The organism is Chloracidobacterium sp., assembly GCA_025057975.1.
Taxonomy (GTDB): domain Bacteria; phylum Acidobacteriota; class Blastocatellia; order Chloracidobacteriales; family Chloracidobacteriaceae; genus Chloracidobacterium.
The window spans coordinates 115,343-173,013 of sequence record JANWUV010000001.1; the positions used below are offsets into that span (position 1 = coordinate 115,343).

Here is a 57,671-nt window from a genome sequence, read left to right on the forward strand (position 1 = left end):
GCCAGTAGTGCTTTTTGAAAATGAGTCGTAGATTGGCGGTCGCCGCTGCATTGGGGTTGTTTTGCACAATCCCTACATCGTCAATCACATAACCGTGGCTGAGCGTTTGTCCGAAGCTCATCCACCCAAGCAGACCAATGAGCAAACCCCACGCGAGCAGTGTCCGGGAAGGCGCGTGCGCGGCGGAGACGGGCGCTTCACATCGCGTCATATCAAGCCCGTTCAGCAGGCAAACGCCCGGCAGGAGAGCAACCAAGTCGCATGGACGGCATCGGCTCCAGCGACCAGTCGTGGCGCTCACCCCGCATCAGGCGCGCATAACCGACGGCGGCGATCATCGCAGCGTTGTCGGTGGTGTATTTCGGATGCGGGACGCGAATCTCAACACCTTGCCTCTGCGAGAGTTCCTGCAAAGCGCGTCGGAGCGCCGAGTTGCACACCACGCCGCCGCCGGTGACGACCAGACGCGGGCGGTAGGCTTCGATAGCCCGCTCCAAGACGCTGATAAGCGTATCAACTACGGCCTGCTGAAAACTCGCCGCCAAGTTGCGGATTGCCTCCGACGCTTGAGACAACACCTCGTCCCGGCTGAGGCCTTCCGGCAGCGGCGTAACCTGTCGCTCGCGGATGTAGCGTAGGACGGCGGTCTTCAGACCACTGAACGAAAAATCATACGGCGCTTCTGGGATGAACGGCGGGCGGTACACTAAGGGCGCACGTTCAGGCCGTCCAGTCTGCGCCAGTTGGTCAAGGATGGGTCCGCCGGGATAGCCCAAACCAAGGCGGCGAGCGGTTTTGTCGTAGGCCTCGCCGGCGGCGTCGTCGCGGGTGTGCCCAAGCCGTTCGTAAGTCAGGGGGGCAGGGATGTGAAAAAGGTCGGTGTGCCCGCCTGAAACAATTAGCGCCAGCGCCGGATACTCCCAGTCGCCATACTCGAACACCGTTGAAAACACGTGACCTTCAATGTGATGCACCCCGATGAAAGGTGCATTCAACGTCAGCGCCAGCGCCTTGGCGTACGACAGCCCGACCAGCAATGCTCCAACCAGGCCGGGGCCATAGGTGACAGCGACACCCTCGATGTCGCGGAAGCCGTTGGGGAGAACGGCGACGGCGCGCGCAGCGACATCGGCAATGGCTTCCAGGTGTTGCCGCGAGGCGATTTCCGGCACGACGCCACCGTATGCTTGATGCGCCGCGACTTGCGAAGCAATCACATTCGACAACACCTGCCGCCCATCCACTACGACCGCCGCCGCCGTTTCATCGCAGGAAGTTTCAATCCCCAACACCACACGCATACCAGCGGACGATACTAGGAATCGCAACGGCGGTACAAGGCGACGAACTTCCCATCGTCATGCTAGGGTGACGCTACCTTGACTTGCCGCCGGGTGCGTCCGCTGGCTTTGCGTCGGCGCACCGGCCTACCTATGATTCTTTTCTCTCTGGAGGACGACCCCCAATGATGTTGTACGGATACGACATGGAACGCGCGCTCCAGGCGATGCGGGCGGAGTTGACTGACCACGGCGTCAAAGAACTGCGGACGCCGGAAGAAGTGGACGCTGTGTTGGGCAAGAAAGCGGGAACAGTGTTGGTCGTCGTCAACTCGGTGTGCGGCTGTGCGGCCGGCGCGGCGCGGCCGGGCGTCGTTGAGGCGCTGAAGACGAGCCCGGTGCTGCCGGATCACGTCACGACCGTTTTCGCTGGGCAGGACAAAGAAGCTACGGCGCGCGCCCGTGAATACTTCAAAGGCTTCGCCCCATCGTCGCCTTCTGTTTGGCTGCTCAAGGACGGCGAGGTGGTCTTCAAGCTGGAACGCTATCAGATTGAGCATCGCACGGCAGCGGATATTGCTGCTGACATCCGCGCCGCGCTGCAAAAACACTGTGCGCAGGCCGGCGCGGCGACAGCCTAATGCCGCCGCTGGTTCTCAAGTGACGTTGACCCATTGATAAACCTATGAGTCACTTCCCGGCGCCCGACTTGGTTGCGCCTGCAACTGAAGAAGACGCTGACGCTTCGGCGTCGGCGTCGCGCTACGCTTGGTACATTTTGCTCATTCTGACCTTGGTGCAGGTGGTCAACTACATTGACCGCCAGATCATCCCCCCGCTGCTCAAGCCCATTCAGGACGAACTCAACCTGAGCAATACCGCCGTCGGCTTTCTGGGGACGGCGTTTATGCTGGTGCACTCGTTGGCGGCGGTACCGTTGGGCGTCCTCGCTGACCGCTTCGCCCGCCGCAAAATCATCGCCGCCGGCGTTGGCTTCTGGAGTCTGGCGACGGCGGCGGCTGGTTTTGCGACTTCCTACAGTCATCTGTTGCTGGCACGTGGCGCGGTTGGCGTCGGCGAAGCCGCTTACGCTCCGGCGGCAACCTCGCTGCTGAGCGACATGTTCCCAGCGCGGATGTGGGCAAAAGTCATCAGCATTTTCAACCTTGGATTGGTTGTCGGTGCCGCGCTGGGGTTGGTGCTGGGCGGCGTGCTCAGTGAGAAAATCGGCTGGCGCGCTTGTTTTCTGGTCGTCGGTTTGCCGGGTCTGGCGCTCACCGTGATCGTTTGGTTGTTTCGTGAACCATCCCGCAGCCATACATTGACGCCGCTCCACTGGGCCGATATGGCGCAGTTGCTGCACATCAGGTCGTTGTGGCTGGTCATCGCCGGAGCCGCTAGCGTCACATTCGCCGCTGGGGCGCTCGTTCACTTTCTGCCGAAGTTAGTCACGGAAATTTACGGCGTTGATTCGTCCAAAGCGGCGATTCGATTGACACCTATCGTCGTCGCTGCGTTTTTCGGCGTCATCACGGGGGGCGTCGTCGCTGACTGGCTTCAGCAACGATTCGCCGCCGGACGCGCCCTCACGATGGCCGGCGCGTTTCTGCTCGGCGCGCCGTTCCTTTACTGGGGACTGTATGCGCCGACCTTGAATCAGTTTATTCTCGCCGGTTTCATTGCCACTTTTTTTATGAGCTTCTACCACGGGCCGGTTGCAGCCATCGTGACTGATCTTGTGCCTTCGTCTCTGCGGTCGGCGGCGATTGGCTTCTACATGTTCGCCATTCATATCTTGGGAGATATGCCATCGCCGGTCATTGTGGGCTTTTTGTCAGATGTTATGGCCGGCGAGAGCGCGCCGCCGTCCGTCATGACCGAAGCGCTGCGGCAGGCGATGCTGCTCTGTGTGGTGACGACGGCGCTCGGCGGTTTGATTTTCGCCGTTGTGTCGCCAATTTTGCGCCGACGCACATCGGCGGCGACAACGCCGGTGGGCGCGGCATGACGCCGCCGCACATTGTTTCCACCCCTACTTGGTCGGCGGCGGCTTGCAGCAACAACAGCGAGTTGCTAACTTCCCTACCTAAGCTCAACTTGAGCAGCAAGACGTAGAAGGGAAATCGAGAGCGCCGTTCGCATAACGGCGCGATTTCACTGCGTCTTGAAAACGAATGAGCAGTGAGCAAGATAGCCGCTCTTCGCCGATTGCTTAAAGCTTATGGAGACCACTGTAAACCAGTTCGTCGTGGTAACGGAAAAGCAAATCCGCTTTGCTCGAACATTGAGGTGACACGCGCCCGGTAAAGTATTTTCCGTGAAAACGCATTTCGTTCGCTCGGCTGAACGCGAACGTCCCGCCGGGACGGCACATCGCCGGTTTTCTTGCGAGCTAGGATATGGTCGAGGAGGTTTAGCGGCTTATGTTCATCGCAAAGATGTGCTGCCTTTGCCGCGTGGGTTTGGCGGTCGGCCTTGGATTGGCGACGGCGCTGACGCCGTTGGCGACGTACGCGCAGGATGACGCTCCCGCCAAGAAAAAAAAGCAGCGCAAGATTGAACTCGACAAAATCTATGAGCGGTGGGTCAATGAAGACGTGGATTACATCATCACGCCTGAAGAACGCGCCGCCTTCAAGAAGCTCCAGACCGATGAGGAGCGCGAGGAGTTCATCGAACAGTTCTGGCTGCGCCGCGATCCCGATCCAGATACGCCGGAAAACGAGTACCGCGAGGAATACTACCGGCGCATCGCCTATGCGAACGAGAAGTTCACATCTGGCATTCCCGGTTGGAAAACCGACCGTGGACGCATTTACATCACTTGGGGGCCGCCAGACAGCATTGAATCCCGTCCGGCGGGCGGTCCCTACGAACGTCCCATCTATGAAGGCGGCGGGACGACTTCGACCTACCCGTTTGAGATTTGGTTTTACCGCTACTTGGAGGGTGTCGGGTCGGGCATTGAAATCGAGTTCGTAGACCCGACCGGCAGCGGCGAGTATCGCATCGCCCGCAACGCTGACGAAAAAGACGCCCTGCTGTTTGTACCGAACGCCGGCCTGACGCTTGCTGAGCAGCTTGGTCTGGCCTCCAAAGTGGATCGCCCCTTCTTCAGCCCCGGCAACCGGAACGGCAACAACCCCCTATATCCGATGCGGACGCAAGACCTGCCGTTTGAACGGTTGGCGATTCTCACCAATCTGCAGCGCGCCCCAAGCGTGCGCTATCGGCAGCTCGCCGAAAAAGTGGACCAGCAGGTTGAGTTTGATGTGCTGCCGTTCGAGGTGCGAACCGACTTCCTGCGCGCCGGCGAGTCGGCCATCGTGACGACCTTCACCCTAATGTTCAACAACAGCGATCTGGGCTTCAAGGACGAAGGCGGCATTCAGAAGGCGCAGCTCAACATTTACGCGCGCGTTTCGGCGCTGACCGGCAAGCGGGTCGGGATCTTCGAGGAAGCGCCCATCATCACCTACCAGCAGTCGCAGTTTGAGGTGGGGCGCAAGCTCAACTCGGTTTACCAAAAGAGCCTGATTTTGCCGCCGGGCAACTACAAGATTGATTTCGTCGTCCGCGATGTGACGAGTGGCCACACGGGCATCGTTCGGCAGGGTTTTGAAGTGCCGCGCTATTCGCCGGAAGCCCTCTCGACCAGTTCACTCATTTTGGCCGATCTCATTGAGCCGGTGACGCGCGTTTCCGGCAGTCAGTTCATCATCGGCGCCAACAAAGTTCGGCCGAGCGTGACGCAGCGGTTTAAGCAAAACCAGAACCTAGGCGTCTATATACAGGTTTACAACGTCCAGATTGACCAAGCTTCACTGCGTCCGGCGATTGAAGCCGAATATGTCATCACCAACACCAAGACCGGCCAAGTCGTACGGCGCATCCGCGAGGACGGTAAAAACGGCATTTCCGACCTGAGCGGCTATGGGCAACAGATCGTTTTAGGGCGACTCATTCCGTTGACGGACATCGAACCCGGAAGTTACGAGGTGACAGTGGTCATTACGGATAAGGTGGCGCGGAAAACGCTGACGCCCAAGACGTACTTCACTGTTGAGGCAGTGAAGTCATAACGAACGCCTCCTTGGAAAGTGTTGCGCCGATTTTTTGGGGACGGCCGCAGAGTCGTCCCTCCCAAACCGAGGCGCTCCACACTGTTCGCCGTCTTTTGGTGAGTCGGCGAAAAGCACGGGCGAAAACCGCGCCGGTCATCACGAATGGCTCGACGTGAACAGACGCTCCGTTTGGTGGGTTTAGGACTGGCGCTGGCGGTCGTCGGCGGGCTGACAGCGCTGACGGTTTGGGTGACGCGCGGCGGTCTTGACGACTGGGCGCGGCGCACCCTTATCACCGAACTTGAACGCCAAACCGACATTCGTGCCGACATCGGCGAGTTGCATGTTCACCTGTTCTCAATGTCAGTTGAAGCGGTCCGCATCGCCTGCTTCCTACCCGGCGACGCCGAGCCGTTTCTGACGGCTGACCGCCTGACGGCGGAAATCGCTGTTGAAAGTCTGTGGCGACAACGATTTACGCTGCGTCATACCGCCCTTGAGCGCCCCAAGCTCACCTTGGTGTTTGATGAGCGCGGTTTCAATCTATCCCGGATTCGGATGCCGCGCCGAAAGCGAACGCTCCCACAGGAACCGGACGAACCGCTGATGGATGAAACGTTCCACGGCGGGCGAGTCGTCATCCGGGACGGCAAAGTGCGCATCGGTGCGGCGACGTATGGCGTACGGGGGCAGGTCGCCGACGTTGGGGTGTTCGGCTACACCGGCGACGGACGCACCCTACAGGTGACGGCCGGCTTTGACCAAGGCGGCGTGGAAGTCACCAACGCCAAAGGTGAAACCCGCTCTCTGCGCGATGCACGGGTGCGTCTGACCGCCAAGGTCAAAAAAGACGCCGCCGACATCACGTCGCTGGTTGTGACGACGCCGTTGGGCGAACTGACGGCCGCTGGGGAAGTTCGCTGGCCTGACAAACAGGTACGCTACGCTGGGAACGCTTATCTTACGCTCGACTTGACGCAAACCAGCCAAAGCTTGCTTGGAGGGTTGCCGCTTGCCGGGCGCGTCCAGATGCCGGCCCGCTTCAGCGGCGATACGGAGCACTTTACCCTTGAGGGCAATCTCGAACCGCTCGCCGGACGGTTCTTCGGCGTCGCCGCGACAGGGCTAAGCGCCGACTACCGACTTGAGGCGCCGTTTGACGGCTTTCCCTCCCGCGCCGAGGCGGATGTCAAAGCCGGGCGGATCGTCTTTGGAGGCTATGCGCTCGATGGCTTCAGTGCGCACGTCGCCGTCTCACCGGAGTTTGTGGATGTCACCGACCTCACGGCGCGGACACTCGGCGGCCGGCTGCGCGGACGGACGCGCCTTGCCTATCCGACCGGTACGCGCGACCGCTCGACCGCCAAGCTCACGGCGGAAGGGCTGGATGTTGCCCAGCTTGTCCATTTGGCGCGCCTCCCGTCCCGTGGGCTGACTGGACGCGGCAGTGTGCAGGCTGACCTGAGTTGGCCGGGCCTCGACGCAGCACAGGTCGGCGGACAGGTGCAGGTGCGATTCACTGGACAAGCACCGTCGGCCGAAGATACGCCGCAGGATGACTTGCCGCTCTCGACCGAGGCGCGGGGAACCCTAACGCCGGGCGTCATAACGATTGAAGCGCTGGTCGCCCGCATCGGTACTGGCACGCTGACAGCCTCCGGGCGCTACCGGTGGCGGACGCGCGAGGTGGACGCCCGGCTCGATTACCACACGCCTGAATTGTACGAGGTGCAAACCCTGGCCCGGCGTCTGGGGTTCAAGATTCCGGCCCTAACGACCCAAACAGCCGACGCCAAACTGGAACTGCGAGGGGCTGGAGACATCACAGCCACAGTGACGGGCAGGCCGTCAGCGCTTGCCGCCGCCGGAACGGCAAGCGTCAGTGAGATTCGTGTCAACAACCAGTGCATCGGACGCGCCGCTGTCCAGTTTGAAGCTTCACCGACGAGGTTGGCCGTGATGGAAGCGTCGCTGATTCAGCCCGATGGCGGATGCTTGGTTGCGGCTTTTGACGGCGGCTGGACGGACGACCGGCCAACACAGGTCAAATGCAACGCCTACGAACTCAAGTTGGCCTCGCTTGGAGCCATTGCCTGCTCCATTCCAGCGACAAAGGCGCTTGGCGAACAACTGATGGCATGGGGCGGACGCGCCGACGGTGATTTTCATCTAACCGGCTTGCCCACACTGCGGACGCTACAGGCCGGCCTGGCAATCCGTGACTGGACAAAAGCCATTGAACGGGTTCGAGGCAACGGGACGCTGGCGCTCACCATGGTCAAAACACCGCTCGGCGATCTCAAACGCGGTGAAGCGCGAGTGTCGTTTCAAGATGACGGGTTGGCGCTGGAGGGTTTTGAAGCGCGCTTTCCATCCGGCGTCGTCACTGGACAGGGGAGCTATCATCCGGCGGACGGCGCGTACAGCGTCGCACTGCGTTCGGACGGCCTTGACGCCCTAACGCTGGCTCGCGCGTTCGGACAGCCGGACTTACCGTTGGCGGGCGTCGTCAGGCTGGAGGCGACTTCCGCCTCGACCATCAACCGCGTCCTGTCCAACCACCTTGATTTCAAACTCAGGTTGGACAGCGACAAGCTGACCATTGGCGGCGATGAGTTCAAGGACGTATGCCTTGCCGCCGCCAGTGACGCCGCCGGTGAAAAAGCGACGCTGACGCTGACGGCGCGGTACCGCGACTATCCCTACCGCGCTGATGCAACCGTCACATACCTCAGCCCGGACGGCGAACCGGCGTTTCTTGTTGAAAGCCAATTCGACTTTGACCGGACGCCGCTCACGCCGGTGTTGGCGATTTTCGACATCGGGCCGCAGAACCTGGGCGGCGAAATCACTGGACGATTGCGGTTGTCCGGGCCGCTCTACGTGGTGGATCCGGTCACGGACACAGGGGGCTTCACGACCAGTCAACTGACGCTGACCGGCGACTTTTCGGCGCTGCGTCTGGTGATCCCCTTGGGCGAGCTGGGGGCGACGGTTGACAACTACGTTGTGGTCAACGACGGGCCGCTTCAGTTCTTGCTCAGCGATCGGGCACTGGATTTTACACAGTTTCGTCTCAAGGACGAAAAGGGCGACACGACGGCGTTTACGCTAGGGGGACGCCTGGGACTGTCCGGTGGACGCGACGTGGTGACGGCGGAGGGCCGGATTGACCTGAAACTCCTGCGGGCGTTTTCTAAACGTGTCACCTCGCGCGGGTTGCTGACCATCAAAGCTAAGATCGCCGGCAGCCTGTTGAATCCGCGTCTGGCCGGCTACGCCGACATTGACGACTTCGGCCTGCGCATCACGGAATTGCCGGTGGCGCTTGAAAACGGCGGCGGCCGCATCTTGTTCAACGCCAACCGCGCCCAAATTGAGGCGCTGACGGCCGACGCGGGCGGTGGAAAGATCGAAGTCACAGGCGGTGCGATCTTTGAACGGCTGACCGATGTTCGGTGGCGCTTTGGCCTTCGCGCCGAAAACATTCGTGTGAAATACCCCCGTGATATTCGGTCGCTGGCGGATGGTGATCTGGTGTTGCAGGGGAATCGGTCGTTGCAGGTGTTGAGCGGTGTGGTGCGCATCAAGCGCGCCGAGTACACGACCAACACCGATCTGGCGACGTTGGTGCAAACGCAGTTCATTGGGTTGGGCGGCATCGGCGCTTCGCTGCAGACGCGCGGCAAGCGCCGGACCTTTACGACGCTTGACGTGCGTGTTGAAGCGCCGGATACGCTGTTCATTCGGAACAACATTGCGGATGTTGTCGGGTCGGCGTCGTTGCGTCTGAGCGGCTCGCTGGACGACCCCGACGTTTCCGGGCGCATTCTCATCACGCGCGGGCAATTGGAGTTTCGCAACGACCGCTTTGAAGTAACACGCGGGGTGGTGTCCATTCCCGAAGGGCCGACCGGCGGGACGTTTTACGACATTCAGGCTGAAGCGACCATCCAGGGTTACCGCATCATCGTCGGGCTGACTGGCACGGCCGACAACTTCAACCCGGTTTTGCGCTCCGAACCCAACCTGCCGCAGTCGAGCATCCTGTCCTTGTTGGCGACCGGGCGGTTGCCGCCGCCGAACATTGCCAATACGCCGACCGCCGCCCAGCAGGCGAATGTGAGCGCCGCGACGACGCTACTTTCCGAGCTTTTGACGGAGCGTATTGAAGAGCAGACCGGACGACTGTTCGGCATCAATCGGTTTCAGATTGATCCCTTACTTGTTGGGCGCGGCGGCGACCCGACGGCGCGGTTGACTGTCGGGCGGCGCATTACCAAAGACCTGAGTGTGACCTTTTCAACTAATCTGGCGACGGCCGAGGAGCAAATCATTCTGATTGAGTATCGCCTGCGCAACAACCTCTCGATTATCGGTTTGCGCGACCAACGCGGAAACTTCGGCTTCGACGTGCGGATCACAAAGCGGTTTTAGGGCGTTCGACGGCAAACATGGTGACGCAGATGCTCCAGCGACAGCGCCTTTCAAGCCTGTGCGTGGCGAAAGAGCACTTTCCTCGTCCAAGCAGGAGGGTGCTGTGCCGTCGCTCAGCCACTGGTTGTCGCTGACCTAGCGCCAACGTGTGCTAACACCACCGCACTTTCCGCGTTCAGACTTGTTCTGGGAAGGCGTGCTTTGGGTAGCGACGAGCAAGCTGCGGACGTAGCTCACGGTACGTCCGCTTCCAAAAACTTTCCAAGTCGGTCGTCACCTGCACCGGCCGCTGGTTCGGCGCAAGCAGATGCAGCGTCAGGGGTACGCGCCCGTCAGCAATGCGCGGCGTGGTCTTCAAGCCGAAAAAGTCCTGAATCGGCGCAGCGATATAGGGCGGGCTGCCGTCAGGCGGATACATAATGCGGACGCGCCGTCGTCCCAGTTGCAATGTCTCTGGCGCAAGCCGCTCCAGCGCCGCACGCTGCGGCGGCGTCAGTGTCGCCAACAACGCCGCTGTCACATCACTGGTGCGCGCCGCTCGGCGCACCTCGTCAAGCGTCGCGCACCCAACGCAGAGTCGTTCAACAGCGGCCCACACGGCAGCGTCGTCGCAAGTCGGCAACTCGACCTCCGGCGCGTATTTGGCGGCGAACGCCAGCCGCGCACGGAGCTGTTCAACGGCTTCCACATCGGCGTACGCGCGCCAACCGTCGGCGCGTAGCCGGGCGACCAGCACTCGCGCAGCGGCTTCCGAGTCCACCGTCGGCAGGGCGCGCTCCTCCATCACTACCCCGTCGTAGAGCAACCGCCGCAGCCGGACGACGCGACCATCCGCGCGGAGTTCATGCGTATCCGTTTCCTCAATGTCGTCCAGAAACAGCTCCAGCAACCAATCCGGCTCGATGCGTACGGCAAGGCGGACGAGCGTCGTCCCATCGGGCTGTGTTTCGGCGTCTAGTGCGACAACTAGCCCTTCCGTCGCCACCACGCTCGTCGGCGCGAGTTCCGCGCGGCCGCCGCTTCCCAGCACAACCTCCCACGTCCCCTGCGTGCGCCTTCGCAGACGACCAACACGGTCGGGAAACGCCGCCAGCAGCGCCTTCCCCAAAGCGGCGTCGCGGTCGTCCTCGTCGGCCGCCCGAATGTCGCCGGTCAATCGCCGCGCAATCCCAAACAGTTGCTGCTCAACGCGCTGAATCCGCCCAACTGTTGTCGCGTCGGCGGCGGACTCAAATGTCTCCAGCAGCGCTAGCACGTCGGAATGGCCGTAGTCGCTCTGTTGCAACGGCGCGGCGCGGACTTCACGTTCATCAAGCAGGGCGGCGACCCGGCAGGCTTCGCGCAACACGCCTCGCCGCCGACCCTCCACGATGAGCCGCGCCATGCGCGGCGATGTCGGTAAATCGAGCATTGCGCGTCCCAGCGGTGTGACGCCTCTGGCGTCCACCGCGCCCAACCGCCGCAGCAGCGTCTCGGCAGCGGCCAGCGCCTCCGGTGCAGGCGGCTCAAACCACGGAAAGGCGCGGACGTCGGCGTAACCTGCCGCCCGCAGTTCGAGGACAGTCTCGGCTAGATCGGCGCGGTGAATTTCCGGCGTCTCAAACGCCGGTCGCAGGTTGAAATCCGCCTCGGTGTACAGCCGCAGGCACTCGCCCGGACAAGTCCGCCCGGCGCGGCCGGCGCGCTGAATCGCCGCCGACTGCGCAATGCGTCCGACGGCTGTTTGCGGCAAACCGGTCCACGGTGAGTACTCAACGCGCCGGACAAGGCCGGAATCAATCACCACGGTGATATTGTCAATCGTAATGGATGACTCTGCGACGTTCGTCGCAAAGACGACTTTGCGGCGGTCACCCGGACGAACAGCGGCGTCCTGTTCGTCTGCTGGCAGACTCGCATGCAGGGCGTGCAGCGCCAGATTGTAGCGGGCGGCCGCTGGCGCGCAGGCGCGCAGACAGGCGCGAATGTCGGCCGCGCCAGGTAAGAAGACGAGTATATCACCGTTGGGGCCGGCCGCAGCGTACTGCTCGACGGCGGCGGCGACGCGCGAAGCCAACGGCGCAGTGGTGTCCGAGGCGGCGTAGCGTACCCTCACCGGAAACGTCCTCCCCGGAACGGTCACAACCGGCGCGGCGTCCAGAAAGGCGGACAGCCGTTCGGCGTCGAGTGTCGCCGACATCACCACCAGTTTCAGGTCGGGCCGCGCCCGGCGTTGGAGGTCGCGGACGCGCGCCAAAGCGATGTCCGTCGTCAGACGACGTTCATGAAACTCGTCAATAACGACGACGCCCACGCCCTGCAACGTCGGATCGCCCAGCAGACGGCGCGTGAGAACGCCGTCAGTCACGAAACGCAGGCGCGTTGCGGCGCTTGTCCGGTCATCGAAGCGGACGGTGTAGCCGACCACTCCGCCAAGCCTCTCACCCATTTCCCGCGCCACGTAGCGCGCCGCCATACGAGCCGCCAGCCGACGTGGGACGACCACAACAACCTCGCCTCCGGCTACGCCCGAAGCCAACAACGTCAGAGGGACACGGGTGGTTTTCCCTGCGCCGGGAGCCGCCTGAATGATCAAACGTCCCGCTGTCCGCAGTGTCTCCGTAATGGTCGTTAGGTGTTCGTCAATCGGCAGCGGCGTCCGCCGCCCAACATTTATTTCCACAACGTCCCTGCTTTTAGTCGGCGTCGTTTCCGGCTATCGTCTGCAGGATGCGATGACACCCAATCCCATGCAACGGAGAACATTTATCGTCCATGTATAGGAAACTACTCGCCGGAAGTCTCGCCTTAGCGCTGTCCTCCGGCTGGCTTTTGACGCCTACGCGGGCGGAGGAAGGCATGTGGCTGCCGGACGCCATCAGCGCTCTGCCGCTCGCCAAGATGCGCGCCAAAGGGTTTGCACTTAAGCCCGAAGACATTTACAACCCGAACGGGCCAAGCCTTAAGGACGCAATTGTGATCATTGACGGCGGGACAGGGGAATTCGTCTCGCCGGAAGGTTTGTTGCTCACCAACCACCACGTCGCCTTCGACGGCATCGCCAGCCTGAGTACGCCGGAAAAGGACTACGTCGCCAACGGCTTCGTCGCCAAAAGCCGCGCCGAGGAACTGCCGACGCCCGGCTACACGGTGCAGGTGCTTGATGTGATGAAGGATGTCACCAAGGAGATGCTCGACGGCGTGACGCCGGACATGTCGGCGACCGACCGCGAAAAACGCCTGAGCGAAAACCGCAAAAAGCTGGTGGACGCCAACACCGCGCCGAATCGTCAGGCGCAGGTCGTCGAGATGAACAGCGGCTTGCAGTACTACCTGTACGTCTATGACGTGTTTCCCGACGTGCGGATGGTTTATGCACCGCCGAAAAACATCGGCTACTACGGCGGCGACCCGGACAACTTCGAGTGGCCTCGTCACTGTGGCGATTTCACCTTCTTTCGCGTTTACGCCGACAAGAACAACCGCCCGGCGGCGTACGCCAAAGACAACGTGCCGTATCGTCCGAAGAAATACCTGACGATTTCGCTGGCCGGCTACAAGGAAGGCGATTTCACGATGGTGATGGGCTATCCGGGCCGGACCAACCGCTACCGCGAAGCCGCGTCGGTTGAAACCAGTGAACGCATCCAGATTCCGCTGCTGATTGATTTCTTCACCGGCCAGATTGCGGCGCTCGAAGAAGCCGCCAAAGCCGACCGGAAGACAGCGCTGGCGCTCGCGTCGCAGATTTTCAGCCTTAGCAACTCGCTCAAAGCCTATCAGGGCGCGCAGCGGACGCTGCGTCGTGTCCAGTTTCTTGAACGACGGCGCAAGGAAGAAGCCGCGCTGGCGCAGTTCATCGCTGGTTCGCCGGCAAACCAGGCCAAGTACGGTGATGTCATTCCAAAACTCACCAAGCTCAATGAGGAGTACCGCCCGTTTGTCCCCACGGATTTTCTGTTGCCCCGCTTGCCGGGCTTCGCGAGTCAAGTCGCCGGCGCTGCGAATCTGGCTGTGACGCGCGCCCTCGAAGCCGAAAAACCGGCGGCGGAACGCAATCCACAAGTTGAGGCGCAGGTCAAGCGCGTCAAAGACACCCTGTCGAACCTTTTCCGCGACCGGAATCCGACGCTTGAACGGCGACGACTTGTCGCCATGTTTGAGCTGGCCGACAAGCAGCCCGCCGGCGCGCGCGTGGCGTTTCTAGACAGGCTGTTTGAAGGCAAAACAGGCGAGGCGCGCGCGGCGGCGCAGGAGGAACTCGCCCGCCGGATTGTGGAATCGCCCTACTATGACACGCCGGGCCGCTTACAGCTGTTATTTGAGCTGTCGGCGTCCCAACTAAGGGCGCTTGATGATCCTGGCGTCAACTTCCTGCTAGCGCTGGCCCCGGAAGCGGAGGCGGCGCGCAAGCGGGTGGAGCGTTTCAACGCCGAGGTGAGCGCGCTTCGGGCGCGCTACATCGAGGCGCGGGCGGCTAGTCGCGGTACTCAACTCATCTATCCGGACGCCAACCGGACGCTACGCTTCACCTACGGCGAGGTCAAAGGCTATACGCCCAAGGACGGCGCAATCTACCGCTACTACACGACGCTCTTTGGGGTTGTTGAAAAGGATCGCGGGGTGGAACCATTTGACGCGCCGCAGGCGGTGATTGACTTGCACCGGCGCAAGGATCACGGCCGCTATTTCGAGCCGCGTTTCGGCGACGTACCTGTGAATTTCCTCTCAACCAATGACATCATTGGTGGGAACTCCGGCAGTCCGATTCTCAATGGACGCGGGGAAATGATCGGCGTCGTCTTCGACGGGAACTTCGAGGGTCTTGGCAATGACTTCCTGTATGACGGCGACGCGCAGCGCACCATCAGCGTGGACATTCGCTACGTGCTGTTTCTGACCGAGAAGATGGCCGGCGCGGATTATCTGTTCAAGGAAATGACCTTCGCCCCGGCGAGCGGTGCCGCGCCGCGTAGGTAAATACAGCACGGAAGTACAGGAGGCTGGCATGAGGAAGCGCATCGTACAGCGTGGCTTATGTTCGTTGGCTCTGCTCATCCTGACCGGCGGACTAGGGCTGGGGCGCGAGCCGGAGCCCCGGGCGGCAACGCGCGAGGCGGCGCGGTCGGCGTTGCGCATCACGGCTGACGACCCACGATTTTTCCCCTTGTCGGCGATTAAGCCGGGACTGGTCGGCGTCGGGCGGACGGTTTTTCAAGGCGACCGGGTTGAAGAGTTCGGCGTCGAAGTGCTTGGCGTTTTGCCTGGTGTGCCGAATCCCAAGCAGTCCTTTGTCGTCGCGCGTCTGACCGGGGCCAACGTCGAGCGGACGCTGGTGTTCGCTGGCATGAGCGGCAGCCCGGTTTTCATTGACGGTAAGCTGGTTGGCGCGGTGTCGGCAGCCTTTGCCTTCGCCAAAGAACCCATTGCGCTCATCATGCCAATTGCCCACATGATTGAAGTCTTCGCCGAAAGCGACCAGCCGCTCGCGGCGCGGCGCAGCGGTCGGTTTGCGCCGGTACTTGTTGACCCGGCGGCTGTGGCGACGATTCCAGCGCTGCGCGATGCGGCGCGCGCCGGCGCGGTCTTTACGCCGATTGCGACGCCGCTGGCTGCAGCCGGCTTTCCGGTGGACGTGTTGACGCCGTTCGCGCCGACCTTTGAGGAGTTGGGCTTTCGCATTGTCAGCGGCGGCGGCGCACCGGCGCAGCCTGCCGCGCTGGGCGTCATTACGCCTGACACCTTGTCGCCCGGACGAACAGTGTCGGTGGATTTGATGCGCGGTGACTTCGGTCTCAGCGCGTCAGGGACGGTGACGTGGCGCGACGGCGACGACATTTTGGCCTTCGGGCATTCGTTTTTCAGTCCTGGAGGCATTGGCGGCGTCATGTTTCCAATGTCGGAAGGTGAGGTCGTCACGGTCATCCCAAATATTGGCAACTCATTCAAGTTGACTGTTCCTAAAGCGCCGGTCGGCGCAATGACGCAGGATCGTTCGGCGGCGATTCGCGGACGGCTGGGGGTGACGGCGCCGATGATTCCGGTGACGGTTGAGGTCAAGAGCGCGTTGGGCGCGGCACGGCGCTATCACTTTGAAATGGTTGAGGACGCTTTTCTGTCGCCGATTCTGGTCAACATCGGCGTGGCGGCAAGCCTGACGGCGACCGAACGCAGCATTGGCGAGACAACGCTGCGCACGGAAGGCCGGATCGAACTTGAGGGAGCGCCGCCGGTACGATTTGCGCGCGCAATTGTCTCCAATTTTAGTCCGGCGACATGGGTTGGTTTCAGTGTCGCACAGCCACTGGCGACGCTGCTCAACAGCGGTTTGGCCAACGGCAAAGTACGCGCCATCCATGTCACAGTGACGGCGCGCGACGCGCGGCTCAACGGCGTTCTAGAGGGTCTGTGGGCCGACCGGCTGCGTGTCCGGCGGGGTGAAAACCTCAACTTGACGTTGCTGGCGCGTGACGCTTCAGGGCGCGATCTTGTCGAGCGGGTGACGGTGACGATTCCCACCGACGCGCAGCCAGGGCCGGCGACGCTGCTGGTTGGCGACGGGCGGGTGATGGACACGATCGATCCCGTCGTGGTCGGTGCAGCGCATACCCTTGGGCAGTTGAGCGCCGCGCTAAACCGGATGCACCGCCCAGATCGGCTTTACGTTCGGCTCTACCGCAGTGAGGCTGGGGCGGTCATTGGCGACGAGGCTATGCCGGCGTTGCCCCCGTCGTACTTGGCGACGGTCGGCAGCGCGCGGGTGAAAACCGACGGGCGGCCGCTGTCAACGCTAACGCTGTTCAAGCAGGAACTTCCGCCCGGTGAGTTTGACGTAACCGGTCGCCAACAACTCGACATTGAAATTCTCCCGTGACCAAGCTTACTTGGCGACTGATCGGCAAGGAGGCAGCGAGTCGGTGTCCACGGCGACAACCCCGATGATGCGCCAGTACTTAGCCATCAAGGCGCAGCATCCCGGTACGCTGTTGTTTTTTCGGCTGGGCGACTTCTACGAAATGTTCTTCGACGACGCCAAAGTGGCGGCGCGCGAACTGGATTTGACGCTCACCGCCCGCCACAAGGATACGGCGCAGCCCGTGCCGATGTGCGGCGTCCCGCACCATGCGGCCGCCGGTTACATTGCGAAACTTGTTGAACGTGGCTACCGCGTCGCCATTTGCGAGCAAACAGAAGAGCCGACCGGCAAGACGAAGTTGGTTGAACGCGCCGTCGTCCGCATTGTGACGCCCGGCACATCTATCGAAGAGCAGCTTCTTCAAGGCGCAGACAATCGCTTTCTGGCGGCGCTGGCGGGGAGCGCGCAGGCGACCGCCGTCGCCCTCCTGGACGCGACGACGGGGGAATTTCTGGTTACGGAAATCCGTTCTGACGGCCACCTCGAAGCAGCGCTCAACCTGTTGGAGCGTTTCGACCCGCGCGAAGTGCTCGCCCCGCAGTCGCTGGGGCCGTTGCTGGCATCGGCGTTTCCACCCGCGCCGTCGCCCGACACTTCCACCGATGACACGCGCGCCCAACCACCCCGCTTTTCCGCCGCACTGACCTTGGCCGAAGACTGGCGGTTTGCGCCGGACACCGGTGCAACGCTGCTCTGCGAGCATTTCGGCGTCCTGTCGTTGGACGGCTTTGGGCTTGAGGGCAAACCTCATGCCATCGGGACGGCGGCGGCCGTTTTGCGTTATCTACGCGAAACGCAGATGACTGATGCGCGTCATGTAGCCGGCGTCAGTTGGTTTGAGACCTCAACGACGCTGGAGTTGGACACGCTGACGCTCAAGAATCTGGAAGTCATCGCGGGCGCGGCCGGCGGCCGGCGCAACGCCCTGCTCGGCGTGCTGGACGACACCGTAACTGGCATGGGCGCGCGTCTGCTCAAGCAATGGTTGCTGCGCCCGTCGCTGGAACTTCCCGTCGTCAACGCCCGCCTTGACGCCGTCGCGGAGCTGCACCAAAACCCAATGCAGCGCGATGGCTTGCGCCAACTGTTACGGCGCATTCAGGATATAGAACGTCTGGTCGGGCGGCTTTCACTCAACATGGCGACGCCGCGCGACGCGGCTGCGCTACGGGAAAGTTGCGCCCATCTGCCAGCGCTCAAGGAGCGGCTGCTCACCTGTACGTCGTCCCTCCTCGTGACGCTTGGCGAGACGTTGGACACCTGCGCCGACCTCCACCAGCGCATCGCCGAAACGCTGGTGGATGCGCCGCCCACCAAACTTGACGACGGTCAGGTGGTGCGTCCGGGTTTCAGTCAAGAACTTGACGAGCTACGCGCAGTGCGTCATGACGCAAGCGGCGCTATCGCCGCCATCGAACAACGCGAACGCGAACGAACCGGCATCGCCTCGCTCAAGGTACGGTTCAACAACGTCTTTGGCTACTACATCGAAGTCACCAAGGCGAATCTCAAATACGTCCCAAGCGACTACGAGCGCAAGCAGACCATCGCCAACGGCGAACGCTACACGACGCCGGAGTTGAAGCGGCTGGAAGCGCAGTTGCGCGACGCCGAAGCGCGGCTTGTCGCGCTTGAAACGCAAATCTTTCAGGAGTTGCGCGCGTTTTTGGTCGAACACGCGGCGCGCTTGCAGGCGGCGGCGCGCATTGTGGCGACGCTTGACGGCGTGGCCGCGCTGGCGGAAGTCGCGGCGCGGCGGCGCTATGTCCGGCCGGAGCTGCACGCCGGTGACGAACTCCTTATTGAGGACGGCCGCCATCCGGTCGTCGAGGCGTACACAACACGCTTCGTCCCCAATGACGTGCGCATGAACAACTCAACCGACCGGCTGCTGATCATCACCGGGCCGAACATGGGCGGGAAGAGCGTCTTCCTGCGGCAGGTTGGTCTGATCGTCCTGATGGCGCATGCCGGGTCGTTCGTCCCTGCACGGCGGGCGCGCATTCCGTTGACGGATCGTATCTTCACGCGCATCGGCGCGTCGGACAACGTCGCGCACGGGCGCTCGACCTTCATGGTGGAGATGACCGAAACGGCGCGCATCCTGAACGCGACGACGCCGCGCAGCCTCGTCCTGCTGGATGAAATCGGACGCGGGACGGCGACCTTCGACGGGCTTTCAATCGCATGGGCGGTGTGCGAGTACCTCCACGATGATGCGCGTCATGCGGCGAAAACGCTCTTTGCCACGCACTATCACGAACTTGTTGACCTGGCGCGAGTCCTGCCCGGCGTCCGCAACGTTCAGTTGGCGGTTTCCGAACAAAATGGCGACATCATTTTCCTGCACCGCGTCATAGAAGGCAGCGCCAACAAGTCGTACGGCATTGAGGTTGGGCGACTCGCCGGGCTGCCGCCGGCGGTCGTGACGCGCGCGCGGGAGATTCTGGCCAACCTTGAAGCCAATGAGCTTGACGTACTGGGCAAGCCGAAGCTGGCCCGACATCTGCCGGCGCGACGCGGCAAGGCGCAGCGCGATCAGCCAACGTTGTTTGAGGCCGCCAATGAAGCCGTTCTTGAGGAACTGCGCGCGCTGGACATTGGCGCGTTGACGCCGGAGACGGCGCTGCTCGTGCTGCGCCGCTTGCAGGAACGGCTGGTGTAGGCCAGCGCAGCGTCTTACAGCCTGCCCAGCCGCCGCGCCATCAACCGGCTTTGGCGCGGAGCGCCGCCAGTAGTTTGTCAGGTAAGCCGCCGAAGCCCCCGTTGGACAACACCGCCACCACCTCGTTCGGCGCTAGGCGTGGCAACAGATACGCCACGATTGCATCCACGCTAGGAACGGCCGCCGCTTCGATGCCGCGCGCCGTCAAGTCGGCGACCAGTTGTTCCGGTGAAAACCGGTCATCGTCGGCCACCTCTTCACGACCAAAAACCGGCGCGACGACCACGCGCCGGGCCGCGTCAAACGCCTCGGCATAGACTGCCTGAAACACTCGCTTGCGCGACGACCACGAACGCGGCTCAAACACCGCCGTTAGCGGTCGCCCCCGAAAACGCCGCGCCAGCGCCGTAAGCGTTTCCCGTACCGCCGTGGGATGATGAGCGAAGTCGTCAATGACGGCGACGCCGCCAACCTCGCCCCGCAGTTGCATCCGGCGCTTAACGGCCCGAAACGTCGCCAGCCCTTTGACGATTCGCTCCGGCGCGACGCCCCAGAACGTCGCCGCCGCGATGACCGCCAGCGCGTTGCGGACGTTGAAATCGCCAAAAGTCGGCAGTTCAAACGTTCCAAATGGTTCGCCGCGCCGCGTCACGCTGAACCGCATGCCGGTCGCTGTGTAAGCCACATCATGCGCCCGCCAAACGGCGTCGGGCGCATCAAGCGCAAAGCTCTCCAGCGGCGCAAATGAGCGGGAAACTACCTCGCGGGCATGCGGCGAATCAATTCCTACGACGCACGCGCCGGTACGTGGCAGCAGGTTGACAAAGCGCCGAAACGCCAGCTTGACCGCTTCCAGATTTGGATAAATGTCTGCGTGGTCGTACTCGACGTTGTTGACGACGCCAATTTCCGGCAGGTAGTGCATGAACTTCGGCCCCTTGTCGAAGTAGGCCGTGTCGTATTCATCGCCTTCCAGCACCACGTAGTCGCTGTCCGTCACGCGAAAGCTTGCTCCGAAGTTTTCGGCGACGCCGCCCACCAGAAATGTCGGCTCAAGACCGCCGATGGTCAGCACATGCGCCGCCAGCGCCGTCGTCGTCGTCTTGCCGTGCGTTCCGGTCACAACCAATACCCGCTTGCCCCACAAAAATTCCTGCTTGAGCACCTCCGGCAGCGAGGCATAACGCCAGCGCCGTTCCAGAACGTACTCAACTTCCGGATTGCCGCGTCGAATGGCGTTCCCGACGACGACCACATCCGGCTTGCGCACCAGATTCGCCGGGTCGTAGCCCAACGCCACTGGTATGCCCAACCGCGCCAGTTCGTCCGACATCGGTGGGTACACGTTGGCGTCCGAACCGGTCACTTCGTGGCCGCGCGCCAACAACATCCCAGCAAGCGAGGCCATCGCTGTTCCACAGATACCAATGAGATGATAGTGGGCCATAGTCAGGGTTGGTCGCCGCCGGGCGCGTCAGTTAGCGCGCGCGTCAGAGCGTCAAGTCTGCGCCAATCACGGTCAGCCAGCCGTACCTCCGTCGCCTGCCAGCCTTGCGCTGTGCGGGTGAACTTGAACGTCGCCTCAATCTGGGCTTCAACAATGGCGTCGCTTGGCGAAAAGCCGGGCAAGATGCGCCGGATACGAATGTAACTGCGGTCATAACGGCCGCCGAGCGCCCGTTGCAGCGCCTGCTGCGCCGTCCGTGCCGAAAGCGACTGCCCGGCCGCCAAACCCAGCGCAAAAGCAGTCGCGCCACAACCCAGACCAACAACGATCAGTAGCGCCGTTATCCTCGGCATAGCGATCATTATTCCTTTTCTATGCTTTGCATCGACCGTGACGCTCTGGGCTTGTCATTGGTCGGCAGCGCTGGTGTATTCAGCCATCGCCCTGCCGAGGTCGTCGCCAGCGGTGACGCCAGCCATCTGCGCCGTGTTGAGGTGATTTGACATAAAACTAAACACCAGTACCCGGCCGTCAGCAGCAACGACGTAGCCGGCCAGCGCGCTCACGTCATCCAGCGTACCGGTCTTAGCGCGCAGGTTGTCGGCGGCGCGCGTGCCCTTCATCCGGTTGCGCAATGTGCCATCCTTGCCGGCAATCGGCAGCGAGTCGTAGAAAACATCCCACGTCGGATGCTTGCGCATGTAACGCAGGAGCGTCGTTAGCGCCGTCGGAGTGAGATTGTCGAGGCGCGACAGGCCTGAACCGTCGCGGATTTTCAGTTCGGCGACCGGCGCACCGATCCGCCGCATAAAGTCAGCGATGACTTCACAACCGGCCGCATCGGCATCTTGATTGGCCGAGCCGCGCGCCTTACCTAGATGCCGTAAGAGCAGCTCGGCGAAGAGATTCGAGCTGATTTTGTTGGTCGTCCGCACCCACACCGCCAGCGGCGGTGATTCAATGCAGGCGATTTCCTTGAGCTTTTCCAGCTCAAGGGGCTGCCGCTGGCGCAGGTTGGCGTCGGCGCGCCGCACCCCACCCCGTACCACAATTCCGCGCCGCCTCAGCATGTCCCGAAACAAATGTGCCGCAAACCGCGCCGGATCATGCACGGCGACGCCCAACTCGCGCCCGCCGTTGGCGGGAAGCCGCCCATAAAGCTCGATTTCGTTGTCCGCTAAGCCGCGATGCAGTCCGAAGGTGTCGGCATCCTTGCTGGCCGCCGTCGTCGCGCCGTTGCGCAGCGTCACATAGTCCGTCACTGGGGTGAACGTCGCCTGAACGAGTTCGCCGGGGCGCGTCGGCTTGACGGTCAACGTTACATGGTTATCAGCGACGGAAAGGGCGCTCACTTCCGCGCCGTAGTACCACTGGAGGTCGTCCCACCCCCAGCCGTCGCCCAGCGGCGCAGCGCGAAAGTAGCTTTCATCGCCGACAATATCGCCGGTAATTTCCTTGACGCCCGCCGCCGCCACCTGGTCAGCCAAGTTCTCTAACGGCGTCAGGCGTAGGTCATTCTTGTCGGGATTGAAGCGGGCGGAAATCGTCGGGTCGCCGCGCCCGAAGAGGATCAAATCGCCGGCGACGACGCCATTGGCGTCCGGTGCGGGGACATACACCGAGGTGCGGACGCGAAAATCCGGCCCCAGCACGTCTAGCGCCGCCGCCGTCGTCAGCAGTTTCATATTTGACGCTGGCAGAAATCGCTTGTCGCCGCCGACATCAGCCAACACTGCGCCGGTTTCGGCGTCTTCAATCCGAATCCCAATGCGCGCGCCCTGCAGGGCTGGACGCGCCGCCAACTGTTCCGCAAAAGCTTGCAGCGCCGACTTCGGCGCCGGCGGCGCGTCTGGTCTTGACGCGGACGGCGACGAGGCGGGAACAGCCGCCGGACGCTGTGCGCCGACTGAAGGAACAACGACGAAAAGGCTAGCGCCGAGCGTCGCCGCCGCCAGAAGCGCACAGGCCGTCCTGAGCCAAGCCGCCGCTGTCACCGTACGCTGTTGCATGAGCTGCTGAAGGTCGTCACCGGGCTTTTCCCATCTTGTTATGCCCCGTGTTGTTATGCCCCGTGCGGCAGCCAACGTTACCATGCCGGATGAAAGCCTTTCGACAGTAAAAGTTTCCATTGCGCCGAACCCTGCCATGAGCGAAGTTGGAAGGGAAACGTCCCGTTGACCCAACGATTCCCCGTGGAACCGGCCTTGTCTCACTCAACGAACCGGCCGCCGACGCCAATGGCTAATCAGTACGCATCGCAGATTTGCCCCGCTCCATTGACCCTTTCACGGGCCGATTTCTGGCGCGCGGTTCTTGAACTTATGAAGCCGCTTACGTGGTTTGCGCCGATGTGGGCATTTCTGTGCGGAGCGGTGAGCAGCGGCGCAGCCCCAACTGGGGAGTTTCTTTGGAAGCTCTTTCTGGGCGCAATCTTGGCCGGGCCGCTGATGTGTTCGATGTCGCAGGTGATGAACGATTACTGCGACCGCGAAGTGGATCGTTTGAACGAACCGCAGCGTCCGATTCCATCGGGACGCATCACGGAAACGCAGGGTTTGTGGCTGTGTACGCTGCTAACGGTCGCCTCCTTTGGCATGGCGTGGGTGGTCGGCGCATGGCCGGTGCTGGCGATTACTATCGCCGCCTTTGTGATGTCGCTGCTGTACAGCGCCCCGCCTGTCCGCGGTAAACGCAATGGGTGGTTCGGCAATGCGCTGGTGAGTTTCGCCTATGAGGGCGTGGCGTGGGCGACGGGTTGCCTAGCGGTCTCCGGGGCGTTCCCGCCCGCCAGCGTCGTCGGCGCAGTGCTCTACAGCATTGGCGCGCACGGAATTATGACGCTCAATGACTTCAAGAGCGTGCCCGGCGATACGGCGCTAGGCATCCGTTCGGTGCCGGTGCAGCTTGGCATTCCACGGGCGGCGCGGGTGGCTTGCCACATCATGAACCTGCCGCAACTGGCCTGCGTCGGCGTCTTGGTGTGGTACGGCGCATGGCTTTGGGCAGGCGTGCTGTTTGGGCTACTTGTCGCCCAACTGCCCTTGCAAGTGAAGCTCGTGCGCGACCCTGAAGCGCGCGCGCCGTGGTACAACGCAACCGGTACGACGCTCTACGTCTTGGGCATGATGGCTTACGCCATCGCCATTCGCTGACCCCCTTCTGAGGGTTGAGGCTTGACGAGTTTGTACGCGACGAGAAGACGGAACGTATGAGAATCATCATCTACACCGGCAAAGGCGGGGTTGGAAAAACCAGTGTTGCGGCGGCGACGGCGTTGCTGGCCGCCGAGCGTGGTTTGCGGACGCTGGTGATGAGCACCGACCCAGCCCACAGTCTGTCAGACTCGCTGGACGTGCCGCTGGGGCCAGAGCCGGTGCGAGTCGCCGACCGGCTAGACGCCTTGGAAACAAATGTTTACCGAGACCTTGAAGAAAACTGGGGTCTCGTACGGGCGCACTTTGCTGAAATTCTCGCCAGTCAGGGCGTGGATGGCGTTCTAGCAGATGAATCTGCGATCCTGCCCGGCATGGAAGAACTGTTTAGTCTGACGCGGATTCGCAAGTACCGGGAAAGCGGCGAGTATGACCTCCTTGTGGTGGATGCCGCACCGACCGGCGAGACACTGCGGCTGCTTTCCATGCCTCAGACCATGAACTGGCTGATGCGCTTAGTGCGCGGGCTGGAGGCGTCGCTGGTGCGTCCAATCGTCCGCCCCTTAGCCAACGCCACGCCGGGGTTACGCAAGTACATGGCGTCGGAAGCGGTGTTTTTAGAAGTTGACCGAATGTTTCGCAATCTGGAGGTCATGCACGACATCCTGTGCGACGGATCGACGACCACCGTTCGCTTGGTGATGAACGCCGAGAAAATGGCGATCAAAGAGTCCAAGCGGGCGCTGACGTACCTGAATCTTTACGGCTTGCTTTCGGACGCGATTGTAGTGAACCGCCTGTTGCCGGTGCATGAAAACAGTGGGTTTTTGGAAGGGTGGAAGGCGGTGCAACAGCGGTATCTGGCGGAAATTGAGGACTCGTTCCAGCCGTTGCCAATTTTGCGCGCGCCGATGTACGCTTCGGAAGTTGTCGGAATGGACCGGCTGCGGGTGCTGGCGCGCGACCTGTTCGGTGACAGCGATCCGGCGGCGCGGCTCTACGGCGAGCGTCCCTTTGAAATGTGTAAATCGGAGCATGACTGCCGGATTCGTATTCGGCTGCCGTTTCTGGAGCCGGACCGGCTTGAAACGTGGATCGCCGGTGATGAACTAGTCATCCAGATCGGCAACCAGCGGCGTATGGTTGGGCTGCCAACCTCAATGATTGGTTTGGAGCCAACGCATGCCGAGTACCAGAACGAATGGTTGAGTATTTGTTTTGAAGCTCCGGTCGGCGTTGGCTGAAGCGCCGCCCAAGAGGTTGTCGCGCCGGACATCGTTACGCAATAGGCGGGCAGGGTAAGCAAACGCGCCTGCCGTTGCGTTTTGTGCGCTGCTTGAGCGCCCTGCATGAAACGGTCGCCGGCGAACACCTAAGTTGGCGTCCCCAAAGTTCAGCTCACTTCCTCTCCATCACTGCGGAGGACTTGTCACTATGGGTCAGTTCAAAAAAGTCGTGGACTCTATCGTCGAAATCGGCGAGATCAATCTTGAGGGCCACATCAACCTCGTCGGCGACATTTACCGCGCCATTGCCTACAACTTTGACCGCATTCAGGGACGCATGTTCGACAACCTGTATGACGGCGGCGGCGCACGGCGCAGCATGGGCGCTGTGCCGGCGGGGAAAACCACCGCTTCGCGCTTCACGGCGGAAGGCTAGCGGCGGATTGGGAAGTTCGGCGTCTGAAGCGCAGCGTTGGCTGTGTGCGCATCGGTCGGACTTCCCACCCTGTGCTTGGGCAAGAGCAAGGTTCATCCACGCCTCGTTTTGGGGCGGTGTGAGGAGGGACGACAATGGTCAACGTCGCATGGGAGTTGCCTGTCCCTTACATCGGCAAAAACGTCGAACGCAAGCACGTCGAAGAGTTCTTCCGGTACCACCGTGAACCCGACGAGGTCGTGATTGCGGTCTTTGATGGGATTATTTTCGACGGCGACGGCAAGCGGGTCGGCGGGCTTACCCTACACGATTACGTGATCTTGACCGACCGGCATTTCATCCTCTGGGCGCGCGGCCTGCAGTCTGATGTCCTTGACCGGCTGGATTACCGTGGCGTCCGCTTGGATGCCAAGCAGGCTGACACCTTACATGGCGAACTGGCGCTTGAATTCACGCCACCGGCGGTCTCAAAACCGTTGACGGCGCGGGTGGATTTGCTGCCGATTATGGATCTGCCAGCGCTGGACGAGCTGTTTTCACTGACCAAGGCGGTGGTTGTCTGGGACGCCGAACGTTCGGCCGGACAAGCCGCCGCTTCCGACGCCGCCCTGACAGACGGTGTGGTGCCAAGCGACGTATCCGCCAAAGTGGAGCGGATTCGGACCATCGTGCAGGAATCGCTCGCCAAGCGCGGCGTCGCCTTCAAAGCGCCGGCTACTGTAGGGCGTCCACCGGCACCGCGTGAGCCAGCGTCTCGGGAGCCATCGCTGGAATCCCCCTTTGGTACGGGTCGGCCGGTTTCCAACGCCAGTTACGCTGTCTATCGGGTCGCGCAGGCGGCGAAGGACGCTGTGAGCAGCCTGCCGACCGACATCGGCAAAACTCTCGGCCTGGATGAAACCCTTTCAAAGCTGGTGGACCGGATTCCCAAAGTTGAGGACATCAGCCAGATTACCGCGCTGATTGAGGCGCTCAACAAGTTGTTGATTACGGTGAGCGAGAATCCGGCGGCGCGGGCGTTTCTGCTCCAGGCGATTGATCGCATGGTGGAGCAGGGAAGTCCACTCAAGCAGTTGTTAGCTTTCATTCAAAACACCGGAAAATCGGCGGCCCAGCCGACTCCGACTGCTCAAGCGTCGCCGCCGGCGGCTGCGCCGTCTGAAGCGCCAAGCGCCGCAACTGCGTCAAACGGTGCAGCAAAAACAGTCGCTGGCCCACGGCGCACCGCCGTCAAGGTGAGCTTCGCCAAAGAAGGCGTTGCTGCGCCGGTTGCAGAGCGACGTGCAGAGCCTGCGCCGCAACCGCCGTTGTCCATTGAGTATGGGCGGAAAACGCCGACAGAAGCTACGCCGGAGGAGTCGGTGAACGCCATAGCAAACGCCGCCCTGTAAGGCTTGCAAAGCCCATCTCGCCGCTCAGCGCAAAGGCGGCTGACGGCCGCTTAGAGTGCGGACGCCGTCCGTCATTTCCGCTTGGCGGTTGGTGAGACAGACCGTTAGATTGCGTATGACGTCGTGACCGCTGGGTGCGATCGCGTCGGTCCTGCCCCCAAGCCATCTTGCAGGGCGAGGATGTTCGGCAATGGCAAGTCAAGTCGCGGTCACGCCGTCCGAAATCGTCCCGGCGCGGGCGCGCCTGCCCGTTCAAGCCGCGACGCGCGCTGCTGTAGCGCGGGACTTCGGCAGTCCCATCATCGAAGCCATTCGCCGGCAGGGCTACTGGTATCGGGTTGGACGGCTCACCTTCCGCTTAGCGCGTGAGTTTGGTTTCTGCTACGGCGTGGACGATGCGCTTGATCTGGCCTACGAAGCGCGTCGCCGGTTCAACCACCAGACGATTTACCTGACTGGGGAAATCATTCACAACCCAGTGGTCAACAACCGGCTCACCGCCCTCGGTGTCCGCCCACTGGATGACTTGGCGCAGGTCACGCCGCGAGATGTGGTCATCATTCCGGCTTTTGGACTACCGGTCTCTGATTTGGCGCGCCTGCGTGAAACCGGCTGTACGGTAATTGACACAACCTGTGGTTCGGTTGTTCACGTCTGGAAGCGCGTTGAGCGCTATGCCCGCGATGGCTTCACGACCATCATTCACGGCAAGCACGATCACGAGGAAACAACGGCCACCCGTTCTCACATATTAGCTGTACCGGGCGGACGGTATGTTGTGGTGCGCAATCTTGAGGAGGCGGAACTCGTGGCGGAAGTCATCGCCGGCACGCAGCCAGCAGCGACTTTGCAGAACTTCTTCGTACGAGCGGCCTCGCCGGGTTTTGATCCGGCGCGCGACCTTGAAAGAATTGGCCTTGCCAATCAGACCACCATGCTGGCGAGCGAGTCGCTAGCAATCGCTGAACGCCTGCGCGCCGCCATTGTCGCGCGGTATGGCGAAGACGAAGCCCCTTTCCGTTTTCGGTCGTTTGACACTATTTGCAGCGCTACGCAAGTCCGACAAGACGCGGTGGCCGAGTTGCTCGCTTTCCCGCCTGACCTGATGTTTGTCGTGGGCGGCTACAACAGCAGCAACACCGGCCACCTCTGCGAGATGGCTTCCGCCGTCTGTCCGACTTACCACATCGCTGCGCCCGACTGCATTATGTCAGCCGAGGTTATTCGCCACAAACCGGCCTTCTGCGGTAGGGAAATCCAATCCCGCAACTGGCTGCCGCCGGGCGAGCTGACGATTGGGCTGACATCCGGGGCATCTACGCCGGATCGGTCGTTGGGCGAGGTCGTTTTGCGACTGGTTGAAGTCGCCGGTGAGACCCCGCCCAGCGATTGGGCGGCGCGTGGAGCGTTCGAGACGGGTGGTTGACGCTCAGACCCGCTTGTCGCCGCCCGTCGCCTGATCAAGCAGTTCGGCGATGTCAAACACCTTCACCCGCTCTTCGTTGTGCGCCTTGAGGCCGTCGGTCAGCATCGTCATGCAGAACGGGCATGCCGCCGCGACGACATCCGGCTTGGTTTCCAGCGCCTGACGCGCGCGTTCGACATTGACCCGCTCACCGGCTTCCTCCATCCACATCCGCGCCCCGCCTGCGCCGCAGCACATGCCCCTGTCGCGGGAGCGCTCCATTTCGGTCAACTTCGCCCCGATTTGCACCAGAACCTGCCGCGGTTCTTCATAGACGTTGTTTGAACGCCCCAGATAACACGAATCGTGATAGACCGCCGTCGCCTCAATCTTCTGTGTCGGCGTAATGCGGCCTTCGGCGACCAGCTTCGACAAATACTGGCTGTGGTGCATGACCTCGAACGTCCCGCCGAACTGCGACCACTCGTTTTTGATGGCGTTGAAGCAGTGCGGGCAGGAGGTCAGAACCGTCTTGAAACGCGACTTGTAGCTGTTGAGCGTTTCAACATTTTCCTGAATGAGCATTTGCGCCAAGTATTCATTGCCGGCGCGCCGCGCTGGATCACCAGTGCATTTTTCCTGCTTGCCGAGAATCGCAAATGAAACGCCGGCTTTTTTGAGCAACCGCGCGACGGACTGCACCACCTTGCGGTAGCGGTCGTCATATGAGCCAGCGCAGCCGACCCAGAACAACACTTCGACGTTTTTCTGGTCGGCCTCGATCATAGACATGAGCGGAATATCCAGCCCGTCGGCCCAGTCGGCGCGGCCGTCGTGACTGAACGCCCACGGCGAGTATTTGTTCTCAAGATTCGTAAACAGCGTGTTCAGTTCACTGGGGAAATCCGCTTCCTGCAAAACGAGGTAGCGCCGCATGTCCACAATCGTCGGAACGTGCTCAATGCTGACCGGACACTCCTGCATACAGGCCTGACAGGTTGTGCAGGCCCAGAGTTCTTCCGGGGTGATGAAGCCCTCGCCGACGATTTTGCGCGTCAGAACCTCTTTGACATTTTCCGGCAGTTCGCTCTGACCGTTGCCGTTCGCCGCCACGCCTTTCGTAAAAGCACCAAGTTTGCCGACGGTGAGTTCGCCTTTTTCCTCAATACGGCGGCGCAAGTCCATCATGATCTTGCGCGGCGACAGCGGTTTGCCGGTGTTGTTGGCCGGGCAGACCGCCGTACAGCGTCCGCACTCAGTGCAGGTGTAACTGTCAAACAACTGTTTCCAAGTGAAATGCTCCACATCAGAAGCGCCAAAGGTTTCTACGTCCTCCGCTTCAAGGTCCATTTTGGGCAGGACGCCGGACGACTGATGCGAGGCAAAGAACACATTCGGCAACGAGGCGATGACGTGCAGGTGTTTCGAGAACGGCAGGTAGTTCAGGAAGACAAGCAATACAACGGCGTGCGTCCACCACGCCGCCTCGAAAAGCAACTCGTTTTGGTTGCCGCCCAAATAGAAACCGACAACATCTGAGATGGGACGATTCCCGAAAATGACACTGTTTGTCGCCGGGTGTGTACCGTTGGCGACAAACATCGTGACCATTAGCGCGATGATCATCAACAGGATGATGGTGGCGTCCAGGCGGCTGGCGGGTTTCATTTCCGCGCCGGAGAAGCGTTTGGGTTTGGTGACGTAGCGGCGGAAAAGAAACGTCAGAGAAGCCGCCAGCACGAGCACGCCGAAGATGTCCTGTAGGAACGTCAACACCCCATAGCCCGGCAGAAAGTACAGTGATGCGCGTGGGTGAAAGCCTTCAAGAACGACTTCCAGTGAAGCAAGCGTCAGGATGCAGAACCCCCAAAACACGGTGACATGGAGCGCGCCGGCCCACCACTGACGCATGATCTTCGTCTGAGCGAATCCAACCACGAGTAGGTTCCAGAACCGGCGCGGCAGGTTGTCGAAGCGGTTTTCCGGCTTCCCAACGCGGATGTACTCAATCAGCCGCCAGGCGTTGAATAGGAAATAGGCGACGGAGGCGAAAAAGAACACAATGAAGATGATGTTTTTGGCGGTCATAGGGCGAACACGCGACTCCCCGCAATGAATGACGGCTCATTCAGTCCGACCGTCGTACCCAAGACGACAAAGCGCATGGTGCGTACAAAACGGCGTGGGCGGGGGTGGAAAGTGGAGTACGGCTGTGTCGTTTGTCGCTTCAGCCGATGGAGCGTACTCAGCCTAACACTTCACGATAACGTTTGTCTTGTCGAACTTCTGGAAACCTTCCGAAAACCCTCGTCGCGCCGCCGGGCGTATCAGGTTTTCGCCGACAGTAGAAGGTAAAGTCCGCCGCTTCCAAAGAGGAGATTCGGCCCCCACGCCGCCCAAAACGCCGGCAACAGACGATAATGGCCGAGTTGCTCAAACAAGCCCACCGTTCCCCAAAACAGCACCGCCAAGCCGACGCCGACGGCGACACCTACCATCGCCCCGCGTTTGCCGACTGTCAGCGCGAACGGGATGCCTACCAACACCATCACAAAGCACGCCAGCGGTGCGGCGATTTTGGTTTGAACGGCGCGCTCAAGGTTTTCGACATCCAACCCCTGCGCTGTCAGTTCAGCGATCTGCTGTCGGAGTTGGACAACGCTCATTTTGGTAATGTCGGTCGTACTTTGTTTGAAGTAATCCGGCGTTTCGCTCAGTTTGAGGCGCATTTCCTGAATCGGCCGGCGGCTGGTCGCCAAGCCATCGGCGGAGAAGGTACGCCGCCAGCCGTTGGTTAGCACCCATTCCTCCGTCATAGGGTCCCAGCGGGCCTTGGCAGCATAGGTGCGCGACAGCAGCATCGCCGTTGTCGGATGCAGTTCATAAATGCTGAAGCTTGCGAACTCGTTCCGGTCGGTGTCGAAGATGGCAAAGTTGAAGATACGATGGTCGCGGCCGCGAAACCACTTCCGGTTTTTTTGGTGAAACGTCTGCGGCGGCAGCGTCCCGCCGCGAATCTGGTAGCGCAGGTAGTCCTGCCGCTGAATGGAGGCCGGTAAGACAAGTTCCTGCGTGGTCGCCATGGTCGCAGCCGCCAAAGCCGCCCCAAGCGCCAGCGGAACGGACAGGCGATAGAGGCTCTGTCCGCTGGCGTACAGCACCACAAGCTGCGAAGTGCGCGCCAGCAACCCAAATGTCACCAGCGTCGCCACCAACACTGCAAAGGGCGTCATGTAGTTCACAACCTGCGGCGTTAGAAACAGCAGGTAGCCAACGACAACCCCAAGGCCAATGCGGTTTTGTACAATCGAGTTGATCAACTCAAACAGTGTGAAGACATGAAAAACGCCGACCAACCCAAACAACACGAGTAAGAAGTAATGAACGGCGTCGCGGAAAATCAGGCCGTCAAGGATGCGTGGAAACCCAAGGCGTCGGCGAGGCGACGCCACCGAGACGGTAGCCGGCCGAGTCAGCGAGGTCGGCTCGCTGCCCGCCGCCAAACGGCGTAGATGTTGGGCCAGACGCCGTAGCCGGTTCCAGCCGCACCAAAACCAACCCCGGTTGAGGCGCTGTGCCGCCCACGCGCCAAACCCACTGAGCAGCCCGACCGCCAGCCCCAGAAACAGAAGGTTCGGAAGCCAGACGGCAAGCATAACCGGCGCGGCCCCGCTCCGGGCGGAGCGTTCCCCGCCCAGCAGCAGCAGATAAAAGACCATCGCCAAGATCATCCCGACAAACAGGCCGCCTGACCGCCCACTACGTAGTTTCCTAACGCCCAAGACGACGCCGAACAGGGCGAAAATCAAGCAGGCCGCAGGCAGGGCAATGCGCTTGTGAATTTCCGTAGCGGCGGCGCGCGCTTGCGCCGCATCCGCCGGCTTGAAGGCCCACAGCGCCGGAAAGGTCAACAGTTCCGGTCCTGGCGGCCGCGCTTGCAGGTCCGAACCCGCCTCGTCGCCCCTGCCAAGCGAAAAGCTCGCCGTCAGTTGACCGGAAGCGTTCATAAAGTAGCTTGCATCATCATCCGGTTGCCGCGCTTCTTGGCTGTACACACGGGCCTTCTCCAAGCGCAGCTCACTGTCCTGCAACGTCTTCCCGACGACCAACCGGCCGGATTCCGCCGAGTAGATTTTAGGCTCTTGGTTCGGCCGATCCGCCGCCTCAGCAATAAAAATCCGTCGCCAACCGCCTTCGCCGTCGCTGCGGTCAACGTAGAGAATCTTGCCGGGCAAATCTTCCGTAAAAGCGCCGGGCTTGATGTAGGTTTCAATACTGCGCAGCAGCAGCTCTGAGCGGGTCTTCTTGAGTTGGTTGAGTGAATTGACGGCGACCGGTAGTAGATAAAACGTGTTGTAGCCAGTGACGACCGTCACGACGGCGCCGACCAACAGCGCGGGGCGCAGCAGAGCCCAAGGGCCAGCCCCACCGGCTTGCAGCGCCACAATTTCGCTGTCTCCCGAAAGTCGCCCCATCGCCATCATGACGCCAATCAAAAAGGCGATGGGCAAGGTAAAGATCACGATGCCGGGCAGAAGCGAGAAAACCAAGACAATTAGCGGCGCACTCGATAGACCACGCCGGCCAAACACCACAAAGAGTTCTGAAAAACGCCCGGCCTCGTGGACGAAAATCACCGCCGTCAGGAGAAAGAAGACGGTGGCGGTGTACGGGATGATTTCGCGGATAAGGTAACGATCAAACAGTCGCATCAGGCTAGCCCGTCAAACACTAGCGGTACTAGGGCGCGTCTCGGCGCGCCTCTCAAGGCTACGGGCGTGCGGCGGAAGCTCACTCACGGCTCTCGCTCGTTTGAGGGAGCGCGCGGCGCTTCCGAACGTAAGACTCAGTTTTGTGGGGCTGGCAGACCCGACGAGGACAGCGCGTGGCTTGCGCCGTCCAGCAACATCCGGGCTGTTTGCAGAGCAGCACGGTACACCGCCAGTTCGTCGTCTGTAACGGCAAGCCGTTCAAGACGGACAATATGCGATTCCATTTCGTGGCGCAGCCGTGCCAACGCCTTGCGAAGCTTGGGATCTTTTTCCCCCTTGGTTTCCGCAGCAGCGTCGAGTTTGTCGGCTAGTTCGTCAAGAATCCGGGTGTAGGCGTCCAGCAGTTGACGCGGTGTGCCGCTTGGCGGCTCGCCCCACTCCTCGCGTTTGTGAAGCTGATCAGGCCGTCCCTCAAGGGCGTTGAGACGGCGCGTCGCCAGTTTGAGAAAAACCTCCGTGCGGCGGTCAATTTCCTGCGCCTCGCGAATGCGTTCGATTTCCTGTTCGTTGAATGCATCGTTGCGTCGTTGGCCGGCGACAACATCGCCGACCGCCGCCGCTAGCAAAGACAGGACAGCCGCCAAGTAAAGCCCGGAACGATGCAAAAGGTCCGCCATTGTTCAAGATCAGTTGGTCACTCTGTGGTCATTTCAATACTGGCTTTGAGAAATTCGTCGCCGAAGAACGCATTGAGGGATTCGCGGCGAATGGTTTTGGCGCGGTTCAACGCTTGGCGGGCGCAGCCCTCCTGATAGTCAGGCAGGCTATTCACCAGCCATTCGAGCAACGGCAACTGCTGCCGCAGCGTCGTCTCAAGCTTGCGAAGCATCTGCCGCCGCGTTTTTTCCTTAGCGGTTTGCTGCGTGTAGCTATGTGTGTAGTTAATGAGGCCGGTGTAAACCCGCAGCGATTGGGCGGCAGCGTCAAAGTTGGCGCGCTTGACCGCCTCGGCGGCAGTCGTCAGCCGCGCGGCACTGATTTTCAAACAGGCCTCAAGGTGGCTTTTGGGATCGGTTGCTTTCTGAAGCGCTTGCTGCTCGGCTTCGGAGAGCCCGGCAGGAAGCGCCGCCAGGGTTTGCCCGGCCTCATCTGCCCAGACGCTCAGCCCAAGCGCCACAATCCAGAGCCAGAAACTTAGGATTCGGCGTACCAAACGACCATCGAACCACAATCTCGCACGCTGCATCGTCGTGACCTCCATGCTGAGAAAAGCCACGGCGACGCCGTCCGCCTATGGCTCCCGTGGTTTCGATTGTTCAGCTTGCCGCTTCAAACTGGGCAACCGAAGTTGGATTTTTTCAATTTCGAGTCGGTGGTGAACACCGTTGGCGCGCGCTAAGAACGCCTCGTAGGCGGCCAGCGCCGTTCGGTAGTCGCCCATTTTGTCATAACAGACGCCCAGAAAAAAGTAGGTCGCCGCCACTTCAGGTTGTTTCCGGCGCAGGATGTCAAAGTGCCGAACCGCTTCGTCAAAGCGACCGAGTTTGAACAGAGCCGTCGCTAGTCCAGCGCGGGGCGCAACGGCTTCTGGGGCGCGCTCGACAAGCAGGACATAGGCGGCGACGGCTTCGGAAAACCGGCCGGCGCGCAGGAGATGGGTTGCTTCGGTCAACGCCGCGTCCCCAGCGATTTCGGCTTCAAGGGCGACGAGACGGGCGTCTGTGGGAAAGGTGGCGCGCGCCGTCTTCAGGAAGTCGCGTGCGGCGTCGGTACGGTTCAGTTGCAGCAGTGCGCTGACAATGTCACCGGCTAGTTCACTTTCTGGAGCGGCGGCGTACGCCGTCCGCCAATCCGCCAACGCCCTCTCTAAGTCGCCCTGCGCTGCGTAGGCGTCGCCGCGTCGTCGCCGCGCTTCTATGTGGCTTGGCTCGCGGGTGAGCGTCCGTGAGAACGCTGCCACAGCGTCGGCGAACCGCCCCATCTGAAACAGCGCCGTCCCACGGAGCAGGTTGGCCTCCGGGTCGGCAGCGTCCAGCGGCCCTAGCCGGTCAAGGGCAGCGGCGGGGGCGTCGCGTAGAAGCGCCAGCCGCGCCAGTTGCCGGCGGGTCTGCGCATCCTCTGGATTCTGTTCGAGGGCCTTGGTCAGCGCCTGTTCCGCTTTTGCAGCGTCACCAGCAGCGACGGCTGCTGCGCCCAACCGCGCCCAGCCATGGGGAAAATCCGGCTGGAGTGTCACGCACCGCTCAAAGGCGGCGACGGCTTCGGTTGGACGTTGCAGTGCCAGCAGCGCCATGCCGCGCTGGAAGTGGACAGGCGCAAGAGCATCGTCCAGCGCGAGCGCCTGCTCATAAAGCGCCAGCGCTTCGGTGAGTTTGCCAGCTTGATGGGCGTCTTGTCCGGCTTCAAACAGGGTGATGACACGCACCGCTGGATCAGCCGGGGACTGAACTGCCGCTTCAGCTAAACAACCGTCAGCCCAGAGCCACCCAACCACCAGCACCAGCCACCACCATTCTGAGCGCCAGAGCGTCGGGTTTTTCTCCGGGAGCTTCTGAAAACTAAAAGTCCATCTCATCTTCTGCCGCCTCTAGGGTGTCGTCATCCTCCTCATCGTCTTCCGCGCCAGCACTGTCTTCTTCGTCAGCGCTCAACGGTTCTGCTTGTCCTATCAGCAGCGCCGCCTTGACACTGATCTCAAATGGATAAGTTCCGTAATCACGGTCAATGATGTTGCACACCGCCGTCTTGACTGCCTCAAGGCGTTCCGGTGGTACAATGGCTAACCACCGATCAAGCCAGTAACCGGCAATCAGCGGCGATTCAAGAAAGTCTTGACCGCTGTCAAACTTGAGGGTTTCTTTCTCAACAACGACATTGACGCCATGCAGCCCAGCGGCAGTAGCCTGGGTACGCAAGTCGGCCTTAGTTGGGTAAGCGCGCAGGAGCGCCTCAAGCGGCGCGGCAAGCGTCTCCGCCAGGTCGCATTCGTAGAGCGCCTCCCAGAGGATTGAGAAAAACTCATCAAAGCTACCGCGCGACACGGCGTATGCGACAACCTGCCCACCTTCCCCAACGCGGTCGCGCAGCAGCGTCAGCATCGGCTCTAACGCCTCGACAGGCAGCAGCGAGGCGTCGCCTACAACCAGATCGTAGCCGTCCTTTACTGGATCATCCGCCAGTTCCTGAGGATTGAGCAGGCGTAGGTTGTCGAGTTTGGCGACCTGACATTTGTCGCGGGCGAGCTGAAGGCGCGCCGGATTGCTGTCAGTCGCTGTGACCGTGCCAGTTTCACGCAACCGATGCGCTAACTCAATCGCTAAACCGCCCGTACCGCATTCGACGAGCAGCACACGCCCACTGTCCGGCAAAGTAATGGTTTCCATTAGCAGCCGGTTAAAACACTCGCCCCACAGCGGGGCCACTGTCAGATCGTGAAGGAAGGCGCGGGTTCGGTCGTCCGAATCGGGCATACGCAGAGTCCTCTACCGAGCTGAACTTATTCGGAGGCTTGTCGGAAGGTTCAGCGACGGCAGGGCGAGACAGGCGCGAAGCCGCCGCTGTTTTGATCGTATCGCAATTCATTTGACCATTCACCCTCTCCGGCGTAAAATGTTAGCCGGTCTTGTTTTATGTTTTTCGGGACAGCGCTTTTGCCATAAGGATGCCATCGTGGCTTCCCAAGCCGTGTGGTTGAGGCCCGCGGCCTTTCTTTCATCACTTAGGAGGTCATTACTGTGGGATTCAAAGTAGGCGACAAAGTGATTTATCCCAACCACGGCATCGGCGTCATCGAAGTCATCAAACGCATGGAGTTCGACGGCGTCGAAATGGAGTTTTACCAATTGCGCCTCAGTGCAAATAACACGACGGTCAATGTTCCCGTTGACAAAGTACAGTCCATTGGCATTCGGACGCCGATCAAAACGGTGGATGGCGAGAAGTTACTCAAGTTGCTGGCGACTAACTTTGTTGCGCCGCCGTCCGACTGGAAGGATCGCTTCAAAGAGTTTTCGGAAAAGATGCGCACTGGCGATATCTTCAGCGTCGCCGAGATCCTCAAGCACCTAACATACTTGAGCAGCCTCAAGCCGCTGTCGTTTCGTGAGAAGCGATTGCTGGAACGCGCTCGCTACCTAGTCATCAGTGAACTGACGATGGCTTCCGGGAAACCACAGGCTAAGGTGGAGGAGGCCGTCGAGCAGGCGCTTCAAAAAGCCTTCGCCAAATTTGAGAAGAAAAACAACAAAGCGGCCGCCGCTTCGGCCGCCGTTTAGATTTTGTAGGCGATGGCGGCGACGCTGACCAGCGTCGCCGCTGGCCCAGGTGGGTTCTCTAAGGTAGGCCTCTTCAAGGATGGACGAATCGGCTCTCATCGTCGTCCTCAAAGTTGTTGGTGTCGGGCTGCTGGTGGCCGCCAACGCTTTCTTCGTCGCAGCGGAATTTGCCTTAGTCGCCGTACGGCGGACGCGACTTCTGCCCTTGGCGGCTAACGGCAGCCGCCGCGCGGCGACGGCGCTGCGGTTGATGGATGACCTTGACGAGACGATTTCCGCGACCCAGTTCGGTATCACGTTGGCTAGTCTGGCGTTGGGCTGGATCGGTGAGTTGACCTTCGCCCGGCTTTTTGAGCATTGGCTGATGGCGTCTCTCCCCGGCGGCTTGTGGGTGTGGCTCTCAGCACATGCAGCGGCGGCGGCGGTCGCCTTTGCCCTCATCACTGCCCTGCACATTGTTTTCGGAGAACTGGCCCCGAAGTCGCTGGCGCTGGCGCGTGCCGAGCGGGTAGCGTTGGCTGTGGCGTTGCCGCTGGACGTTTTCTGTCGTGTTTTCCGCCCCTTCATTTGGCTGCTTGATCGCGCTGGCGCGCGCGCCGTACGTTTGCTCGGCGTCACTCCTGCCTCTAGCGGGCATCATACAGCCGCTTACACGCAGGAGGAAATCCAGCAGCTTGTGGCGTTGTCGCACCAGAGTGGGCATCTCAAGGCCGACGAACGCGACCTTATCCACAACGTCTTCCACTTCAGCGATACGGTAGTCCGCGAAGTGATGGTGCCGCGCCCAGAAGTGATCAGCCTGCCGTTGACGGCGACTTCAGATGTCATCCTGCATACGTTGTGCGAGTCGGGGTATTCCCGGCTTCCGGTTCACGAGGCGCATCCTGACAACATTGTTGGGTTCATCCACGTCAAGGACGTGCTGCTGCGCCTTGCTCGCCGAGAGTCGCTGTCGGTACCGGCGCTGCTGCGGCGTCCGGTGTTTATTCCCGATACGGCTCACCTTGAGGAAGCGCTGCGACAGCTGCGCGCCGCTCAGTCACCGCTTGGCGTCGTCGTGGACGAACACGGCACGGTGGAGGGCATTGTTACGCTGGAAGACATCCTCGAACAGCTCGTCGGTGACATCCGCGACGAGCACGATGTCACTGACGAAGAAACTAAGGTTTGGCAAGAGCCGGACGGCGCGCTCATCTTCGACGGCGGTATCACTATCCGTGAGATCAACCGCAAGTATAATCTGCGGCTACCGGAATCGGACGACTACGCCACCCTGGCCGGCTTTTTGATGACCCAAGCTGGACGGCTACTCACTTTGGGTGACGTGGTGCGGTACGAGGATTATGAGTTTCGCGTCGAGCAAGTCGAGCGCCGGCGGGTAGCGCGGGTTCGCGTCAGCAGGCGGTCACCGGCGCCGCAGGTTGCGCCGGTGTTGATTCGCCAACCTCTGTAGGTCGAGTGCCGCACCTTGTTTGACAGCCCGCCGGAGTTCAGCTACGAACAGTCGTCAAACCAACAATGATTGTGTTGTGCCTGAAGCTGTTGGGGTGTGTTCGTCGGGGAGAAGTTTGTTGATGGGGTGCGCCTATGAGCCTGCAAGTCAATGTTTCGGCGGCGGCCGTCTCCGTTCGTCAGAGCGCTGAGCGGCTGCGCATCCTCTCAGTTCTGAATGATTTACACCTGAAGTACCGGTCGCTGAACGAGGGGCGGGTCGCCGACTACATTCCTCAACTCGCCAAAATGTCGCCCGACCTCTTTGGGATTTGCATTGCGACGGTAGACGGACAAATCTTTGAGGTCGGCGATTACGACCACCTGTTTACAATACAGTCCATTTCCAAGCCGTTTGTTTATGGGTTGGCGTTGGAAGACCACGGACGCGAGTATGTTCTAACACGGGTTGGCGTTGAGCCGACAGGCGACACTTTCAACTCAATCATCAAACTCGATGAACGGTCGAAGCGTCCCCATAACCCGCTCGTCAATGCAGGCGCTATCGCTATGACGAGCATCATCAAGGGAACGGATCCGACCGATAAGTTCAACCGCATTCTTGAGTTGTTTCAAAGGTACACCGGCCACAGTATCTTCGCTGACATGTCGGTGTTTATGTCCGAGCGGACGACGGGCCACCGCAATCGCGCTATTGCCTACCTAATGCTCAACTTTGGCATGATTGATGGCAATGTGGATGAGGCTTTGGATCTGTACTTCCAGCAGTGCTCGTTAATGGTGTCCTGTCGCGACTTGGCAGTCATGGGCGCGACGCTGGCCAATCGGGGCGTCAATCCCCTGACGGGTGAACGAGCAATTGCGCCCGAATACGTGCGCGACATTCTCAGCGTGATGTTTACCTGCGGGTTGTATGACTACGCCGGCGAGTGGGCGTACCGCATCGGGCTACCGGCAAAGAGCGGCGTCGGCGGCGGCTTGCTGGCGGTCGTACCGGGCCGCTTTGGCATCGGGGTGTTCTCGCCCCCGCTCGATGAGCGCGGCAACAGCGTTCGCGGGATCAAAGTCTGCGAAGGGATTACGGAAGCCTTCGGCGCACACATCTTTGATGTGGCCTTTTCCCTGTCCTCATTTGGGACAGAACCAGCTGGTGGGTTGCAACCGGAGCGCTCTGCCTTGGCGGCGGACATGACCGCCGATGCCTGTAACGGAAACCGTATGCCTACCCAACCGCTGTCTTCTTAGACCATTTGATTGTGCGCGTGGTTTTTTGGAGGCCGGCGTGCAAAAGCTTGCTCAAATACGCCACTGCGCTGCCCTGCTCCCCCAAGGCGGCGCGCGCCGTACATCGTCCCAAGTCTCTTACGTCGAAAGGTATCGACATGGATCCCAAATCCGTCCTGAACTTCGCCAATGAAGAAGGGGTGAAGTTTGTTGACCTGCGTTTCACCGACCTGCCCGGCTCCTGGCAGCACATCTCTTTTCCTATTTCGCAGCTCACTGAAGAAAGCTTCACCGAAGGCTTTGGCTTTGACGCTTCTAGTATTCGCGGTTGGGCCAGCATCAGCGAAAGCGACATGCTGGTGATCCCTGACCCGTCACGGTTCTGGATTGATCCCTTCTTTGAGGAGCCGACGTTGTGTCTGTTCGCCGATGTGGTGGATCCTATCACCCGCACCGGCTATATCTACGACCCACGCTCGGTCGCCGAGCGCGCTGAGGCGTATTTGCGCTCCACCGGCATTGCGGATGTGGCGTATTTCGGCCCGGAAGCGGAGTTTTTTGTCTTCGACCACGTCAGCTTTTGTAACGAGCCGCACCACGCCTTCTTCCGCTTTGAAAGTGAAGAAGGCAACTGGACAAGCGGCAACCCGAACGAAAATCTGGGCTTCCGCATTCGCACCAAAGAAGGCTACGCGCCGGTTCCGCCCTTTGACTCGCTGCAGGACCTTCGGTCGGAAATTGCGCTCAATCTTGAAGCTGTGGGGATTTCGCCCGAATGCCACCACCACGAAGTCGCGTCCGGCGGGCAGTGCGAAATCAACTTCCGCTTCGCCTCAATGCTGACTACGGCCGACAACTTGATGTTGTTCAAGTACATTGTGCGCAACACGGCGCTTCAGTACGGCAAGTCGGCGACGTTTATGCCTAAGCCGCTGTACGGCGACAATGGCTCTGGCATGCACTGCCACCAATCCCTGTGGAAAGACGGGCAGCCGCTGTTTGGCGGCGACGATTACGCCGATCTGTCCGAGGTGGCGCTTTACTACATCGGTGGCTTACTCAAGCACGCGCCAGCGGTTGTGGCGTTCGCTGCGCCGACGACCAACAGCTACAAGCGTCTTGTGCCGGGGTATGAAGCGCCCGTCAACTTGGCGTATTCGGCGCGCAACCGCTCAGCGGCAATTCGGATTCCAATGTTCTCAAAGGATCCAAAGACGAAGCGCATCGAGTTTCGCCCGCCTGATCCGAGCTGCAATCCATACCTAGCCCTGTCAGCGATGGTTATGGCCGGGATTGACGGCATTTTGAACAAAATTCATCCCGGCGAACCGCTTGAAAAAGACATCTACGAAATGAACGAGGAGGAGAAACGACACATTCCGCACTTACCGGCGTCACTTGAGCAGGCGCTGGACGCTTTGGAAGCCGACCATGAGTTTTTGCTTCAGGGCGGCGTCTTCACTAAGGAACTCATCATGCGCCACATTGAGTACAAGCGTAAACGCGAAGTTAACGCGCTCCGCCTGCGCCCCCATCCGATTGAGTTTCAACTGTACTTTGACGTGTAGCGTTAGCTGTCTCAGATAAGCGCCGGCGCGTAGAACGCCCCCAGCGCGCCGGGCTTTTCCTGGGCGCTATGGCGGCCAGCGACCCGCCGGCAATCACTGCGGATTGGCCGGCGCGGGCCTTTCTCGGTCCGCCTCAATGATGGTGCAGTTCAACGTCGGCGACAGGTCACCAGTGATTCGGTAACCATGTTCCTGAAGCTGGGCAATCAGGGAGAGACCGCGCTGGTTGAAGTGGTGAATTTTCATCGTCAGCCGACGCGGGTAGTCGCCCCGCGCCAGCAACGCTGGGACAACCTCATACTCACCACCCTCAACATCAAGTTTCAACCAGCAGTCGGGACCGATTTCCGGCAGGACGCAGGGGATGGGGACACCGGGTGGGGAAAGGTTTAGCGGTGGCATAGCTTTGCTCTTCACAAGCCTAGCCAGCCTCGGAGCGCGGCGACATCCAGTGTTTGTCGGCAGGTATCCGCCAAACGGTCAAGGCGGCGGCGGCGCTCCGCCCGATAGGGCCGAAAACTCGTCGCCGGAGACAGCCGACACACCGCGCGCGCCGCTGTGATGAACGATCGGCGAAAATCATCGTCGTCGAACAGGCCGTGCAGGTACGTACCGATGACCAACCCGTTCACCGACGCCGCACCGTCAAGCAGCGACCCGCCGGCGGCGCGTTCAAGCCTAAACAGCGCCGTCGCGCCGGGCGCATAGATTGTTTCTCCCAAGTGAATTTCATAGCCTTCGGCGCGCGTTGCCTCAACCGGAACGCCAAACAGGGTCGGCGTTTGCAAATGCCCAACGGCTGGCGTCGTCGTCTTCTCACGCCGGAGCGTCGTGACGATGGGTAACAGTCCAAGGCCGTCTTCCGCACCGCCGCCCTCCACCCCGTAGGGGTCTTCTACTCGCTGGCCAAGGATTTGCATCCCACCGCAAACGCCGACAAGCGGCTTGCACTGTGCATGACGCAAAAGCGCATCAACAAAGCCGCGTTCGCGCAAGAAGCGCAGGTCGTGGATTGTTTGCTTCGTCCCCGGTAGGATCACCACGTCGGCGGCGGCGATGTCTTCCGGTCGGTCAAGAAAGGCCAACGCTACCGACGGCTCGGCGGCCGGCGCATCAAAGTCGGTGAAGTTCGACATAAACGGCAGCGCCACAACACCGATTCGCAGCGGGCGGTTACCGCCATCGCCGGTTATTCGCCAGAGACGCGCTGCTGTCCGGCGGTCTTCAAGCGCCACACCGTCTTCTTCGTCGAGGCCAAGGTTTGGCAGGTATGGCACAACGCCGACGCATGGCCGCCCAGTATGCACTTCTAGCCTTGTTAGACCCGGTTCAAGCAAGGCGCGGTCACCGCGAAACTTGTTGATGACCGTCCCGCGAATGCGCATCCGGTCGGCGTCGTCCAGCAAGACGAGCGTGCCAACCAGCGCCGCAAAGACGCCGCCCCGGTCAATGTCGCCGACCAGCAGGCAGGCGGCATCGGCCGCATGCGCCATCCGCATATTCACAATGTCGCGGTCGCGCAGGTTGATTTCGGCCGGAGAGCCAGCTCCTTCCAGAATCACCACCTCGTACTGGGCGGCCAAACGTTGGTAGCTTTCCAAAACGCGGGGAAACAGTTCGCGGACGCGAAAATCAAAGTAATCGCGCGCCGTCAGGTTGCGCCACACTTTGCCCTGCACAACGTACTGCGCCGTTTGATCAGACGACGGCTTGATGAGAACCGGGTTCATGTCGGTTGTCGGCGCAAGACCGCAGGCTTCCGCCTGCAGAGCCTGCGCGCGCCCAATTTCACCGCCGTCGGGCGTGGCCGCCGAGTTGAGCGCCATATTCTGCGCCTTGAAGGGCGCAACGCGATAGCCATCCTGGGCAAAGATGCGGCACAATCCGGTTGTCAGCAGCGACTTGCCGACATGGGACGCTGTGCCAAGCACCATTAACGCGCGCGCCGACATCGCCGATACCTTGCTCTGAGCTGAGACGTTCTTATGGAAAAGCGAACGCAGTGGAATCTGTCATACTGGATTCTCGCCATCCTGCTCTTCCTACTGCTGCAAACTTGGTGGCAAACACGCAGTGTCGAGTCCGTCCCCTACAGTGAGTTCGAGCAGGCGCTCCGGGACGGGCGCATCGCCGAAGTCATCATTGGGGATAAAACCATTACTGGACGGCTCAAACAACCCGAAGGCGCTAAGCGGTCGCTGGTGGCGACGCGGGTCGAGCCGGATGTAGCCCAGCGGCTGTCCCAGTTCAACGTGCCTTACAGCCGCGTCATTGAAAACACATTTTTGAGCGACGCCCTTTCGTGGATTATTCCACCGCTTGTTTTCTTTGGGGTCTGGTTCTTTTTGTTTCGGCGATTCGCCGAACGGCAGGGTATGAGCGGCTTTATGACAGTCGGCAAAAGCCGCGCCAAGGTCTATGTTGAGCGCAACACAGGCGTGACGTTTGAGGATGTCGCAGGGGTAGATGAGGCCAAAGATGAACTCCGCGAGATCGTAGATTTTCTCAAGAACCCGAAGGAATATGGCCGGCTTGGTGCGCGCATTCCCAAGGGCGTCCTACTGGTCGGGCCGCCCGGTACAGGTAAAACCCTGTTGGCGAAGGCCGTGGCCGGCGAGGCCGGCGTTCCGTTTTTCTCCATTTCCGGCTCGGACTTTATTGAAATGTTCGTCGGCGTCGGCGCAGCGCGTGTCCGCGACCTGTTCGAGCAGGCGCGTGAACGCGCGCCAGCGATTATTTTCATTGACGAATTGGACGCGCTGGGACGCGCGCGCGGAGCGCCGGGGCCGGTCGGCGGCCATGACGAACGCGAACAAACACTCAATCAGTTGCTCGTCGAAATGGACGGTTTTGACAGCTCGGCGGGGATTATCATTCTCGCCGCCACCAACCGCCCAGAGATTCTTGATCCGGCGCTCCTGCGCGCCGGCCGCTTTGACCGGCAAGTGCTGGTGGATCGTCCCGACAAGGCGGGGCGGGTCGCCATCCTGCGCGTGCATGCCAAGAAAATCAAACTCGCCCCAGAGGTTGATTTGGAAAAGGTTGCGGCGCTGACGACTGGCTTTTCCGGCGCCGACTTGGCCAACTTGGTCAATGAGGCGGCGCTGTCTGCGACGCGGCGCAAAGGCGAAGCGGTTACGTTAGCTGATTTTACGGCCGCCATTGAGCGCATCATCGCCGGACTGGAAAAGCGCAACCGCGTCCTCAACGAACGTGAGCGCGAAACCGTCGCCTACCACGAAATGGGCCACGCGCTGGTGGCGCTGGCGTTGCCCGGAACCGACCCCGTTCACAAGGTTTCGATTATTCCGCGGGGTATCGGGGCGCTAGGCTACACCATTCAGCGCCCGACAGAAGACCGCTACCTGATGACGCGCGCGGAACTCGAGAACAAAATTTGCGTCCTGCTGGGCGGACGAGCGGCAGAAAAGCTTGTCTTCGGTGAACTTTCAACCGGAGCCGCCGATGATTTGGCAAAGGCGACCGACATTGCCCGCGATATGGTGACGCGCTACGGGATGGACGAAGAACTGGGCTATATTGCGTATGAGGCCCAGCGTCCGCGTTTCCTTGACGTAGCTTTGCCGCTTTCTGGTGGGTGTCAGATGAGCGAAGCCACCCAGCGGCGGATTGACGAGGCCATCCGTACAATTGTGATGACCTGCTTTGAACGGGCGATGACCATTCTTGAGACGAACCGTGCCATCTTAGAAGCGGCCACTCGTGAACTGTTGACCAAAGAAACCTTGGACGAAGCAGCGATTGTGGCGCTGACGCACAACTTGACCCGCTGGGCCGAGCCACGGTTGTCGTCTGTAGGGTGAGTTTGTTCAAGAAACTGAATCTAGAGTGAACCTTCCGGCAAAACGACAGGCGTTTGTTCCAAACCCCATGCTAACGTCACCGTCCAATGGTGACAGCGACTCTCTTTCCTTCAACTTCACCGCCGACTCGGACGACTGGCTTTGCCGCGCCCTCGGCGCTATGGCTAGTGTGCCTGGCGCACTTCGTCAATGACGCCTACTCAAGCTTCATTTTCCCCCTACTGCCGCTCATGACGGCGCACTTGCACTTGTCAGCGGCGCAAGCGTTCTGGCTGATTCCGGTTTACGCGCTCTTTTCAAACTTTCTTCAGCCGGTTTATGGGATGCTTTCCGACCGCTGGTCACGGCGCGGCTTCGTGCTGGCCGGGCCACTGCTTGCCGCTGTTTTCCTCTCGGCAATTGGACTGTCTGGGAGCTACAGCTGGCTGATGGTTGCGCTAGTGGCGGGCGGCCTAGGCGTCGGGATGTTTCACCCGCAGGGCGCAGCGATGGCGGCCGTCGCTGGCGGCCGGCGACGACGGCCGGCAATGGCGCTTTTTTCAGCAGCTGGGACGGTCGGCGTCGCCTGCGGCCCAGTGCTGGTCACGCAGGCCGTTGCCCACCACGGGCTGCGTAGTACGATCTTTTTGGCGATTGGCGGCGTCATCGCTGTAACCGCCTTGTTTTTCTGGTTGCCGCCGTTGCCGGCCGCCCCCCACGTCCCGCCGAAGCCCACGCCAAAGCCGGCCCAAGCCTCGCACAGGCGCTGCAACTAGCGAGCGCACCGTTGCTAGCGCTCTACGTTATTACGGTCGTGCGCGCCGCAAACCAACTGCTCATCAACGCCTACTATCCCTTCATCTTGCAAGCGCAGGGCGCGTCGCTGGTCCAAATCGGCAACGCACTGACGATATTCCTACTGGCAGGCGGCGTTGGTGGATTGGCCGGCGGTTTTATGGCTGAGCGCCTTGGCGGGCGGGCCGTCACCATCCTGTCCGGCGTGACTTCCGGCCCACTGCTGGCGGCGGCGTTCCTTGCGCCCGCTCACTGGACGCCGGTCCTGCTGGCTGTTGGCGGCTTTGCGCTGGGGGCGACGATTCCAGTCAACGTCGCTATGGCGCAGGAGCTTGTTCCGCAGCGGACGGCGACAGTCTCGGCGTTGATGATGGGCTTCGCTTGGGGCGTCGGGTCACTGGCGCCACGGGCTTGCGAGCCGCTGACGGCGATAGTCGGCGGCTACCACGGCGTCATTGTCGGCGCGGCGGCGCTGACTACGGTCAGTACGGCGTTGGTTGTTTGGCTGCCAAACGAAGGACAGCGACGGGTTGCGCCGCGCTGCGCCGCTACGCCCAGTTGGAACCCACTGCGCCGATTGCGCAACCGCTTCAGCTTCAGTCTTGTGCGGACGGATTCATCACTCGCCCCATAAACAACACCACACCGCTGCGATTGTCTCGAATGAGAAACAGGAAGGGGTGATCAGCGCGGAATACTACTGGACGCGCCGGGTCAGGGCCGATTGAGGTTGTCCGCATGCCAACACCAGTGGCGGCGGCGGCCTCCGTACCCTGCTCGTTGACCTCTACAAACGCCTTGTGTACAACGGCGTCAATGCAAAGCTGCGTCTGGCTGGTCATCGCCGAAAAATCGGCGCTTTCGGTAAAGGCCAGCTTCATGCCAAGCGCCTGCAAATCGGTTGACAGACTGTCAAGCCGCCGCGTGAGCTTGAAGCGCGGAAAACTGACCTGAACTTCGCGGGCAACTGCTTTGTTGACCCATTCCCGAAGCTTCTCACCCGTCAGCGACTGCTCGAGAGCCGGTAGACCGTCAACGGTGTTCGGGAGCAGTACGACCATCGAGAGGTCGTCGCCCCGGTAGGGCATTACCAACGCCTGAAACGTTCCGCCGTCAAAGTGGCTGTAACGACCCACGCGGTTCATCATCGCCACGGACGTCGTTCCACCGCGCGGCAGCCGGAACTGGTCGTTTTCATTCGTGCCGTCCCGGTTGAAGGCTGCCGCCCAGTCGCCCTTGAAGTAAATGGCGTTGGTCAGCACGAGCCGCGTCATTGGGGTGATGAAACCGGGTGGAATCAAATCGGGAATGCGGCCGTTGGTTTTGCCGGAAACCCAGTTATTGATCCGCGTGCGCGATGCCTCTGGGTTGCCTCGGAAGTCAACCTCTTCAAGCCCTGCCCCATAGCTTGTTTTTGTCGCCGCCAGAAATTCGGCTTCGAATCCTAGTCCACGCTGCCCCCAGAGCGCGTTGGCGACAGCAAGTTGGTAGGGTGCGTTCGGCGCGTTCAAGAGGCGATCCTGCGCGGCGAAGGCGGCGTGCGGCACGCCTCTTGGGAACTGGAGCGCCGTGTTCATTTCCGCGAGCGTCGCACCGCGCGCGCCTAACGAAGTCATCGCCAGCGCTGAAACGATGCTGTAGGGCGAGAAAAACAGGTTGTCGTCGGTTTGACGGGCAAGCCGTTGGTGCAGTGCAACAGCGAAGCGATTGACGCCGGCGGCGGCGTCCTGCGGCATGGCGGCGGTATTCATAGGCGGTTTCTTGGATACGGCAGGTATGGCGGGCGGCGTTTTGCCAGTCGGATGGCGCTTGCGTTTCTGCGCCGACGAATCATGGCTGAGAAGCAGAAAGAGCGCCAAGAGCGTGAAGAGCAGCAAGCGCGTAGGCGACAGCATGGTAGGGTCAATCTCCGAAAGAAGCATCTTGCGTCACCGTGGACGCATCAGACGGCGTCAGGTTCCCCAACGGGCTTTCCCGGCGACACATCTCCGGCGAGTTTGGTCAGCGATGATACGCCCATTAGCGCTAACCACCCGCCGGCGACCAAAAACGCCGACGCTCCTGTCGCCACAACGGTGAAGGCCGGCGTCCACCCCCAGACATCGAGCGCCCGCCCGATAAGCCAGAGAAACCCCGCCATAGCAAAGGTCAGCGCGCCGAACTCAAGCGCGAAGACGCGCCCACGCAGTTCGTCGGGCGTCAGCCGCTGAAGCAGCGTCGTGCTCATCACCCACAACAGACTGCCGCAGATCGTGATGAGAATGGTCGCCGCCGCAACCATCCATAGGCGTGGTGCGCCGGCCCAAAGCAGGAAAAACACACCGCGCAGAGTAAACAGCCAGAAGATGCTCCACGCAATGTTGACCTGCCGCCGCATAAACCACCCGGCAACAAGCGCCCCGACCAACGCGCCTAAACCATGCGCCCCGTTGAGAATGCCGACAGCAAGGGCGCCGTCCCGACCCAGCGGAAAGACGGTTTGCCCATAAACAACTGCTAGCAGCCAAACGCCGCTGCCAGCAATTGAAATCCCGGTTTTGATAAGCGCCACGGCGAGCGTCACCGGATGAGCAATGAGATATTTCACGGCTACCCAGAAACCGGCATCGGCTGTGGCGGCGCTTGTTGGCTGTGGACGCGGCGTGTCCGACATCCCAAACAAAATAGCGAAGGACGCTAGAAATGACGCGGCGTCAATGAGGAACGCAGCCGTCAGCCCAAGGGCGTCAGCGACGACGCCCCCCAGAAAGCCGCCCAGCCCTAGGGTGAACGACCACGTGATACTGGTCAGTTGGTTGGCCGTAATGAGTTCTTCCGGGCGCGCGACGGACGGAATCAACGCTTGGCGGGCCGGCTCAAAAAACGCCGCCAACGAAAATTGCAGCGCCGAAAGGACATAAATCAGCCAGAGCCGCTCCGGGCGGTCTATTAGGAGGAAGCCCAAGACGATAATGGCGCGCAGGAGGTCAGCGGCCATCATGACGTGTCGCCGGTTGAAGCGGTCAGCGACCATGCCGGCGACTGGACTCCAGAGCGGAAAAGGCAGCAGCTCAATGGCAATGATGACGGCGGCAACCTCTGCGCCCCCACCATACTGCCGCGCCAACTGCATCAACGCGGCGTAGTTGAGCCAATCGCCTAGTTCACTAACGATCTGCGCCGACCAGATGCGCCGAAATCGGGAATTTCGGCGCAGAAGCTCGATGTAACCAACGGTCGCCATGCCTTGCAAAGCTTCCTATGAGTTCTAGCCGCCGGATGCAAGGCCGGGCCTCCGGCAAGCGGACCAGTCGCGCTTGAGGAGACGCCGCTCCGCCGTTGAGTCCCCACGATGCTCCACCCGCTTGCCGCAAATGTGGAGTGACGTTCCGAAGTTGCAGGCGGCTCAGCTAGTCGTGCAGCGGTGTCCCGCCGTTTTCCAGCGTGCGGTTTCAACGCACGCGCCACGCCGGGGGCATGACGACGCCCCACAGTTGACCGGCTCAATACGGTGCTGCTGGGAAGGTACACTCTCCGAACAAATCGAGCGAGTCAACCCGCCAGTCGGCGGTGGTGGAAGCCATCACAGCGCGTTCGGCAAGCCGGACTGCGTAGTGGGCACAGCCGGACGTTCTCTGTTACGAGCGGATGTGTAGATAACAACCGTCCTGGAACAACGGCGCTCAAAGCCCACCTAGCTGTGGTTGGTGTGGTGCGGGACACACTGTCCTAGCGGACTTTTTAGGCTACAGAGCGTTACTCATAACGCAGCGCCTCCACCGGATCGAGCCGCATCGCCCGCCACGCCGGATACAATGCGCCGCCGCCGCCCCCGATCAAAGCCACGAGCGCCGCCGTCGCCAACCAACCCGGCTCAAATTCAACGGCGCGAAACGCAGTGAAGTTGATAATCCACCAACGCCCAAGGTATGCCAACCCGACGCCCAACAAAAAACCAACACTGCTAAGGATGAGCGCTTCCTGCTCAATGCCCGACAGGATAAAGGCGTCGCTTGCGCCGAGCGACTTGAGGATGCCGATTTCACGAGTGCGCTCCACCACGGAGGTGTACATCGCCAGCGACACAATCAATCCGCTAATCACCAACGCCAACCCGACGACCACCCGCAGAAAGATGTCCAGCGCTGGCAAGCCACCGGCGTAGAGGTTAGGCAGATCACGTACAAAAATCAGCTGATCAGTCGGAAAAGCGTCGCGTAGACGTTGGTGGACAGCCTCCTGCTCATCCGCCGTCCAGCACTGGACGAACACCATAGAGCACCGACCAGGCGCCGCCAGCAGCTGCGCCAGCGTCTCAAACGGCGCTTTGATGCGCGCGCCACTAGGCGGGTCGTATACACCTACCACCGTAAAAGTATGCTTCGCCAACGTCACCCGCTCGCCGAGGGCAAACCCCTTTTGCCGCACTTGCTCGCGGTCAATCACAATCTCATCCGAAGCCTGCGGTGCGCGCCCGGCAATGATCCGTACCCCGCTCATAGCGGCGTAGTCTGCCCACGGCACGCCTTCAAGCAAACGAAAGCCAACGCCACTATCGGAAGGCAGCGCATACTGGATTACTGGCACGGCGGCGCGGACGCCGGGCAGCGCCGCGATGCGCGGGACGTTTTCCAATGGGTACGCCGGTTGATTCGACACGACGCCGCTGCCGAACGACCCCGCCGGACGGATGATGAGATGCGCCCCGACTCGCGACTCGCGTTCAGCACGTTCGGCCAGGACGCCCCGCGCCAAACCGGTTGTAAGCAGAATCAGTACAGTACCGACAGCGACGCCAAACGCTGTCGCCAGTGAACGCGCTGGGCGGTGCGTCAGATTCGACCAGGCCAGAGAAGGCGCCAAGATTCGTTGTCCTTTCTTCGGAAGATGCGCCGCCCAACAGGCTGCTTTGAAAACCCCACCTGCGCCGTCACGCCGTCTTGCGGCGCATCGGCGAATCGGTCACATTTCATCAGCACTGTGAACCACGCTGCGTTGGACGTTTAACCCCAACGAGCCAACCGCGCTTAGTTCGCGCTTAGTAAGGTTACATGAGCCGCGACAACATCATTGTACGCCTTGGATTTATCCTACTTTCGCTGGGGGCGGCGCGGTTGGCGCAGCCTATACCATCACCGCTTTGGTCGGCGGCGCTCGGACTCATCATTGGCGTGGGCGTTGTTCTTTTGGAACTTTACCTGCGCACGCGCCCAATCACCACAGTCATCGGCGGACTGGTCGGCCTGCTCGCCGGACTAACGGCGGCGGCCTTGATTGGTTTACTGATTAGTTTCCAGCCGGGACTACCGGCGGCAGTCAGGGCCTACCTTGTCTTGGCGCTGGCGCTGACGCTTGGGTATCTCGGTATGACGCGCGGCGCCACTGGCGACCGCTGGTGGGAACTGCTCACTAAGCCCGCGAAAGGGGTCGCTGGCGGCGACAGCCGTCCGATGAATCTTGTTCTCGATACAAGCGTCATCATTGACGGCCGGATCGCCGACATTGCTGAAACCGGTTTTTTGAGTGAACGCCTCATCATTCCACAGTTCATTTTGCGTGAACTCCAGCATGTCGCCGACAGCCCGGAGGCGACCAAGCGCAATCGCGGCCGCCGTGGACTCGACATCCTTCAGCGGCTTCAGAAAAACAAAAAGCTTGATACCATCATCACTGACATGGACTTCCCGAATATTCGGGAAGTGGACCTCAAACTGATTGAGCTTGCCAAGCAACTCGACGCCAAAATCGTCACCAACGACTTCAACCTCAACAAAGTGGCGCAGCTGCGCGGCGTACTAGTGCTGAACATCAACGAACTGGCGAACGCCCTGCGTCCGGTTTTCTTGCCGGGTGAAACCATGCAGGTCTTTATCCTCAAGGAGGGTAAGGAATACAACCAAGGCGTTGCCTACTTGGACGACGGAACTATGGTGGTCGTAGACAACGCGCGGCGCTTCATTGGGCGTGCGGTGGACATTAGTGTGACCAGTGTCCTGCAGACAACCGCCGGGAAAATGATTTTTGGCAAGCTGGTGGAGGAAGTTCGCCCAGTTGGGGAGCGTACGCTTGGCGATCGCTCGGAACGTCCGGAGCGTCTGCGAACGACGCCACCGACCTCCGTTGCTCCGTTACCGACAACAACGCCCACAGCTGGAACCCCGGCTGTGCCAGCGTCGTCCGAGTTGCCGCAAACATAGCTGCGTGTGAGGTTGGACAGGTCCGCCTCACCAACCGCGCTGCCCTTGGGTTTGTCCGGCGTTTACTTCTTTTCCGCCCGCACAAGGTAGCCGGTCGTCAGCGCCGACGTGAAGGTGAACGCGAAATCCGGCGGCACAACGCGCGTTCGCAGCATCCGCCAGAAAGCGCGTGTGAAGCGCGGACGGATCCCGCGAAATGACACGTTGCCAAGACCCGCCGCCATACAGTACCGCTTCATCTCCGCCGGCGTAATGAACAGTCGCAGGAGGTGCATACGCGGCGGCGTGTTGCGTACGAACCACTCGACCCCTTTGACGACCATCAACCAGCTCAACCAGTTACGGTTGAAGGTTGAGGCGAAAAACAGCCCGCCGGGACGCAGGACGCGCGCCGCTTCTCGAATGACCGCCGCTGGGTCTTCAACGTGCTCAAGAAAATCCATTGCGCATACAGCTGAAAACGCCCGGTCGGGATACGGCAAAGCTCGTGCGTCCCCTACTTCGTAACGAACGCTGCCAGTTTCGTCATGGTCCCGCGCCACCGCCAGACTTGCGGCCGACTGATCCAGCCCCGTAACGACAAAGCCGGCGCGGGCTAATTCATTGGAGAGAAACCCCCCGCCGCAGCCAATGTCGAGGACGGCGACGCCCTCTCCGCAGTGCGCTGCAATCTCGGCGGCAATCCACGGATTGCGCAGCTGGCCTTCAGCGCGCAGGAGAGCTACGGGATCGTCCTGCGCGGTGTACCACCGCTCGCCTAAAGCGTCGTAAAGCGCGTTGTTGACGCTTGTCATGCTGGGCGTGACCTCCAAATGTTCCAGTATAGCAGTTGGTGAAGGCCGAATACGGCGACGACGCCAAACATTCCAGCAAGGAAGCGCGTCCATGCGCCGGCTCCGGTCGGCGCGTCCATCCAAATGAGAGCGGCCGTCGCCAGCGTGATCGGGTGGAGCAAAAACAGCACAGCGTGGAGCCAGTGTTCACCAGGTGAACAAACCTGTGCATGCACGAACTCGTCTTTAGTGACGCAAAGCATTGAGAAGACGGCGCAGCCCGTATACCAAACCAGCGCCGTCGGCGAGTACGGCACAAACAAGACAATCCCATAGCAGACGAGGACGGTCAGCGTATCCACCGGATGCCCAATCCGCTCCCACCGGCCCAGCCCGCGCCGCCGGTGAAACCAGAACTCGTCCACCATCATCGCCGCGCCCTGCAGCAGAAACGGCAGCGCCGGCAGCCAAAGGTTCTTCATCATGTTCGCTTGACCAACAGATTACCGCACAGGGTGAGGCCTGGGCCGAAGGCTAAGCTGACGATCAGTGCGCCGTCGGGAACGCTCACATCGTCAAGGATGTCCGCCCACACATAGGGCAGCGTCGCCGAAGACATGTTGCCGCAAGCGCGTAAAATCCGCCGGCTGGCCGCCGTTTGCGCGTCGGTCAACTCCAGCGCCGCCTGTACCTGCTCGATGATTTTCGGCCCGCCGGGGTGAATGGCGTACACCGCTTGTCGCACCTCCGCCTCCGACCGTCCGGCGCGTCGCGCCAGTCCCGCAACAAACTTCGGCAGCGCCTGCGCAATTCGCGCCGGTACGTCCCGCGCCAGCGTCATATGAAATCCCCACTCGGCACACTGCCACGTCATCGCGTCGGACGAGTCCGGCAGCACTTCCTCCGCCGTCGCCGCCAACTCAAAGCGCGGCCCGCGTATCGGCTCACCCGTCAGCGAGTAGCGCACAAACCCATCCGCAAACAGGCTCTGAATGACAAGTTGCTCCGGGTCGTGAAGCGTCGGGTTGAGATGCAGCGTGCAGAGTTCCGTATGCACAACATCCACCCGCGTCGTCGGACCTTCGGAGGCGATAAAGCCCGCCGCCTGACGGATCGCCGGAAACGCCGCGTAGCAGCCCATGTGGTAAGCATGCGTGACGACGGTCGCCGTCCAACCTTTCGTCGCCGCCAAACGTTGCGCCGGGCTTGGCGCAACATAGCCCGTACAGGTCACATGAATCAGATGCGCTGGCGCGACGGTCTCCACGGCGTAAAAGGCGTCGAAAACCTCCTGCACGACCTCAGCGAAGAACGCCATTCGCGCAGCGAGCGGTCGTCCGGCCGGAAAACTCGCCACATTGAAAATCCGCATGCGCGTCCAATCGTGGTGTGTGAAGTCTGCAAGGGCGTGAGACCGCTGAGCGATGCAGTCGGAGGCGCAGCCGAAACGTTCTAATGCCCGCCGTAAGCGGGCCGGGTCGGCGGCGGCGTCCGCCGCCGCATGAGCGCGCGCCAACCAGTCGTGAACGGCATCCTGCGCCGTAACATACGCCGGTTCACGCCGCTGGAAATCAAAAAGCGAAATCGGCATGCGATGGAACTTTACCTACTGGGCAGGAATACCACCTTTGTGCTGGTCGGCAGGTTTTCACTGCATCCCGCCCTCAGCGGTCGGTGACGGCGCGGCGGCTTCATCCGCCTTATCGTCGCCGGCGACGCGTTCCCGCATACGCTTGGCCAGTTCCCGGACGCCGCCTTGCTTGCGGACGATTAGCGCCGCCGCCGCCGTCGCTGCCTCCTGCGCCGCTTTCTCGGCGGTTTCCAGATCGCCCTGCTCCATCACGAGGCGCATCAGTTCGTCGGATTGTTCAAGCATCCGCCGCAGGTTGGTGGTGTCCTTTTCCATGGCAAGCTTTTTGGCTTCAAGTGGGTTGACCGGCATCAGCGCACCTTCCGCAGTGAAAGTCGGGCAAACCTTGGCGTTCATGTCCGTGGGGTGGCACGCGCATCATAGCGTAACGTCACCCATCACGCACTGGACGGTGACACCAACCGCGCAGCGCAGGCGTGAAACGCCCGCCGAACCTCCTGCAAACTCGCGCGAATGGGGAATGTCCGGTTGGTGAGCAGGACATAAACACCCTCCGTTTGGGGGTCGCACCAGAGGCTCGTACCAGTGAAACCGGTGTGACCGAAAGCCGACGGCGACAACCCAACACCCGTTGCATCGGGCGTTGTAGCCAGCATCCAGCCAAAGGAGCGACTTTCTTTCGAGGTGCAGGTGAAGTTGTGCGTGAAATACCGGAGGCTGGCGTACTTCAGCAGTCGGCCATGGGGAAGAAACTCGCGGGCCAGCCGCCAGACTTCTTCCGCCGTTGAAAACAACCCGGCGTGGCCGGCGACGCCGCCTAAGAAGTAGGCGTTTCCGTCATGGACTTCACCCTGAATCAGCCCCTGCCGGTAGCCGTCGTAACCCAGCAGCCGTGACTTTTCCTGCGGATCAAAATACCGGCTGCCGTCGGCGGCGAGGCGGCGCGTCATTTCGCGCTCGTGCGCGTTGCCATGCTCGGTGGGTGCAATGCGGTCGCGCCATTCAACCGGCGGGCGAAAGCGCGTCACCTTCAGGCCAAGCGGTCGCGCGACAATCTCATCGAAGAGCACGTCCAGCGGTCGGCCGCCGACACGTTCGAGAATATACCCCAGCACGATGTAGCCCAGATCACTGTAAACCACGTCGTACAACCCTGACCAATCCCGAAACCTGTCCGGCCGCGCACGTCCGATGACGGCCGGTGCTTCGTCGGGATGGTCGCAGAGCGCGTAGAGCGGCAACCACGCGGGAAAGCCCGCCGTGTGAACCAACGCCTCCCGCACCTTCGCCGTACCGTAGTAACTGTCCCTTCCCAAGGCCGGCAGTAACTCGCCTAGGTAGTTGAAGTCGTTCAGCCGGTCACGCTCGATGAAATAGACGCACAGCAGAGCCGTCACTAGCGGCTTTGTCAGCGAGGCCAAATCGTAAATGGTGTCCGGTTGCGCCGCCCCGACGGCGCCCTGCGAAAGGATAGTGTTGCGGCGGGCGACCAACCACACGGCGCTTTGCACTTCGCCGGCGGCGACGGCCTCGGCCAGCAACTCGTGCAAAGCGTCACCCATGACGCAATATCCTCACTTTTTGTTGATGTACTGGGTGTGAAGTGTTTGACGTTGCGCCTGCTGGAGCCTACGGTAGTCGGCGACGGCAATTTGGTGCTCTGCTTCGGTGCGGGAAAAGCGGTGGCGACCGCCCATGCCCAGCACAAAGTACAGATAGTCGGTCTGCGCTGGTTGCAAGGCCGCCCGCAGGGATTTTTCACTGGGCGAGGCGATAGGTCCCGGCGGCAAACCTGGAGAAACATACGTGTTGTAAGGCGAGAGAAGCCGGCGGTGCGCCGGATTGTTCACGTTGCCGTCCCAAGTGCGGTTGAGCTTCGCCGCGTAGATGAAGGTCGGATCGCATTCCAGCCGCATGCCCTTACGCAGCCGGTTGTGGAAGACGCTGGACACCAGCGGGCGTTCGGCGTCGTCGGCGGCTTCTTTCTCAATGAGCGAAGCAAGCGTCACCACTTCACGCAGCGTCATGCGCCGCGCTTCCGCTTGCCGCCGGAGTTCAGGCGTCCATGCGCGGCGGAAACGCGCGATGGCTTCGGCTAGAATTTCGGCGTTCGTCGCCCGTTTGGGAAAGGTGTAGGTATCTGGGAAAATATACCCTTCAAGACTCGTGGCCTGCGGGTCAAGATCAGCGATGAGGCGCACATCAAGCAGCGCCGGGTCAAGTCGCCCGTCCGGCGGGCGGTTAGGCAAAAGGTCGTTGACTTCGTAGATCGTTAGGCCGGGCCGGAACATGAGCTTGCGTGTCGCCACGGCGCCCCGGCGGATTTTTTCCAGCGCCGCCAGCGGTGAAATCGGCGACTCAAATTCGTAGTCGCCAGCCTGCAAACGGCGTCCAGTAGGGTTTAGCATCAGATAGACCAACACCGGGTAGCGATTGCTGATAACGCCGTGTTCGTAGAGCCGCTCCACTACCGCGCGCGCGCCCATGCCCGGCTCAATTGTGATGAGTTCCTCAGATGCGCTATGGCTAACCGGCGTGTTGAGATTCTGGTACACCGCTAGCCCAGCGAGGGCACCGCTGAACAGCAGCACCACAAGAGACAAACCCAACCAAGCCAACCAACGGCGGCGCGAACGTGCCATATCAGTCTTGCTCAAGTAAGGTTCGGGGAGTCGCGGCAAGCCGTCCGCGGACGGTCAGGCGAAGTCCTCGCCACCATGACACGAAAGCCAACTGGAAACAAGCCCTCGGTGAGGGCAACCGTGCGCCAAATGGCTGCCTTACTTCGGCATCACGTAGCCTCGGCGCGTCCGCACCACCGCTCCCTCACGCCGTACCTTGACCTGAATCCGCCGAAACCGGCCGTCCCGACGGGCGTCCTTCGGGTAGTAGCCAAAGCTGTAAA

44 protein-coding genes (2 of these 44 running past the window's edge) are annotated in these 57,671 nt (G+C 61.1%); 20 read left to right on the forward strand and 24 right to left on the reverse strand.

Annotated features, from left to right (window positions below; all coding sequences use genetic code 11):
• Both NZ585_00495 and tsaD read right to left on the reverse strand, forming a co-directional pair.
• On the reverse strand, positions 1-211 hold the 5' end (the start) of the coding sequence (locus NZ585_00495; GenBank protein MCS7078516.1) for a tetratricopeptide repeat protein. Its footprint begins 1,724 nt before the window's first position; 211 of the gene's 1,935 nt are visible here — the first part of the coding sequence; its start codon is at positions 209-211; its stop codon lies beyond the left edge, outside the window.
• 1 nt (position 212) lies between these two features.
• Complete coding sequence (tsaD, locus tag NZ585_00500) at positions 213-1,301, reverse strand: tRNA (adenosine(37)-N6)-threonylcarbamoyltransferase complex transferase subunit TsaD (GenBank protein ID MCS7078517.1); 1,089 nt, start codon at positions 1,299-1,301, stop codon at positions 213-215.
• Between the two features lie 164 nt (positions 1,302-1,465).
• On the opposite strand from tsaD, the gene NZ585_00505 reads away from it, so the two are divergent.
• The 4 genes from NZ585_00505 to NZ585_00520 all read left to right on the forward strand — a co-directional run bounded on the left by NZ585_00505 (position 1,466) and on the right by NZ585_00520 (position 9,781).
• A complete protein-coding gene (locus NZ585_00505; GenBank protein MCS7078518.1) occupies positions 1,466-1,921 on the forward strand; it encodes a BrxA/BrxB family bacilliredoxin in 456 nt (151 codons plus the stop codon).
• 44 nt (positions 1,922-1,965) lie between these two features.
• Entirely contained in the window at positions 1,966-3,288 is a 1,323-nt protein-coding gene (locus NZ585_00510; GenBank protein ID MCS7078519.1) for an MFS transporter, read from the forward strand.
• A gap of 415 nt (positions 3,289-3,703) precedes the next feature.
• Complete coding sequence (locus NZ585_00515; protein MCS7078520.1) at positions 3,704-5,362, forward strand: GWxTD domain-containing protein; 1,659 nt, start codon at positions 3,704-3,706, stop codon at positions 5,360-5,362.
• 144 nt (positions 5,363-5,506) lie between these two features.
• Complete coding sequence (locus NZ585_00520; protein ID MCS7078521.1) at positions 5,507-9,781, forward strand: translocation/assembly module TamB domain-containing protein; 4,275 nt, start codon at positions 5,507-5,509, stop codon at positions 9,779-9,781.
• 175 nt (positions 9,782-9,956) lie between these two features.
• Here NZ585_00520 and hrpB read toward each other — a convergent pair whose 3' ends face one another.
• Positions 9,957-12,443 (reverse strand): ATP-dependent helicase HrpB, encoded by a 2,487-nt coding sequence (hrpB, locus tag NZ585_00525; protein ID MCS7078522.1) that lies wholly within the window; start codon positions 12,441-12,443, stop codon positions 9,957-9,959.
• Positions 12,444-12,535: 92 nt separating this feature from the next.
• Between hrpB and NZ585_00530 the strand changes: the two genes are divergently transcribed.
• Genes NZ585_00530 through mutS form a run of 3 tightly spaced genes read left to right on the forward strand, consistent with a single transcriptional unit; the run spans position 12,536 to position 19,341 of the window.
• Positions 12,536-14,740: a S46 family peptidase gene (locus tag NZ585_00530; protein ID MCS7078523.1), complete on the forward strand. Its 2,205-nt coding sequence runs from the start codon at positions 12,536-12,538 to the stop codon at positions 14,738-14,740.
• 28 nt (positions 14,741-14,768) lie between these two features.
• On the forward strand, positions 14,769-16,634 hold the full coding sequence (locus NZ585_00535) for a hypothetical protein (GenBank protein ID MCS7078524.1): 1,866 nt from the start codon (positions 14,769-14,771) through the stop codon (positions 16,632-16,634).
• Positions 16,618-19,341 (forward strand): DNA mismatch repair protein MutS, encoded by a 2,724-nt coding sequence (mutS, locus tag NZ585_00540; protein ID MCS7078525.1) that lies wholly within the window; start codon positions 16,618-16,620, stop codon positions 19,339-19,341. The genes NZ585_00535 and mutS overlap by 17 nt, the downstream gene beginning before the upstream one ends.
• 40 nt (positions 19,342-19,381) lie before the next feature.
• On the opposite strand, the gene mpl is transcribed toward mutS, so the two are convergent.
• The 3 genes from mpl to dacB are packed head-to-tail and all read right to left on the reverse strand — an operon-like array spanning position 19,382 to position 22,797.
• Entirely contained in the window at positions 19,382-20,788 is a 1,407-nt protein-coding gene (gene mpl / locus NZ585_00545; GenBank protein ID MCS7078526.1) for a UDP-N-acetylmuramate:L-alanyl-gamma-D-glutamyl-meso-diaminopimelate ligase, read from the reverse strand.
• A 2-nt stretch (positions 20,789-20,790) separates the two neighbouring features.
• A complete protein-coding gene (locus tag NZ585_00550; GenBank protein MCS7078527.1) occupies positions 20,791-21,141 on the reverse strand; it encodes a hypothetical protein in 351 nt (116 codons plus the stop codon).
• Positions 21,142-21,195: 54 nt separating this feature from the next.
• A complete protein-coding gene (dacB, locus tag NZ585_00555; GenBank protein MCS7078528.1) occupies positions 21,196-22,797 on the reverse strand; it encodes a D-alanyl-D-alanine carboxypeptidase/D-alanyl-D-alanine-endopeptidase in 1,602 nt (533 codons plus the stop codon).
• Positions 22,798-23,025: 228 nt separating this feature from the next.
• Between dacB and chlG the strand changes: the two genes are divergently transcribed.
• The 5 genes from chlG (at position 23,026) to NZ585_00580 (ending at position 28,419) form a co-directional block, all read left to right on the forward strand.
• Complete coding sequence (chlG, locus tag NZ585_00560) at positions 23,026-23,940, forward strand: chlorophyll synthase ChlG (GenBank protein MCS7078529.1); 915 nt, start codon at positions 23,026-23,028, stop codon at positions 23,938-23,940.
• Positions 23,941-23,996: 56 nt separating this feature from the next.
• Positions 23,997-25,184, forward strand: coding sequence for a TRC40/GET3/ArsA family transport-energizing ATPase (locus tag NZ585_00565; GenBank protein ID MCS7078530.1), 1,188 nt, complete (start codon positions 23,997-23,999; stop codon positions 25,182-25,184).
• 190 nt (positions 25,185-25,374) lie between these two features.
• Entirely contained in the window at positions 25,375-25,602 is a 228-nt protein-coding gene (locus tag NZ585_00570; protein ID MCS7078531.1) for a hypothetical protein, read from the forward strand.
• 134 nt (positions 25,603-25,736) lie between these two features.
• A complete protein-coding gene (locus tag NZ585_00575; protein ID MCS7078532.1) occupies positions 25,737-26,993 on the forward strand; it encodes a hypothetical protein in 1,257 nt (418 codons plus the stop codon).
• 190 nt (positions 26,994-27,183) lie between these two features.
• Positions 27,184-28,419 carry a 4-hydroxy-3-methylbut-2-enyl diphosphate reductase gene (locus tag NZ585_00580; GenBank protein ID MCS7078533.1) on the forward strand — a complete coding sequence of 412 codons (1,236 nt, stop codon included), beginning with the start codon at positions 27,184-27,186 and terminating at the stop codon, positions 28,417-28,419.
• 3 nt (positions 28,420-28,422) lie between these two features.
• Here the strand turns inward: NZ585_00580 and NZ585_00585 are convergent, their stop codons facing one another.
• The 6 genes from NZ585_00585 to NZ585_00610 all read right to left on the reverse strand — a co-directional run bounded on the left by NZ585_00585 (position 28,423) and on the right by NZ585_00610 (position 36,580).
• Positions 28,423-30,486 carry a (Fe-S)-binding protein gene (locus tag NZ585_00585; GenBank protein ID MCS7078534.1) on the reverse strand — a complete coding sequence of 688 codons (2,064 nt, stop codon included), beginning with the start codon at positions 30,484-30,486 and terminating at the stop codon, positions 28,423-28,425.
• A gap of 239 nt (positions 30,487-30,725) precedes the next feature.
• On the reverse strand, positions 30,726-33,110 hold the full coding sequence (locus NZ585_00590; protein MCS7078535.1) for an LptF/LptG family permease: 2,385 nt from the start codon (positions 33,108-33,110) through the stop codon (positions 30,726-30,728).
• Between the two features lie 134 nt (positions 33,111-33,244).
• On the reverse strand, positions 33,245-33,787 hold the full coding sequence (locus tag NZ585_00595) for a hypothetical protein (protein MCS7078536.1): 543 nt from the start codon (positions 33,785-33,787) through the stop codon (positions 33,245-33,247).
• 17 nt (positions 33,788-33,804) lie between these two features.
• Positions 33,805-34,356: a hypothetical protein gene (locus tag NZ585_00600; protein ID MCS7078537.1), complete on the reverse strand. Its 552-nt coding sequence runs from the start codon at positions 34,354-34,356 to the stop codon at positions 33,805-33,807.
• Between the two features lie 45 nt (positions 34,357-34,401).
• A complete protein-coding gene (locus tag NZ585_00605) occupies positions 34,402-35,685 on the reverse strand; it encodes a tetratricopeptide repeat protein (GenBank protein MCS7078538.1) in 1,284 nt (427 codons plus the stop codon).
• Complete coding sequence (locus NZ585_00610; protein MCS7078539.1) at positions 35,669-36,580, reverse strand: class I SAM-dependent methyltransferase; 912 nt, start codon at positions 36,578-36,580, stop codon at positions 35,669-35,671. The genes NZ585_00605 and NZ585_00610 overlap by 17 nt, the downstream gene beginning before the upstream one ends.
• Before the next feature lie 264 nt (positions 36,581-36,844).
• On the opposite strand from NZ585_00610, the gene NZ585_00615 reads away from it, so the two are divergent.
• The 4 genes from NZ585_00615 to glnA all read left to right on the forward strand — a co-directional run bounded on the left by NZ585_00615 (position 36,845) and on the right by glnA (position 41,628).
• Positions 36,845-37,384, forward strand: coding sequence for a CarD family transcriptional regulator (locus NZ585_00615; GenBank protein MCS7078540.1), 540 nt, complete (start codon positions 36,845-36,847; stop codon positions 37,382-37,384).
• Positions 37,385-37,463: 79 nt separating this feature from the next.
• On the forward strand, positions 37,464-38,837 hold the full coding sequence (locus tag NZ585_00620) for a hemolysin family protein (protein MCS7078541.1): 1,374 nt from the start codon (positions 37,464-37,466) through the stop codon (positions 38,835-38,837).
• Positions 38,838-38,971: 134 nt separating this feature from the next.
• The gene (glsA, locus tag NZ585_00625; GenBank protein MCS7078542.1) at positions 38,972-40,081 is read left to right on the forward strand and encodes a glutaminase A; all 1,110 of its coding nucleotides are present in this window, start codon (positions 38,972-38,974) and stop codon (positions 40,079-40,081) included.
• Between the two features lie 137 nt (positions 40,082-40,218).
• Positions 40,219-41,628, forward strand: coding sequence for a type I glutamate--ammonia ligase (glnA, locus tag NZ585_00630; GenBank protein ID MCS7078543.1), 1,410 nt, complete (start codon positions 40,219-40,221; stop codon positions 41,626-41,628).
• A 93-nt stretch (positions 41,629-41,721) separates the two neighbouring features.
• On the opposite strand, the gene NZ585_00635 is transcribed toward glnA, so the two are convergent.
• Complete coding sequence (locus tag NZ585_00635; protein MCS7078544.1) at positions 41,722-42,030, reverse strand: FkbM family methyltransferase; 309 nt, start codon at positions 42,028-42,030, stop codon at positions 41,722-41,724.
• Positions 42,031-42,041: 11 nt separating this feature from the next.
• A complete protein-coding gene (locus tag NZ585_00640) occupies positions 42,042-43,580 on the reverse strand; it encodes a cobyric acid synthase (protein ID MCS7078545.1) in 1,539 nt (512 codons plus the stop codon).
• A 33-nt stretch (positions 43,581-43,613) separates the two neighbouring features.
• Here NZ585_00640 and ftsH point away from each other — a divergent pair, with 33 nt between their 5' ends.
• From ftsH to NZ585_00655, 3 genes are all read left to right on the forward strand, one after another.
• Positions 43,614-45,452, forward strand: coding sequence for an ATP-dependent zinc metalloprotease FtsH (gene ftsH / locus NZ585_00645; GenBank protein MCS7078546.1), 1,839 nt, complete (start codon positions 43,614-43,616; stop codon positions 45,450-45,452).
• An 86-nt stretch (positions 45,453-45,538) separates the two neighbouring features.
• Positions 45,539-46,207: an MFS transporter gene (locus NZ585_00650; GenBank protein MCS7078547.1), complete on the forward strand. Its 669-nt coding sequence runs from the start codon at positions 45,539-45,541 to the stop codon at positions 46,205-46,207.
• Positions 46,208-46,218: 11 nt separating this feature from the next.
• On the forward strand, positions 46,219-46,860 hold the full coding sequence (locus NZ585_00655) for an MFS transporter (GenBank protein ID MCS7078548.1): 642 nt from the start codon (positions 46,219-46,221) through the stop codon (positions 46,858-46,860).
• On the opposite strand, the gene NZ585_00660 is transcribed toward NZ585_00655, so the two are convergent.
• The 3 genes from NZ585_00660 to NZ585_00670 all read right to left on the reverse strand — a co-directional run bounded on the left by NZ585_00660 (position 46,823) and on the right by NZ585_00670 (position 51,068).
• A complete protein-coding gene (locus tag NZ585_00660) occupies positions 46,823-48,148 on the reverse strand; it encodes a serpin family protein (protein MCS7078549.1) in 1,326 nt (441 codons plus the stop codon). The genes NZ585_00655 and NZ585_00660 overlap by 38 nt on opposite strands.
• 20 nt (positions 48,149-48,168) lie before the next feature.
• A complete protein-coding gene (locus NZ585_00665) occupies positions 48,169-49,449 on the reverse strand; it encodes an MFS transporter (protein ID MCS7078550.1) in 1,281 nt (426 codons plus the stop codon).
• Between the two features lie 512 nt (positions 49,450-49,961).
• Positions 49,962-51,068: an ABC transporter permease gene (locus tag NZ585_00670; protein MCS7078551.1), complete on the reverse strand. Its 1,107-nt coding sequence runs from the start codon at positions 51,066-51,068 to the stop codon at positions 49,962-49,964.
• 188 nt (positions 51,069-51,256) lie between these two features.
• On the opposite strand from NZ585_00670, the gene NZ585_00675 reads away from it, so the two are divergent.
• Positions 51,257-52,402 carry a TRAM domain-containing protein gene (locus NZ585_00675; protein MCS7078552.1) on the forward strand — a complete coding sequence of 382 codons (1,146 nt, stop codon included), beginning with the start codon at positions 51,257-51,259 and terminating at the stop codon, positions 52,400-52,402.
• A gap of 62 nt (positions 52,403-52,464) precedes the next feature.
• Here NZ585_00675 and ubiG read toward each other — a convergent pair whose 3' ends face one another.
• The 7 genes from ubiG to NZ585_00710 all read right to left on the reverse strand — a co-directional run.
• A complete protein-coding gene (gene ubiG / locus NZ585_00680) occupies positions 52,465-53,196 on the reverse strand; it encodes a bifunctional 2-polyprenyl-6-hydroxyphenol methylase/3-demethylubiquinol 3-O-methyltransferase UbiG (GenBank protein ID MCS7078553.1) in 732 nt (243 codons plus the stop codon).
• Entirely contained in the window at positions 53,193-53,660 is a 468-nt protein-coding gene (locus NZ585_00685) for a hypothetical protein (protein ID MCS7078554.1), read from the reverse strand. Before NZ585_00685 ends, ubiG begins: the two co-directional genes overlap by 4 nt.
• Positions 53,657-54,766, reverse strand: coding sequence for a naringenin-chalcone synthase (locus NZ585_00690; protein MCS7078555.1), 1,110 nt, complete (start codon positions 54,764-54,766; stop codon positions 53,657-53,659). Before NZ585_00690 ends, NZ585_00685 begins: the two co-directional genes overlap by 4 nt.
• Before the next feature lie 57 nt (positions 54,767-54,823).
• Positions 54,824-55,117: a hypothetical protein gene (locus NZ585_00695; GenBank protein ID MCS7078556.1), complete on the reverse strand. Its 294-nt coding sequence runs from the start codon at positions 55,115-55,117 to the stop codon at positions 54,824-54,826.
• A gap of 86 nt (positions 55,118-55,203) precedes the next feature.
• Positions 55,204-56,328 carry a serine hydrolase gene (locus NZ585_00700; GenBank protein ID MCS7078557.1) on the reverse strand — a complete coding sequence of 375 codons (1,125 nt, stop codon included), beginning with the start codon at positions 56,326-56,328 and terminating at the stop codon, positions 55,204-55,206.
• Between the two features lie 12 nt (positions 56,329-56,340).
• Positions 56,341-57,408 carry an endolytic transglycosylase MltG gene (gene mltG, locus NZ585_00705; GenBank protein MCS7078558.1) on the reverse strand — a complete coding sequence of 356 codons (1,068 nt, stop codon included), beginning with the start codon at positions 57,406-57,408 and terminating at the stop codon, positions 56,341-56,343.
• A gap of 138 nt (positions 57,409-57,546) precedes the next feature.
• Positions 57,547-57,671 carry the final stretch of a VWA domain-containing protein gene (locus tag NZ585_00710; protein MCS7078559.1) on the reverse strand. It continues 1,498 nt past the right edge of the window, so only the last 125 of its 1,623 coding nucleotides appear in the window; the start codon falls outside the window, past its right edge — the gene reads right to left on this strand; it ends in the stop codon at positions 57,547-57,549.

Excerpts from the sequence above, each read along its gene's own strand:
- tsaD (MCS7078517.1), bottom strand. The coding sequence starts at position 1,301 with ATGCGTGTGGTGTTGGGGATTGAAACTTCCTGCGATGAAACGGCGGCG.
- NZ585_00505 (MCS7078518.1), top strand. The coding sequence starts at position 1,466 with ATGATGTTGTACGGATACGACATGGAACGCGCGCTCCAGGCGATGCGG.
- NZ585_00510 (MCS7078519.1), top strand. The coding sequence starts at position 1,966 with ATGAGTCACTTCCCGGCGCCCGACTTGGTTGCGCCTGCAACTGAAGAA.
- NZ585_00515 (MCS7078520.1), top strand. The coding sequence starts at position 3,704 with ATGTTCATCGCAAAGATGTGCTGCCTTTGCCGCGTGGGTTTGGCGGTC.
- NZ585_00520 (MCS7078521.1), top strand. The coding sequence starts at position 5,507 with ATGGCTCGACGTGAACAGACGCTCCGTTTGGTGGGTTTAGGACTGGCG.
- NZ585_00530 (MCS7078523.1), top strand. The coding sequence starts at position 12,536 with ATGTATAGGAAACTACTCGCCGGAAGTCTCGCCTTAGCGCTGTCCTCC.
- NZ585_00535 (MCS7078524.1), top strand. The coding sequence starts at position 14,769 with ATGAGGAAGCGCATCGTACAGCGTGGCTTATGTTCGTTGGCTCTGCTC.
- mpl (MCS7078526.1), bottom strand. The coding sequence starts at position 20,788 with ATGGCCCACTATCATCTCATTGGTATCTGTGGAACAGCGATGGCCTCG.
- NZ585_00550 (MCS7078527.1), bottom strand. The coding sequence starts at position 21,141 with ATGCCGAGGATAACGGCGCTACTGATCGTTGTTGGTCTGGGTTGTGGC.
- dacB (MCS7078528.1), bottom strand. The coding sequence starts at position 22,797 with ATGCAACAGCGTACGGTGACAGCGGCGGCTTGGCTCAGGACGGCCTGT.
- chlG (MCS7078529.1), top strand. The coding sequence starts at position 23,026 with ATGGCTAATCAGTACGCATCGCAGATTTGCCCCGCTCCATTGACCCTT.
- NZ585_00565 (MCS7078530.1), top strand. The coding sequence starts at position 23,997 with ATGAGAATCATCATCTACACCGGCAAAGGCGGGGTTGGAAAAACCAGT.
- NZ585_00570 (MCS7078531.1), top strand. The coding sequence starts at position 25,375 with ATGGGTCAGTTCAAAAAAGTCGTGGACTCTATCGTCGAAATCGGCGAG.
- NZ585_00575 (MCS7078532.1), top strand. The coding sequence starts at position 25,737 with ATGGTCAACGTCGCATGGGAGTTGCCTGTCCCTTACATCGGCAAAAAC.
- NZ585_00580 (MCS7078533.1), top strand. The coding sequence starts at position 27,184 with ATGGCAAGTCAAGTCGCGGTCACGCCGTCCGAAATCGTCCCGGCGCGG.
- NZ585_00585 (MCS7078534.1), bottom strand. The coding sequence starts at position 30,486 with ATGACCGCCAAAAACATCATCTTCATTGTGTTCTTTTTCGCCTCCGTC.
- NZ585_00590 (MCS7078535.1), bottom strand. The coding sequence starts at position 33,110 with ATGCGACTGTTTGATCGTTACCTTATCCGCGAAATCATCCCGTACACC.
- NZ585_00595 (MCS7078536.1), bottom strand. The coding sequence starts at position 33,787 with ATGGCGGACCTTTTGCATCGTTCCGGGCTTTACTTGGCGGCTGTCCTG.
- NZ585_00600 (MCS7078537.1), bottom strand. The coding sequence starts at position 34,356 with ATGCAGCGTGCGAGATTGTGGTTCGATGGTCGTTTGGTACGCCGAATC.
- NZ585_00605 (MCS7078538.1), bottom strand. The coding sequence starts at position 35,685 with ATGAGATGGACTTTTAGTTTTCAGAAGCTCCCGGAGAAAAACCCGACG.
- NZ585_00610 (MCS7078539.1), bottom strand. The coding sequence starts at position 36,580 with ATGCCCGATTCGGACGACCGAACCCGCGCCTTCCTTCACGATCTGACA.
- NZ585_00620 (MCS7078541.1), top strand. The coding sequence starts at position 37,464 with ATGGACGAATCGGCTCTCATCGTCGTCCTCAAAGTTGTTGGTGTCGGG.
- glsA (MCS7078542.1), top strand. The coding sequence starts at position 38,972 with ATGAGCCTGCAAGTCAATGTTTCGGCGGCGGCCGTCTCCGTTCGTCAG.
- glnA (MCS7078543.1), top strand. The coding sequence starts at position 40,219 with ATGGATCCCAAATCCGTCCTGAACTTCGCCAATGAAGAAGGGGTGAAG.
- NZ585_00635 (MCS7078544.1), bottom strand. The coding sequence starts at position 42,030 with ATGCCACCGCTAAACCTTTCCCCACCCGGTGTCCCCATCCCCTGCGTC.
- NZ585_00640 (MCS7078545.1), bottom strand. The coding sequence starts at position 43,580 with ATGTCGGCGCGCGCGTTAATGGTGCTTGGCACAGCGTCCCATGTCGGC.
- ftsH (MCS7078546.1), top strand. The coding sequence starts at position 43,614 with ATGGAAAAGCGAACGCAGTGGAATCTGTCATACTGGATTCTCGCCATC.
- NZ585_00650 (MCS7078547.1), top strand. The coding sequence starts at position 45,539 with ATGGTGACAGCGACTCTCTTTCCTTCAACTTCACCGCCGACTCGGACG.
- NZ585_00660 (MCS7078549.1), bottom strand. The coding sequence starts at position 48,148 with ATGCTTCTTTCGGAGATTGACCCTACCATGCTGTCGCCTACGCGCTTG.
- NZ585_00665 (MCS7078550.1), bottom strand. The coding sequence starts at position 49,449 with ATGGCGACCGTTGGTTACATCGAGCTTCTGCGCCGAAATTCCCGATTT.
- NZ585_00675 (MCS7078552.1), top strand. The coding sequence starts at position 51,257 with ATGAGCCGCGACAACATCATTGTACGCCTTGGATTTATCCTACTTTCG.
- ubiG (MCS7078553.1), bottom strand. The coding sequence starts at position 53,196 with ATGACAAGCGTCAACAACGCGCTTTACGACGCTTTAGGCGAGCGGTGG.
- NZ585_00685 (MCS7078554.1), bottom strand. The coding sequence starts at position 53,660 with ATGATGAAGAACCTTTGGCTGCCGGCGCTGCCGTTTCTGCTGCAGGGC.
- NZ585_00690 (MCS7078555.1), bottom strand. The coding sequence starts at position 54,766 with ATGCCGATTTCGCTTTTTGATTTCCAGCGGCGTGAACCGGCGTATGTT.
- NZ585_00695 (MCS7078556.1), bottom strand. The coding sequence starts at position 55,117 with ATGCCGGTCAACCCACTTGAAGCCAAAAAGCTTGCCATGGAAAAGGAC.
- NZ585_00700 (MCS7078557.1), bottom strand. The coding sequence starts at position 56,328 with ATGGGTGACGCTTTGCACGAGTTGCTGGCCGAGGCCGTCGCCGCCGGC.
- mltG (MCS7078558.1), bottom strand. The coding sequence starts at position 57,408 with ATGGCACGTTCGCGCCGCCGTTGGTTGGCTTGGTTGGGTTTGTCTCTT.